The following is a 48,260-nucleotide window of genomic DNA, read 5'->3' on the forward strand; positions in this document are numbered from 1 at the left end:
GCATATCAGACCTTTATTTGGCATGACGCCGATAGATTCGCCGAGCACTTCTGCAAATAATCGTAGGGCAACAGCTGTATTTGCTGTTTACGATAATAGTGGAGATACTTATGTTATTAGGCCGAGCTTCACTCACAATGCGACAACTGAACAGTGTCGATTAGAGTATTTAAAGCTCAACGCCAATGCAGCAGAAAAAACAACGACGCACACCAGTTTTGTTCATAGTAATGCATTTGAGCAAAACCCAGCGAGTAAAATTTTCTATTACGGCACCAGTGCGTATTTACCGCTTGCAAGTAAAAGCAATGCGGCAGATATTCAGTATGAAATTGTGTATAGCACGCAGGACTCTCAAACAACCGCTATTGCAAACTATGGCGGTATATTCTGTAAATCATCAGGCTTTACCTCTATTACTAAGCCAAAGCAAAATTTAGATGCAATCGATCAATTTGGTATTAGCACAGCAACAACTCATGCTCATCATCAAGTCGGTGTTTTGTACGACAACAATAAACATTGCCTTGTTATGGTTGATGAAGGCACATCTGTATTGGTTGAAAAGTACCGTGATGGTAACGTTGTCACAACGACAGCTATCGCCAACAATGAAGAGTTACAAGCTTATGTGGATGCCGGTGACTTCACGGTTGTGAAATTTATGTACCACAGCTTACAGCATGCTAATGGTAGACATTATTTCAACCATTCTGAAACACCGATGAGTAGCTATGGTGTGAGTTATTATGGCTATTTTGGTCACTACAATGGCGTGACCAAAATGGGTGAAAATAAGTTCAGTGCTCATTATCGCTTTACCCATGAAAGACGTTTAGAGCCGCTTAACTTCTTCTTCAGTTGTAGCACGGGTCATTACAATGCTCACAATTCACCAGATGCTGAAACTAAAGTGATACTTGAGACGATGTCTGGCGAAATATTGGGGGCATACTCATATCATTCAAGGCCTTACCACGCAGCATATGATAACGGCCTGATGGGGGGAGTAATTAGTTGTATTAATCCATATTCTGGCGCAGGCATTTTGAATGAGCATTACACCTATAATAATTATGGCCTTGGCCGTACTTGTCGTGCATTTTAAGGAGAAAACATGAGTTGTGAGTATTTTGCCGATAAAGGCATGAAAATTGATGGAAACTATTGGTTGGTTCACCCTCAAACTGGGGTTGCTTGGAATAGCACCTCGATTGAGGATTACAAGCAAACTTATGAGGCTCAGCAAATTGCATTGGCTGAAGAAAGGTTAAAAGCCGACAAGGCCGAACAGCTTACTGCGATCAAAGAGGCGGTGTTTAATAAACTCAATGATGAGCAGTGGCGTGTGCAAAAAGCCCAAGAGCACCTATTGATGGCTGAGCTTTCGGGTGATCAGGCTGAAATAGGTTTAAGTAAGGCACATTTGGCTGAATTATTGGCGCAACGAGAGCAGATCCGTTTAGCCAGTGACAAAGCTGAGCTGACTCTTGCGGATATTTCAACATCCGAAGAACTGAAAGAATTTACGTTTGATGTAAATATTTCATTATAAATTTGGTGCAATGACCCGTTTTATTCCCAATAAACGGGTTAGTATCATGTGTGCTTGAGAAAGCAACAGACTTGTTATTCCAACAACCTAAACCCGCTTAGCCGTGTCGAGCGGGTTTTCTTTTATTGACTTTTATGCTGCTTGTAAATTATTGCGTATAGGGCAGGAATGACCTGTTTTAATCCCTTAAAATAAGTAAAATACACTTAAGCTTGAGAAAAGTTTAAACAGTTGGTGATTGACACTGAGCTGATACATTACCTAACAATATAATGCGCCACTTTGCTGGTTTATCTTGGATAAATGAGTACTTGGCGTTTTTTGTATTGCGCACCGGTTTAACGGTTTTAAGGCGGTCATAAATGACCTGTTTTAATTCCTTAAAATCAGTAAAATACACCTAAGCTTGAGAACAGCTTACACAGCGTGTGATTGACACTGAGCTGATACATTACCTAACAATATAATGCGCCACTTTGCTGGTTTATCTTGGATAAATGAGCTCGTGGCGTTTTTTGTATTACGCACAGATTTAGCGGTTTTAAGGCGGTCATAAATGACCTGTTTTAATTCCTTAAAATCAGTAAAATACACCTAAGCTTGAGAAAAGCTTAAACAGCTCATGATTGACACTGAGCTGATACATTACCCAACTATATAAAGCGCCATTTTGCTGGTTTATCTTGGATAAATGAGCGCGTGGCGCTTTTTGTATTACGCACCAATTTAGTGGTTTTAAGGCGGTCATAAATGACCTGTTTTAATCCCTTAAAATCAGTAAAATACACCTAAGCTTGAGAAAAGCTTACACAGCGTGTGATTGACACTGAGCTGATACATTACCCAACTATATAAAGCGCCATTTTGCTGGTTTATCTTGGATAAATTAGCGCGTGGCGCTTTTTGTATTACGCACCAATTTAACGGTTTTAAGGCGGTCATAAATGACCTGTTTCAATCCCTTAAAATCAGTAAAATGACCTTAAGCTTGAAAGAGCTTTACACAGTTATCCCATGAATCAAAACCCGTGCTTGAATGAGTGCGGGTTTTTTATTGCAGATAGGAATATTATGAGCGGCTTTACTAAATTAGACTTATCGAAAGTGCCTGTTCCAGACGTGATTGACACGCTTGATTATGAACAAGAGTATGAGCAGCTCAAAGCCCAATTTTTATTACAAAACCCGCAGTATCAAGCTGCCCTTTCATTAGAAAGCGATCCTGTTGCCTTGCTGTTACAAACACTCGCATATCAAAAGGTACTACAAAAACAAAAACTCAATGATGCAGTGAAGAGTAATATGTTGGCATCAGCACAAGGGCATGATTTAGATGCCATTGCTGCACGGTATAATCTGTCACGTAAAGCATCTCCAAGTGAGTCTGATGCTGCTTTTAGACAGCGCATACAATTGGCATTTGATGGCCTTAATACGGCAGGCAGTCGCGAGTCATACATTTATCACTCCATGTCATGCGACCCGCAGGTAAAAGATGTGGCGGTAAGTAGTCCAGACCCTTGCGATATAGAATTGACCATACTGAGTAACAGTGACGCCGGTCAGCCAAACGATGCGCTGATTAATAAGGTAAAGCACTATTTTTCTGCACAAGGCACAGAGCAGGCTGGTATCGACGAAGTGGCATCGAAAGTGCGTCCATTAGGGGATAGAGTGACGGTGCACAAGGCACAAATAAAACCATTTTCGGTGAACGCGGAGCTCTCTATTTTACATGGCCCTTCCGGTAATGCGCTTGTTGCAGCGGCTGAGCAAGCGGTGCAAGCATATTGTGAATCACGACATTATCTTGGTAAAAAAGTCACGCGGGCAGGGATTTACGCCGCACTGCATCAATCGGGTGTAGAGGATGTGACTTTGTTGACTCCAGTCGACGATATTGTCTGTCAGGCGACAGAAGCGCCTTATTGCGAGTCTATCGCAGTATTGATGGAAAATGTCTATGGATAAACTGATCCCAACCAATGCCAGTGAGCTAGTCAAAGCACTTGGTCAGCAGGTTCCGTCTCATCAAATTGTTCGACAATTACTGCTCTCTCTATTGGCACTGTCTAGTCGAAGTGATGCGCAGTTAGTTTGGTTGGCAAAGTTATGTGGGATGCAACCCAGTGCGGTACTGGTGAATCCTAGTATCTTATTACAATGCAGTGCTAAGCAACTGTTAACACTGGTGGAGCACCCTGAACTCTGTGATGCTCAACAGCTCAATGAATTTGCTACTCAACTTAGCATTGAAAACTGGCAGCCTGATGAGTCTGATGCTGTGAAACGCAGCCAAGTAAAATCTGCATGTGTGTTGAATGATAGCCGCTTGTTGCTTGCCAGTGTCTGGGACCCTTTTTTGTGCCCGGCAGCGTTGCTGCCTTGGTTAGCCTGGTCTGTATCTGTAGATGAGTGGGACGAGGCATGGAGCGAAGCCCTAAAGCGCCAAGTGATTAATGACGCATTCGCCGTACACCAAGTGAAAGGCACGCCTTACGCGCTGAAAAAGGCGCTCGATAGTTTAAATATTAAAACCGAAATCAAAGAGTGGTGGCAAGGAGACAATTTAGAAGTGTTGCCCCGAGGCACTGTGCAAGTGTGGGCACTTATCAATAGTAATTTGGATGAGCAGCAGCAAGGAATGCTGACCCCCCAAATGTTAAAGCGAGTGCGTCGAATAATTGATGCAGTCAAGCGGGGTTCTATTCATGTGGATGTGCAATTAGGACTTTCTTACAGCGAGCAGTTAGGCGCAGTATGCGCTTTGCCGCCAACCATAGTCCAGCGTATGGATGCGCCTACTGGCAGTGGCGTTAAGCCCAATGAAGCAATGCAAAACAACGCGGCATTTGGAGCCGCTCAAAGCAGAGGCATCAAACATTTAGCTATTGCCGGTCAGGGAGTTGTCCCTCCAAGTAATACCGGTGGTGCAGGTTTTTTTGCCGTGAATGCAAGTTGTTCTGCTAGGCATTTAGCAATAGCAGGCCAGAGCGTTAAGCCGCCAAAACCTAGTGGGGCATATCATTCATTTGGTGCAACTAATGCTCATACATTATGTAGTTGGCAAGTTGCGGGGAGCGGTATAAAACCCGGCAATAGTAAAGGCCTCTATGGGGTATTTGGCCTGTCTAAATCGAATCAATCGCACCATTTAAATATCTCAGGCCAAACTGTTTTACCTCCTCACAGCACTGGGAATGAGGGTTTATTCAGTGTTACGAGACAAATTATTTATCAACATTTTAACTTACAAGGAGCTGCTTAATGTCTGCATTAACGCTGCAGTTTACCCAAGTTGGCTTAGATGCTTTGTTAGCGGCCAAAGCCAATGGTAAAAAAGCACAGATCAGCCATATGGCATTTGGTGACGCAAGTTATACGCCGTCGCAAACTCAAACGAGTCTGCGTAATCTTAAAGAGCTTCAGCCAATTCGGGATGACAATTACGAAACAGATGAAAACCACCAAGTCACTGTGGTTGCACTGTTTGATAAAGCCATGTCGGCACCTGAATATGCCATTCGTGAAGTCGGTGTGTTTATCCAAATCGATGAACCAGTAGGCAGTGACCAAAATTTAGTGTTACTGGGCGTATATTCTGAGCCAGATCGTACATTAGGTTATCGCACTCCAGATGTGAAAATTCTGCAAAGTGTGACCTTGAGCCTTGCTCAGCTTCCATCCGATAGTGTGGAGGTGAAGCCGGGTATCGATAATTTTAACGTATTGCTTGATAACGAACTTGCAGATTTAACCTTGGTGCAGCTAGACACAATGCATCGACAATTAAAACAAGAACTGCGATTACTCGCTTTAGAAAAAGGGCAATAGGAATTAAGGAAGACTGATGTCAAACGAACATACAACTATTACAGAGAGCCTAGCAAAAGTAGCCACGCGTGCTAACGAGCTGTGCAACACCGTGGATGCGCAGATCGATAACATAAAAAATACATTAAAAGCAGAACAGGATGCATTGCAAGCTAAAAAGACACAGTTTGATGCACAAGCTGCGAGCTCGATTAGCCAATATCAAGGAAAAATGGATGACTTTATCGAGTCGGGTGATAATCGTTATCAAAAAGCATTATCTAAAGGCGATGTCATTGTTCCTGTCAATTTAAAGCATTTAGATGATTCTAAATTTTATCCAGTGACACTTTATCATTGCAAAATGCTCGATGTACGTGTTGAGAGGTATGTGCATGATGATGTGTCGGGTGGTGGGATTTTAGATTATTTTGTGCAATTGCAAAACTGGTCTAATGGTGGCGACTTTACGTTTGCTAAGCAATTTCATCACTCTTATTCAGGCCGAGCATTTGTTGGGAAAATTTCTGCAGCTTCAACGCCTTATACGTCTTCTATTTGGCTGCGTGGTGGCTGGTCTTATAAGTTTTATTTAAATGGTCATTACAGTAAAGGGCCGGTGGTTATTGAGTCTGAAACACAAGTGGTAGAGCGTATTGCAAGTACGGATTACTTTTTGGCACCAATCACTGAAGTTCAGCCGCATGTTGCAGCAAATAATTTTATTTTGGGAGTATAAAAGATGACGGAACATGAACTGTTTACAGCAAAGCAATGGTTAGAAATAAAAAGTATTCGTAACTCGTTATTGAGAGAATCGGATTGGACACAAGTGAATGACAGTCCATTCAGTGCTGAGGATTCCCAGTTGATTCAAGAATATCGTGCAGCTTTGAGAAATATTCCACAAGAATTCAACAGCCCTGAAAGTGTAGTCTGGCCACAAAAGCCAGACGTACTTAAAGCATCTTAGGCTCGAATAAGAGAGTATTATGTCGGATAACAACTTAACTATCACAGAACGTCTTACTAACGTCTCTGAGCGTGCGAACGCATTGTGCGATACCGTCCAAAATCAAATGGGTCTGATTAATCAAGCTCTAGATTCAAAATCGACTGAGCTTGATACACAGTATGAAAACTTTAAAGCTGGCATGGCTGAGAGCATCAATGGGCTTAATGTTTACAAAGAAGGCTTAACTAAGCGTTTTTCTTTTAAACAGCACTTATCAGCTGGGGGTTACACATCCGCCGCTGATGGCCCTGATGAGAGCTATAGATACTGTGTAGCGCCAAAAGATCCATACTACATTAATTTAATTGAGTTTGATGCGCAGCACATTGGCAACTCTTTTGGTTCAGATGGTGATACATTTAAATGTGACTTTGTAATGTCGCACAGAGGCATGGCAACTTATTATGATCACCTAGTGATATATGGTGCATCTTCTCATGATTGCGTCTCTGCGCGTATCGAAGTGAAGCATATTATGCACGATACTGCATTGAAATTATTCATTTCGGAGCCAGGTGAAGCGCCTAGGTTTATTGATATTACTAAAGCGGATGTGGGCAAAACACTCACGGTATTTTTCCGACAAATTGGCAAAGGATATGGCAATGGTATTGGGCGTGTCTCTTTGTTTGTTGATACTCGCCCCCACTGTGGTTCTGAGCGAGCTTTCACCGCAACGTGTGAATATACCTCGGTCAATGGCCGCCCATGTGCTGAACGCGTTTCTCATAATCAACCGTCTTGGGAGCAATAAGTATGGACCATGAAAACATAGTAACAGAACCGCATGGTGAAGATATTACTTGGGTCACGGTGAGGTCTAAACGTGACAACTTGCTGGTAGAGTCTGATTTATTGGTATTACGCGCACTGGAAAATACGCAATCGGTGCCCACTGAACTCAGTGATTATCGACAAGCATTGCGTGATTTACCGACTCATTTTCCAACGCCTTTAGAAGTCGTTTGGCCTACTTTAAACTAAGTATCTTAAATTTGGGCATTTCGTCCATCTCGACTCGCCTTTTCCTTCGAGTCACAACCATCATAAGTCTCAACTTCAAAGAGTAAATAACCTCATGCAAAGATGTACCTTAATTAATAAGGTGCTTGAATGCTTATCATCTGGACTTCAAGGGGTGGCACATGTGGGGCTCTTAAAAGCCGCACAACCTTACCCAGATCTGACGCAGCAAGCCCAACTGACAGTCAAGCTGCTCGGCGAACGTCAAGCCAGTGAACTGCAGGCGAAAGGCGCCGACAAAGGCGTTACATATGGACCGTCGTACAATAAAAACCTCAGTCCAAACTCACTCGATAGACGAGTGTTGCAGTTACAGCTAGACATAGAGTTGGAAGATGCTGACAACGCGCAGCTGCTGCAAAGACTTGATCAGTTGATAACTCAGTGTGAGGCACTTGTGATGGTGGACGAAATGCCCATCCATTGGCAGCACTTTATCGCTCAAAAAAGCGATATATCATTTAGTCATCAAGTCAGCTCAACACTGGCGAAAGCGCAGCTTTATTGGGATTTTTACTATCAAGTGGAATACCCAGACGATCCTCCAGGGCCTGCCATTACCGAAGTATATTTGGGGCCCAAAGGGGGAGAATATAAGTTGATAAATAAAGCACCCACCACAACTTAGGAGCGACTATGTTAGCAAATCAACAGCAGTCTGAACTGGCTGTGTCTGACATGCAGTATCGCTTTGCCAAATTAATTTCAATCGGGACGGTTGAAGAAGTTGACTATGATTTGGCGAGGGTCAAAGTGCGTATCGGTGAGTGGTTGACCGCAAAATTACCCTGGTTGACCAATCAAGCTGCTCAAGACATGACATGGCAAGCCCCAGAAGTGGGTGAGCAAGTGTTAGTGCTTGCGCCTTGCGGAGATATGGCACAAGGCATTGTACTGGGTAGTTTGTATGCCAATGGTCATGAGCAGCCGCATTTTAAAATGAACCATGTGGTGGATGCGACCAGTGCGACAGGTGATGAGTTAGTACAAAGCCTAAGTGCTGTACCAACGGAGTCTCGTGAGCATGTCCAGCGCACACACTACCAAGATGGTGCAATCGTTCAATATGACCGAGAAAAACATGCCTATGATATTTTTGTACCAGAATCACAAGGTGATAACCCTGCCCAAATAAATATCTTTTCCGGTGGCGAAGTGAATATCGAATGCAAGCAAAATGCCAATGTACTGGTGCATGGTGAAACCGATATTAATGGTAAGAAAAACATCTCAATTACCGCAACAGAAGCGCTAAATTTGACAGGGAAATCCGTCAATATTACCTCTAAAGAGAAAGGAACCAAAGTGATTGCAGAGCAAGGCGATATGTTGATACAGACAGAGAAAGGTGCAATGACATTAGACTCAAAAGCTGACACCACTATTAAAACCGCTGCGGCCATGACAGTCAAAGCAGGTGCAGTAATGAAGCTAGATGGTTCAGCAATCAAAGCACAGGAGGGTTAGCGTATGCCAGCAGTTTCAGTCGATGGTGCTATCACAGATGTTCATGGAGGGTTTGCCCCTGGCGTTATTTCCGCTTCAGGTCCCAAATTTACAGTGGGAGGGATTGATGTGCTGCGAAAAGGAGACAGTGTGAGTGAGCATGTTTATATGCCGGACCCCAAGGTTAAACACTCGGGAAAGGTTGTTCAAGCTGGCGCGCCCAATTTTACGATAGGTGGCAAAGCGATTGCGAGACTGGGAGATCCCACTGATTGCGGCGGTAAAATAGCTGTTGGTGTGGGCAGCTTCACGGTAGGAGATAAATGATGATTGGAATGAATGCACAAACGGGTAAGCCGTTAGGTGGCGTTGAGCATTTAAAGCAAAGTATTCGCGACATTGTGACAACACCGCTCGGTAGTCGAGTGATGCGTCGTGATTATGGCTGTGGGCTATTTGAACTCGTCGATAGACCGTTTTCTCACAACCTAGTTGGTGATATCACCATGTCGATTGCCAATGCGCTAGATAGATGGGAGCCGCGCTTTCGTCTAGAAGGTGTGTCTGTGCATCCGGCAGGTGAAGGAAAAGTCGATATCACCATCGAAGGCCTTTACCTGATTAACAATGAGCCGGTGACAATAGAAGGGATCCAGGTTTAATTCAAGATAGGTTGGCATATCGGTCAACTTTTCACACTTAACTTCATTCTGTACTGACTGGTACAGATAAAAAATTAATCAACTTAAGCCATGCGACTGACTTGAATGTTCAAGCTCGGTCACATGGCTTTTTTATTAGCTAATTGACATACCTTTAAAGGAGATATCTATGTCGGGATTTCTACACGGTGTAGAAGTAATTGAAGCGCAAACTGGCACGCGCCCAATTAAAACAGTAAAAAGTTCAGTAATTGGTCTGATTGGTACAGCCCCATTTGCTGACAAAGATGCATTTCCACTAAATAAGCCTGTTCTTGTTGCTGGTAAACGCGCTGATGCTGCTGGTCTAATTGACCCTAATTTAGCAGCGTTTCAACAGAAACTAACTGAACGTAAAGATGCTGCTGCGGCGGCTGTTGCGGGCAGTGAAGCATTACAACTGGCTGAAGGCAAAGCTGCGGCTGCGAAAGGTTCAGACTTGACTGCACAAGAAAAGGCGGAAATCTTAGCTAAGCTTGAGCAAGACGCAAAAGACTCAATCAAAGATATTTTAGATAAAGATAAAGGCTCTTTATTTGCTGCAATTGACGGTATTTTTGACCAAGCAGGTGCTGCCATTGTGGTGGTGCGTGTAGCAGATGATGCTAATGACGCGACTGTGATGGCTAACATGGTTGGTGGTGTTAATGCTCAAGGCGAATTTGAAGGCGTTCACGCTTTCCTAGGTGCAGAATCAGAACTCGGTTTCTCTCCTCGTATACTAGTGGCGACTGGTTACACTCATCAACGCCCATTAGACGGCGATAACAACCCGCTGAAAAACCCAGTAGTTGCAGAAATGCAAGGTATTGCTGAGCGTCTTCGCGCAGTGATCATTGCGGATGGCCCAAGCGGTACAAACTCTGAAGCCATTGCTTATCGTAGTGATTTTGGCTCACGTCGTGTTTTTGTTGTTGACCCGCATGTCAAAGTGTTCAAAAACGGCCAACCAGAAGAAGAGCCAGCAAGTGCACGCGTTGCGGGTATGATTGCAAAGTCTGATAACGACCGCGGTTTCTGGTGGAGCCCAAGTAACACGGCTATGAATGGCATTGTTGGCACACAGCAAGCAATCGATTTCCAACTCGGCGACAGAAATGCACGTGCAAACCTGTTAAATGAAAATGAAGTAGCAACAATCATCCGTCAAAATGGCTTTAAGCTTTGGGGTAACCGTACTTGTTCTGGCGACCCTAAGTGGGCTTTCCTATCAGTTGTTCGTACAGCGGATATGATCAACGACTCGCTACTTCGTGCACATATGTGGGCTGTTGACCGTAACATCACGTCAACTTACATCAAAGATGTGACAGAAAGCGTTCAAGCTTACCTTGATAGCTTAAAAGCGCAAGGCGCTATCCTTGGTGGCCAAATCTGGGCTGATGAAGACCTTAACACGCCTGAAAATATCCAAGCGGGTAAAGTGTACTTCAGCTTTGATTTCACTCCGCCAACACCTGCTGAGCACATCACGTTCAAGAGCATCTTAACTAACAACTACCTAGAGGAAATCGTATAATGGCAATGTCTCCTAAAATCCTAAAGAAATCAAAGCTGTTTGTAGATGGTAAGGGTTACCTTGGCATTGCAGACGAAATCTCGCTTCCTAAAGTCACAGTTAAAACACGTGAAGTGACTTCAGGTTTCCAAGCGCCAATCGAGCTAGATGTAGGTCAACTTGAAAAGCTTGAGGGTTCAATCACGTTACTAGAGTACAACGCAGATGTACTTAAGCTACTGGGTGATTGGGGCGGTACTGGCAGAACAATTAATCTGACTGCACGTGGTGCGATCCAAAAGCAAGGTGCTGCACCAGAGCCTGTCGTTGTCACATTACATGGCTTCTTCAAAGAAGTAGATATGGGCAGCTGGAAAGACGGCGAAGAAGCGAAAATGACGCTGCAATACGCTGTTCAAAAGTACAAGTTAGAAGTGAACAACGAAGTTATCTACAACATTGACCTGTACAACGATATCCGCGAAATCGCGGGTGTTGATCACATGGCTAACCTACGCAAGACTATCGGAGCTTAATCTATGACTGAAATCATTAAACTGACTTTCCCTGTTACGGTCGATGGGCATGAGTATGCAGAACTAAAAATGAGACGACCTAAAGTGCGCGATCGGTTAATGGTTGATAAAGCGGATATTAGCGAATCTGAAAGTGAAATCCGTTACTTCTCACATTTGTGTGAAGTGTCTCCAGATATCATCGAAGAGCTAGATTGGAGCGACTTTGTTAAGTTACGCGAGGCGCTCCAGGCTTTTCTCGTATCCCGCCCAAGCGTCTAAAAGCAATGGTGATTGCCCTGGCTAAGTACACAGGGTGGGGCTTGCAAGAACTCAACGGGCTGACTGAAGACGAACTCATCGAGTGGTTTGAAGCAGCGGTTGATTATAAAGAAGCAACAGAGGCGGGGTAACCCGCCTTTTTTTCACCAGCGCAAGTTTGATAGCTCAAGGACTTAAGCGCAGTTTTAGGGTCTTGAGCTATCAACCTTGGCACAGTGCCGTTCGTTGCGCTGTGCAATCCACACATTCCCGCTTATTTCTCTTCCTAGGTATGATTATGAAACATCAAGGATTGTCTGCAAAAGACCGTTCAAAGAACAAAGTAAAGTACCGCCTACCTAAGCAGGATCAGGTTGATCCAAATGTTCAATTAGGCAGTTTGCTTGCTAATTTGGTTAAAGCTAAAAAGCCATTAGATACCAGCGCATTAGAGGCTGTGATAGGGCAATTAGCCAATGTTAATGTCAATGAATTACTGGGCAATACCAGTCAGGTAATCTCAAGCCATTTGACGCAATTTTCCAGTGCACAAGTAAAGTCAAATAATGCGGTTACACACAGTGCACAGATGCTGCAAGGGGCTCAAGATGAGCAACAAGCCGAGACACTGAAAGCGCAAGTGGATGCCAAAATTGGTGATGGCACAGGGTTAAGCGGTGCCATTAAATCACTGGCAGAGCAAGTGTCGGCGTTAGATTTTCAGCAGTTACAAACAGCAGCAAGCAACGAGCTTTCCCAGCTGCAGGCTGCGCTGCCACAGCTTTACGATGGCTTACCTATTAATGCATTGAGTGAGTCATTAGCCACGGCAACTGCGCAAGTAAAAAATACTGATACGCAAAACACCTTAGATCTGCAGCTTGATGCATTGCGCCAAGCTGCACCCGTTATGGTTGATGCACTGGGTATTGCGCAAATGGGTAGCGATATCATCAGTGCTACCCAGGGCATTGCGCAAGGCACCAGCAGTGCGACGTTCAACGACGATTTAAATACGCTGATCCAAAGTGCTCCGCAGGTACTCGAAACGTTTGGCTTTGATAAAGCCAGTGATGTAGTTAAGCAAACGTTGCCTGCCATTTCCTCGGTTAATTTCAAAGAGGTTTTTGAGGGCGATATAACAAGCTTAGCAAGTGCAGCGCCTGAGCTGTTGAATGCGTTTGACTTATCAGAAGCTGCAAAAACACTCGAAGGCGCATTGCCTGTTGTTGAAGCGCTTAATGTTAAAGAGCTACTCAATGGTGATTTATCGAGCTTAGTTGATGCGGCACCTGAAGTGCTCAATGCACTAGATATGTCCAGTGCCGCGCAAACTTTAGAGCAGGCATTGCCAGCGCTTGAACAAGTTGATATTGCGGCGGTGATGCAGGGTGATTTAAGTACACTACAAAGTGCAGCACCTGAGTTACTCAAAGCGGTTGATTTATCATCGGTTCAGCAATCTTTAGCACAACATATCCCTGCTTTGTCTCAACTCGACTTGGCAGGTGTCATCGATGGCGATTTAAGTCAAGTGGTGAGTATCGCGCCAGAACTACTAAAATCAGCTGGCTTTGAGCAGGTGTCAAATACGCTCAGAGCAGCCATGCCAGCATTACAGCAGCTTGATTTAAAAGGCATCGCCAGTGGTGATGTCTCAAGCTTAATGAATGCTGCGCCCGATTTATTGGCTTCGGTAGGCTTAAATGAGGCATCTGAGACACTCGGTGCAGCACTGCCAGCATTACAGCAGCTTGACTTAAAAGGCATTGCCAGTGGTGATGTTTCAAGTTTAATGAATGCTGCGCCTGATTTATTGGCTTCGGTAGGTTTGAATGAGGCATCTGAGACACTCGGTGCAGCACTGCCAGCATTACAGCAGCTTGACTTAAAAGGCATTGCCAGTGGTGATGTTTCAAGCTTGATGTCAGCAGCGCCCGATTTGCTGGCCTCGGTTGGGTTGAATGAGGTATCAGAAACACTCGGTGCAGCGCTACCCGCGCTACAGCAGCTTGACTTAAAAGGCATTGCCGATGGTGATATTTCAAGTTTAATGTCAGCAGCGCCGGGCTTGTTAAAAGCGGCAGGACTAGATGAAGCATCAGAGACCTTAGGTGCGGCATTACCTGCATTACAGCAGCTTGATTTAAAAGGCATTGCCGATGGTGATGTTTCAAGCTTGATGTCAGCAGCACCCGGCTTATTAAAGGCGGTAGGTTTAGATGAGTTCGGCGCAACGTTAGATGCGGCTCTGCCAGCTTTACAAAAGCTAGACACTAAGGCGATTTTGGAAGGTGACTTAAGCTCATTAATGCAGCAAGCGCCGCAATTGCTCAATGCATTTGGGCTGCAAGATGCTGCAAGTTTATTCACTAAGCACTCTGCGTTGATTGAAAAGCTCGATTTTAAAGGCATTTTAAATGGTGACTTATCTTCTCTAACTGGGGCTGTCCCTGACTTATTAGCTGAATTTGGACTCGGCGAGTTAGGTCTTGAGTCTTTATTTGAAGGTGATGGAGAGGAAGAGGAACAGTCTAAAAAGTCGAAGAAGAAATCGAAGAAAAACGCCAAAAAGCAGCGTAAAAAGAAATCCAAGCGAGATAAAAAGAGTAAGACCCCGGACGTTGATAATGATGCTGCTGATAACAGCAAAGAAACTAAGCTAAATCAGACGTCTGAGAAAAAGCAGGATAAGCGTAAGAAGCGCTCAAAGCCTGTATTGAAAATTTTGGACGGTGGTAAAGCAAAACCAGCAGAGCATCAACTCCAAGACAGTAAAACAGAGTCATCTAAGCAGCAAGATAAAGGTAAGCAACCTAAACCGCAATCCACTAACCAGTCAAAACCCGGTAAGTCATCTAAAGCGCCTAAGGCTGCCAATGATGCAATTTTTTCGAAGTTGGGTAAGTTCTTCAGCCAAAAAGGCGGTGGCATAGCAAACTTTGCAAAAAATAACCTAAAGGGTGTAGGTCGGTTGAATGCGGCTGCAACAATTGCAATGAGCGGGTTGGATGCTTACTCCGCTTTGACCGATGACTCTTTAAGTAAACGTGAAAAAACCAGTGCTGTAGGTGGGGCTATTGGTTCTGCTGGCGGTGCTTTGGCTGGCGCTGCAGCTGGTGCTGCGATTGGATCTGTAGTGCCTGTTGTTGGAACGGCTATTGGTGGTATTGTCGGCGGTGCAATCGGCGCGTTTGGTGGCGAATCTATCGGCTCCTTTTTAGGTGATACACTGGGCGGCTGGCTCTTTGAGGATGAACCTAAAGAAGAAGCAGCTAAAGCAGATGAGACTGAACCAGTATCGAATACTTTTGCGAAAGACCAAGCAGACACAGAGTTTAGTGCGCCAACCCAGCAAGTGTCAGGCAATACGTCGCACACAGCAAACTCGCCACTGCAGTTTGTCAAAGACAATGTCATCAATGAAGCCAATATGTTTACGGGCACGATGGCGGCGGTTGAGCAAGCTTCGGGTACGTCAAATGGAAAATGGAACAAAGCATCTCAGCGAGGGCAATTACTTGGTCATGCGTTAAATGGCCATACCATTTATCAGGCTGCGGCCAATGATGAGTTATCAGCAGAGGAAAAAGCTCACACCATTGGTGGTACGGCGACTGGTGCGTTGAGCTCTGAGGTAGTGTCTAATTTAGTTGGAAAAATTCCCAAGTATGGCAAGTTCTTAGCGCCAGTTGCTGGGTATCTAACGAATGCTGTGATGTCTCAAGTCGGTGGTGACTTCTTCGCTAGTCTATTTAGTGATGATAAGCCGCAAAATACGGATGCACCTAAGACCAAAACACCTTTATCAACGCCTACACCTCAGGCCCTTGCTGAGTCTAGTACATCGAACTCGCAAATCAGTAGCGATGTGCAAGCACAGCAAGTCGCGGGCAACATCACAGTGAATGCAAATATCACGGTGAATGCACAGTCTGAGCAGCAAGCACATGAAATCGCACAACAAGTGAAGCAAGTGTTAGAGCAACAGCAGCAACAAGCGATGCGCGATTATCGTGCTCGATATTATAACGAGGTAGCTTAAGGGGGATCCCCCTTAAGCCTTTATACGAGGACTTTCGATGGCAAAGATCAATCATGCCAATTACATGATGCAACTGGGCGAATACAAGTTTTCTGTCAGTACAGCGGCGTTTCAAAAATTACAGTTTAATACCGAATATCGCTGGAAAGACCTTGAGTCACAAACCGATAAAAATAGCCCAATAAAGCAATTTATCGGGGTTGGTGAGCAAACTTTAGAACTTGAAGGGACTATCTTTCCGCAGCTAGTTGAAAACGGTTTAAAGCAACTTGATTTTATGCGTGATGAGGCGACTCTGGGTGTACCCTTGACATTGACGTATGTAGAAGAAAGTGGCAAATCCAGTCCGAGTGTTGGTCGTGTACTTGGTAAGTGGGTGATTAAATCAATCAATGAAACGCGCACGCTATTTCTGAATGATGGTATCCCGAGGGAGATTCAATTTAGCATGCGTCTGTCACGCTACGATGGCAATGAGGGAAATAAATAATGAGTGCAGTAAGTTACATTACACGAGACGGAGACTGTCTCGATTTGATTTGCTTTCGTCATTATGGTCGCAGTTCAGGAATGGTAGAGCGGGTACTCGAAGCCAACTATGGTCTTGCCGACTTGGGACCCATTTACCCCGAAAATATTAAAATTGTCCTACCAGATGTACCTAAACCAAAAGTGCAACGCGAGATCAATATTTGGGAGTAATTGGCAATGGAGTTACAGCCACAATATTCAGTAAAAGCCAATGGCAACGAAGTCGCGGAAAAACTGCGAGATAGAATCGCAGAAGTCAGTGTGACGCTCCGCACAGGTTTATTAAGTGACATGTGTGTTGTTAAATTCGACAACCTTGAAAAAGCCCCCATTACTTTGCCGGAACCGACCGATAAGCTTGAAATTGCGATGGGCTATAAGCAAGGCACCGAAGACGGAAAAGCCCCCAGTGTTGTTCTTGGTGAGTTTGAAGTTGGTGAATATCAGGTTGTGGGCCCAGTACGTGCGCTGGAGCTAGTGGGTAACAAAGTATTTTGGGATCAAAATTTAAAAGCGGCTAAGTTAAAATCTTGGCCCAGCGATCCTGATAATCCATTGACGCTTGGCAGTGTGATCTCTGAGATTGCACAAGAATATGGACTTTCCCCGCGTATCGCCCCAGCGCTTGATAGCATCACCTTGCCACACATTGAGCAAAGTGAAAGTGATATGCAGTTGATGAGCAAGCTAGCCGTGCAGCATGATGCGGTGATGAAAATCATCAATGACAACCTCGTGTTTATGAAAAAGGGCACTGGTCGTTCACTGTCGGGGCAACCCCTACCGCAAGTAACCCTTGAGCCCAAATGGATTGTTGACTGGAAGTTCAATACATTGCATTACCGCTTAACCAAAGAAGTAGTGGCTAAATATCATGATTTGGATATCGCACAGTTACAAACGGTTTCAGCAGGTGGTGGCACACCCAGCTTGACTTTACCATATACCTACGCAGATGAAGCGAGTGCGCAACATGCCGCTGAGAGTAAGCTGGCACAGCTTAGTAGAGCGCATGTCAATGCGGATATGGTGGTGTATGGCAATCCAGATATTGTGGCGGGCGCAGTGGTTGAAGTACAAGGCACACAAAGCGCACTTGATAAATCTTGGTTTGTGAAAGAGGTTAGGCATGTCATCAATGGGCATGGCTTTTTGTCCTATTTGCAATGCGAAACCTTATCTGAATAACCTTTTTTAACCTCTTATATATTAAATATTTCATATCGCACTGCTGATCATGCGGTGCTTTTCCTTCCAAACCTCCTACCTCCAAGGCCATCTTACCGGTTTGCTCACGTGCATTGCTCTATGCATAAACTGGCTGAGATGGCCTCTTTCCTAAATCTTTATCCCCTCAAAAGTAAAATAATACCGCTCAATGCGGTTATCCCACCAAATATCATCCCACGTGTAATATGCTCTTTTCGGATCAAACTCATGGTCATTACCATTAAAGGCGCTGCTGAAAAAATGGTTTGTGCAATCGCCGGATCTGTATTGTTGACTGAGATAAGTTGCAGCCATAGTCCGATAAAGGTGCCAAAAAACACTGCAGCAAATAACCAGGTTTTGCCATCAATCCCTTTAAGTGTAATGGATCGAGTCAGTGATGCTTGTTTGAGTAGGGCAACTATCATGGCGACGACTAAGGTACCTGAAGCAAGCCGTATCATTGCAGCCCAAAGGCTACTGATACTGTCATCATTGAGTGCCCCTTTTGAAAGCACCATGCCAGCCGCTTGGCAAGTAGCTGCTACAAGTGCAAAGAGCACGCCTTTTCGATAGATATCTTTATCTAGTTTTGGCAATTTTTGGCTTGGTTTTACCGCGATAATGACGCCGATAGTGGTAATAATAATACCCAGCCAAGCCGTTGCTGATAGATAAACACCTAACAAAATGATGTTTAGTAGCCCTGCGATGGCTGGTGCGAGTGATTCAATCACCAGTGTTCGGGCAGGGCCAATATTACGCAGTGCTGCAAAATAAGCGCTGTCACCAATGGCAATGCCGACAATGCCACTGGCAATCAACCACCCCCAACTCGTATGGCTAGATGGCAATTGCGTATCCCACGTGAAAAGGAGTACGGCCGCCATTAATGCCGAAGCGATAACGCCCTTAGCGACGTTGAGTTCTAATGGATTTAGATGATGACTAAATCGTTTATAGAGCAGGGTCGAAAATGCCCATACTGCAGCTGCACAAAATGCAGCGATCTCTCCAATACCCACAAATTTACTTAGTTACTTGTTTGTTAATGTGGCGGTACTGTAATTATTTTGTATATATATGCAATAAAATTGAGTTTAATCGTCAGTGAGTGTCTTATTCCCTTCCTTATCTTTCCTACTTAAAAATAAACTTTCAGTTTTTATTGAAAGTTTAGAACTTAATTTGCTACACTCATTTTTGTTGAAATAGTCGTGTGCTTAAATTGGCCTATGGCCTCGTGCTGGAGAGTGAAATGATCCTAGATGCAATTCAAATTAATTTAATTATTTTGGGCTTTTGTATGTTTATCTCATGCTTAATTATGGCGATGACGGAGTCAAAGCAATTTGTGGGAGAGCAGCGTTTAAAAGTGGGCATTGAATATGGCATTTTTGCAGCGACAGGGTTGATAGCGAGTGTCGTCTTAGGTTATGGCTATTTCAGTTGATCATCTACTTGCATGACAGGGTGCTTATTGCTTGAGCACCCTATATTCTTTTCTTCTAATTCCTTCCGACTCATTAAGCTTTATGTAGTTTATTCCCACCTTAAATTATCCTTTCATCATTTATGTGCCTACCTTTCTTTAGAATGCTTATTTGGGTTTTTTGTGCGTTTTCCCCTTTACTGTTTAAGTGCGCCTTTCATTTGGACGTCTGAACATCTAGAAGTTGATATTTTATGGCGTTCGTTCATAATGTCAGCCACTATAGTATTGTCAGTTTTATCCAATTAGGGGAGGATCTCATGCCGATCACTGTTAAAGACGAGTTACCCGCGATTGCGAGGTTGCGTCACGAAAATGTTTTTGTGATGCCAAAAAGCCGTGCCATGTCTCAAGAGATCCGCCCGATGCGTTTAGCCATATTGAACCTCATGCCAAATAAGGTAGAAACTGAGGTGCAATTTATTCGCTTGCTGGCCAATTCCCCACTGCAAGTTAATGTTGATTTATTGCGTCTCGATACGCATCGTAGTTCGGAAAACTCCGAGCAGCACTTAAATATGTTTTATCGTTACTTTTCTGAGGTAAAAGACGAAAACTACGATGCTTTGATTGTGACCGGTGCACCATTGGCACATTTGGAATACACCGATGTAATCTACTGGCAAGAACTACAAGCGTTTTTTGACTGGGCTGAAAATCACGTGACCTCAACGTTATTTTCCTGTTGGGCGGCTCATGCCGGTTTGTATCATCATCATGGTTTAAAACGAGATCTTAAAGAGCAAAAGCTGTGTGGTGTGTTTAAACATCAAGTGTATTTTGATCATGGCGCTTTGACACGCGGGTTTGATGACGAATTTTTAGTACCACATTCTCGCTATGGCCATATCGACATAGATAAGATTAATAATAATGAAGATTTAGTTGTATTGGCAGGATCAGAAAGGGTGGGTGCTTACTTACTTAAAAATAAAACAGGCAGTCAGGTGTATATTACTGGGCACCCCGAATATGATGCTGATACACTGCAAAAAGAATATTTGCGTGATTTGCAAAATGCGCCGGATGCTCCAATGCCAGATAATTATTTTCCAAATAATGACGCTGACGCCAAGCCATCCAAAACCTGGCAAAGTCACGCCTTTTTATTATTTTCAAATTGGTTAAACTATTATGTTTACCAAACAACTCCGTACGATATTAATCTCGTTAGCCAAGACGTAAGGACTAACAATTATGCCGAATAACAGTGTGCCATTTGAGCCGGTCGATGGGCAAGCCGTATCTGAAGCGCTGAAAAAAACCATGCAAGAGCGTATTGTCATTTTAGATGGTGCCATGGGCACCATGATCCAAAAACATAAGTTTGAGGAAGAGGATTACCGTGGTGAGCGTTTTAAAGATTGGCATGTGTTGATCAAAGGCAACAACGATTTATTGAGCCTCACGCAGCCTGATGTGATTAAGCAAATACACCGTGAATACTTAGAAGCCGGTGCTGATATCATCGAAACTAATACGTTTAACTCGACGACTATTTCGATGGAAGACTATGACATGGCGAGCCTAAGCCGTGAAATTAATTTCGAGTCAGCAAAGTTAGCCCGCCAAGTTTGTGATGAATTTACTGCCAAAGATCCAAGTAAACCGCGTTATGTAGGCGGGGTGCTTGGTCCGACGTCAAAAACTTGCTCTATTTCTCCTGATGTAAATGATCCGGGTTACCGTAACGTGACCTTTGATGCGCTGGTGGAAGCATATATTGAATCAACCCTTGCCTTAATTGAGGGCGGCGCGCACCTTATTTTGATTGAAACGATTTTTGATACGCTTAATGCTAAAGCGGCAGCCTATGGTGTAGAAGAGGCATTTGAGCAAGCGGGGATCCGCTTGCCTGTAATGATTTCAGGTACTATTACAGATGCGTCTGGTCGTACTTTGTCAGGTCAAACCACAGAAGCATTTTATAACTCTATTCGTCATATCAAACCGATCTCTATTGGTTTAAATTGCGCGCTGGGACCTGATTTACTGCGTCCTTATGTTGAAGAGTTATCACGCGTATGTGAAACCTTTACATCAGTGCACCCTAATGCAGGCTTACCAAATGAATTTGGTGAGTATGATTTAGAAGCCGATGACATGAGTAGAGAGATTGTTGACTGGGGTCAAGAAGGTTTTATTAATATAGTTGGTGGGTGCTGTGGTACGACACCTGAGCATATTAAAGCTTTCGCAAATGGTTTGACAACCGTGTCACCACGTAAGCTTCCTGAGCTTGAAGTGCGTATGCGTTTATCTGGCCTTGAAGCCTGTAATCTGAATTAGGAAGTATCATTATGACGCAAGCTACAGCTGTATTTACCAACGTTGGAGAAAGAACCAATGTTACCGGTTCTGCGCGATTTAAACGCCTCATTTTAGAAGAAGATTACGAAACAGCGCTGGAAGTTGCCAGAGAGCAGGTTGAAGGCGGTGCACAGGTGATTGATATCAACATGGATGAAGCCATGTTGGACTCAAAAATGGCGATGGTGAAGTTTTTAAACTTGATTGCCTCTGAGCCTGAAATCTCAAAAGTACCTATTATGGTTGACTCCTCGAAGTGGGATGTCATCGTCGCTGGCCTGAAGTGTATTCAGGGTAAGGCCATTGTAAACTCTATCTCGTTGAAAGAGGGTAGAGAGCCTTTTGTAAAACAGGCTAAGGTATTAAAGCGCTTTGGTGCAGCTGTTGTTGTGATGGCGTTTGACGAAGTCGGTCAGGCTGAAACGGCAGATCGTAAGTTTGAAATTTGTCAGCGCTCGTACAAAATTCTTGTGGATGAGCTTGGCTTCCCGCCTGAAGACATTATCTTTGACCCTAATATCTTTGCCGTTGCCACCGGTATTGAAGAACATGATAACTATGCCGTTGAATTTATTGAGGGCACGCGCCGCATAAAACAAAATCTCCCGCACTGTAAGGTATCTGGCGGTGTGTCGAACGTGTCGTTCTCGTTCCGAGGCAACAACCCAGTTCGTGAAGCTATCCATTCAGTCTTTTTATACCATGCCATCAAAGCAGGTATGGATATGGGGATAGTCAACGCCAGTCAATTGGCGGTGTATGACGATATTCCACTTGAATTGAGAAATGCTGTTGAGGATGTGATCCTCAATACTGACCCAGGTGCTGGTGAGCGCTTAGTGGATATTGCCCCTAAATACTCAGGTATGGCGCAAGCTGAGAAAAAAGAGGATTTAGAGTGGCGCACATGGCCGGTTGCGAAAAGGCTAGAGCATGCCCTTGTAAAAGGGATCACTGAGTATATTGATGAAGATACAGAAGAGTGTCGTTTAAGCTTTGATAAGCCTATCCAAGTGATCGAAGGACCACTGATGGATGGTATGAATGTGGTCGGTGATTTATTTGGTGCTGGTAAAATGTTCCTGCCTCAGGTGGTTAAATCGGCCCGTGTAATGAAGCGAGCTGTGGCCTACCTTGACCCGTTTATTGAAGCGGAAAAAGAAGAGGGCGCAAGTAACGGTAAAATCGTTATGGCCACCGTAAAAGGCGATGTTCACGATATTGGTAAAAATATTGTGGGGGTTGTGTTGCAGTGTAATAACTATGAAGTGGTTGACTTAGGTGTTATGGTCCCTGCTGAAAAGATCTTGCAAACGGCCATTGATGAAAAAGCAGATGCCATTGGCTTATCTGGCCTCATTACTCCATCACTGGATGAAATGGTACATGTGGCGAAAGAAATGACTCGTCGCGGCTTTGATATTCCATTATTAATTGGTGGGGCAACCACATCTAAAGCGCATACCGCGGTGAAGATTGAGCCTCAGTATGACAAAGGCGTTATTTATGTGAACAATGCTAGCCGAGCTGTTGGGGTGGTGTCTAGCCTACTAAGTGATACTCAAAAGCCTGTGTTCCTAGAGAAAACAGCCAATGAATATGTCAAAGTGCGTGAGCAACAAGCGCGTAAAAAACCGCGTTCAAAGCCGGTGACGCTCGCCCGTGCGCGTGACAATGCGACGAAATTGGATTGGGATAACTACACCCCACCAAAGCCTAAAAAGTTGGGTATTACTGAGTTTAAAGATGTCAGTATTGCCACTTTACGTAAATACATCGATTGGACACCGTATTTCATGACATGGTCTTTAGCGGGTAAATATCCGCGCATTTTAGAAGATGACATTGTCGGTGAAGAGGCGAAAAAGTTATTTGCAGATGCCAATGCCATGCTCGATGATTTGGAGCAGACAGGCAAATTACAACCGCTTGGCGTCATTGGTTTATTCCCTGCAAACCGTGTGGATGATGATATTGAAATTTACACTGATGAGTCTCGCTCAGAAGTCATTCTAAAATCGTGTCAGCTACGTCAACAAACAGAAAAAACGGACTTTCCGAATTATTGCTTAGCAGACTATGTCGCGCCAAAAGGGATTGATGATTACTTTGGGGCATTTGCGGTGACAGGTGGTCTTGAAGAAGATGACTTAGCGGATGCGTTTGATGCGCAACAAGATGATTATAACAAGATTATGGTTAAAGCGGTTGCAGATAGATTAGCAGAAGCCTTTGCTGAGTATTTGCACGAACAGGTGCGAAAAGAGTACTGGGGATTTGCAGCGGATGAGTCGCTGAGCAACGAAGAGCTTATCCGTGAAAATTACCAAGGTATTCGTCCTGCACCAGGTTATCCGGCTTGCCCTGAGCACACCGAAAAGAAAAAAATCTGGGCGTTACTGGATGTAGAAAAGCGCATCAATATGAAATTGACCAGTTCTTATGCTATGTGGCCTGGTGCTGCGGTTTCAGGTTGGTATTTCTCACACCCTGATTCGAAGTATTTTGCGGTTGCAGCAATCCAAAAAGACCAGGTGGAAGACTATGCTCACAGAAGTGATATGTCTTTAGAGGAAGCTGAGCGGTGGTTGTCTCCTAATTTAGGTTATGAAGCTTAAGCTAAATTACCCTTCTAGAAGTGCATCAGACAGCGATGTTTCTGATGCACTTATTCACTTTTAATCCCTGTTGTTTTCAATATCATGAGTAAGTTGCATATAAATAGCACCATGTTATATTTTTGTGTGTACTTTAGGTAAAAAGTGTTTTCTAATAGGTGCGTTTAATAGATACATAACATTACGCACATTGTTAATACGATCTAATCAAGATTGGTAAGCCTAACTCCAGATACTGAGTCTTTATTGAGATATGAAATTATTAATACAAATATTAATATTGGTTCTGTGATTGAAATAATTGATTTGGTTAATCGATGAGGTACTTTATCTGGCTTTGTATGCTTTTAAATTGTCGAATCGTTTAACAGAGCAATTTTAGGAAGTAGATACGCGAACTATTAAAGGTAAATAAAGAAAGATTTTTGACCATTAAGCACTGATAAAAGTGGATTGAAGGTAGGTTAGTAAAAAAGGTGAGCAGCTACAGAGGTATTACCGTTAAGTAACCTTATTAAGTTAATAGGCTAGCGGACTAAGTTGCGACGTTTGTGTTCTTAAATCACTAATTTTTATATAGATTAAATGAAATTCATTTCTTGTGTAACATACAAAAATCATGCCTCTGAAGTTAGCGTTAAATAGTTATTTAACTTGTCTTTAGATGGCTTTATTGGTGACTTTTAGATGTTTGTTATGTATCTTTTGGGTTTTTATATTGTGTATTTTTTGTTTTTTTGGGAGCAAATTAAATAGCCCGCCAATATGGCTATGTAATAAAATGAAAGAGATAATAGAGTGCGAGGCTCTACAAGTGAACAAAAGGAAGTTCATATATTAATCAAGGATTTGTGAGGAATAATAATGATAAGTAATTCAATTTTTGCCCATTCAAACAGCAAGCGTATCTTTAAAAAATACGTTTCACAGCCGTTTTGTATCGCAATTTTTGTTAATGGATTAATTGCAATGATATATAAAATAAATGTCTCTCAGCTAGTTAACTACCGTTTGAAAGTAAATCTTAGGCAAGAGGGCAAGGCACTTGAAAAGTATAGTTTGTCTTCACTCTGTAATTTGTTAAATATCGCCAAAGTTACTCAGGAGTGAATATGCTGTTTTATTATATCAAGCTGGCAGTCATAAGCTTGAGAAGAACCCCTCTTTTAAGCTTTTTAATGATTGCGACGATTTCGGTTGGCATAGCAGCAACCATGATAACTTATACAGTCAGTTATATGATGAATAAGGACCCAATCCCAAGCAAGAGTGAACGTTTGTTTACGGTACATTTAAGCTCTTGGAGCCCAGAGCAAATGTTTCGGATGCGAGATGGTAAGGAAGATATTCCTATGTTCGTCACATACCAAGATGCGATGAATTTATATAGGCAAAAAGTTGCTGCTAATCAGACTATTATAAGCAGCCACAAAGCGATGGCACGTAGTTCGACGCAGCCCATAAGTGAAGCTATATCAACCTATATCAGGCCTACAACATATGAGTTTTTTGACATGTTCGAAGCGCCTTTTTTATACGGTAATCCCTGGTCATCACTTGAGGATGAACAAGGAACGCAAGTGGTGGTTTTATCAAAACAACGAAATGAGCGATTATTTGGCGGGCGAAACTCAATAGGTAAAGAAGTATTAATCGGTGGCCTTTTATATCGTGTGGTGGGGGTCTTGGATGATTGGCCATTAATACCGAGGTTTTATTTAGAGGGCCCAGAAATGTTCACTGAAGCTCGAGATATGTTTATTCCTTTGCAGACTCAGGTAAACAATAACTGGTTATCGACAAAAGATACCAGTATTTATTGCTGGGGCGATTATGACCTAAATGAGCTGAGCTCAGTGCTGAATTCAGAGTGTGTCTGGTTGTATTTTTGGATTGAATTAAATTCGGCTGAACAGCGCAGTGATTACCTAAACTTCGTGAACAATTATGCGATGGAGCAACGCGAATTTGGACGTTTTCCTAGAGAGCAAATGAATCGTATTTTTAATGTTGATGAGTTTATTAAATACAGTAAGGTTGTGAGCAGCGATAGTAAAATTGCGGTTTGGCTAGCTGTGGCATTTCTCATTGCTTGTCTACTTAATTGTATGAGCTTAATGATGACAAAATTCCATGGTAAGGGCTCTGAAGTTGGGCTAAGGCGAGCCATAGGGGCGAGTCAGCAGGATATTGCTTGTCAATTTACGTGTGAAGCTGTACTTGTCGGCTTCGCTGGTGGAGTTTTGGGTTTAGTGCTTGCCAATATGGGTTTATCAGTGACCGCGCACGTGTATAGCCATTTAAATGCTCAGTTGATGACAATGAATATTGAGCTTGTGATGATAACGATCTTGGTGTCTGTTGCGACGAGTATATTATTCGGTGGTTATCCAATATATAGAGCATGTCAAATCCAGCCATCTAGTCAGTTAAAAAGTTTATAAAAAGGACGAAAATGAAAGATCTTAAACCCATCATTAAGTCGCTTTTACACTCAAAAATGGCCCCATTACTGATTATTTTGCAAGTTGCAGTGACGTTTACAATTTTGGTCAACTCTATCTATTTAATGGTGGTGAAACATGCGGACATTAATAATCCAAGTGGTTTAGCGGAAGATACTCTTTTCTCATTTCAAATGTCGCTCAACGGTGAAGATATGGATGAAAGGGTGGCAAACCTGTATCGGGATTTAGAGTCAATTAGAGCGCTTGAGAGTGTTGCAGAGGTGACAACCGTGAGCTCAATTCCACTTTCTCATCGAGGTGGGGGATTTGAAATTAGATTGGACCCTAATGAGGCAGGCTATATCACTAAAGCTGCTTTTTTTACCGGTGGGCATCAAATAATTGAAACAATGGAATTAAATTTGATTGCTGGAGAGGGGTTTTCGCTCATTGATGAAGGTGTCATGAGCTCTTTTTTAGCTGACAGAGCTGTCGGCATTGTGATTACTAAAGCACTTGCTCAAGAACTATACCCTGAAGATTGGCATAAAGCGCTTGGTAAAACAGTCTATCTAAATCAATCGCCACAGACCATTCGAGGTATAGTCGAACATTTGGTTGGCCCTTGGAGTTTTTGGCCGCATAAGAATAATAATATGATCTATCCAACGATTTTCATAATGGGTGATATGAATGTGCTTGTTAGAGCGCATGAAGGGCAGCGTGATAAAAGTATGAGGGATGTCGTTGAGCTGTTAATGCAGGACCCGTCACGTTACATAGATGAGTTGAAATCTATGAGTGAATTGAAAGAAACAGCTTATCAAGCACAAAATGCAGCATATACGACTTTACAGGCAGTAATTGTCGGGTTGTCGCTGATCACTATGTTAGGTGTTTTTGGTCAGGCTCGATTCACTGTATTGAAACGCCGAAAACAAATAGGCACAATGCGAGCACTGGGAGCCAGCAGAGTGGAAATAATACGGTATTTTACACTCGAAAATGCCTTAATCACTACATGTGGCATTGCGATTGGTGTGATTGTGACTATTTTGGCTAATAATCTAATTGTGGAGCACTTTGCATTTTCCCCAGTACCGATACCGTATATTATATATGGTGGAGTGATCATTTTTATAGCAGGTTTAGTTGCGGTTATTGAGCCCTCAATTAAAGCAGCAAATGTTTCCCCGGCTGAGGCAACGCGTTCAGTGTAAACCGACCAAAGAGCTCACTCGATGTGGGCTTTTTCTATTCTTAATTTTGTTACTCTCTGTTGTAATTGCTTCGTTGATCTTCCCTTGTGCAGAGCTACGCAGAATTGATTTTTTGGTGAATTTTATATTAATTTTGTGTTTGTTTTTGACGTTATCGACTACAATGTTCTAGTTGTTTTTTTGGGTACTTACTTTCCCGAATTGGCAGGGTATTAAATAAAAAGCATATGGAACAGCAAGCTATATTCTTTTCACTACGCTATGCCGTTAGTAAGAATAGTGAACCGCTGTAGAATAACTAGTTAATAACGTTAAAGGAAATGTCATGTTAAAAATGCGAGGAGTTGCAAAGTCTTTTCTCACTGATACGGTCAAAACTCAGGCATTACAGCCATTTGACCTTGATATTAAGCAGGGGGAATTTGTTGCGGTAGTTGGGCCTTCAGGATCGGGTAAAACCACATTTCTGAATATTGCAGGTTTACTAGAAGAATATTCTGAAGGGCAGTACTTTTTAGACGACAAAGATACAACAGGGTTATCTGATAAACATAAGTCAGCGCTGAGAAATCAAAAGATAGGTTTCATATTTCAAAGCTTCAATTTAATCCCCGAACTCAACCTATTTGACAATGTGGAAATGCCTTTAAGGTATCGAGACTTCAGCGCTAAAGAGCGAACTGAAAGGGTGCTAAATGCGCTTGAAAAGGTCGGACTTGCAGGGCGAAAATCACATTACCCCCAGCAGTTATCGGGAGGACAACAGCAGCGTGTTGCGATTGCAAGAGCCCTTGCGGGCAGTCCTTCTTTCCTGCTCGCCGACGAACCTACTGGTAATTTAGATTCGAAGATGGCTGATGGCATTATGTCATTATTACGAGACATCAATAAACAAGGTACTAGTATTTTAATGGTAACTCACGATATGGACCAAGCCAAGCAGGCTGGTCGCATTGTGGAGATACGAGATGGCCATTTAAGTGAACAAAAAATTGCGATGACCGCATAGGGGGGTCATATGGGCAATTATTATTTTAAGCTGGCTTGGCTTAGCTTTAAAAAGACGCCTTTGTTGAGCCTATTAATGGTCGGCACCATAGCCATTGGTATCGCTGCCGCCATGATCACCATCACTGTGGGATATATGATGGGTAAAAACCCATTACCCCACAAAAGTGAACGTGTGGCTATGGTACATCTAAATTCTTGGGATCCAACAGAGCCGATCGGCCACAGAAGAAATGGTGAACCGGATATTCCAAGTATGCTGACATACCAAGATGCAATGGCATTACTGGCAGCGGACAAAGCGAATAAACATGTGCCATTTGTTTCATTTAGTACATTGGTCCGCACTGAAACTCAGGATGTGAAAAGTGCGGAAATGCACAATATACGTTCCACAAGCAGGCATTTTTTTAGCGTTTTTGGTGCGCCTTTTATTTACGGCACCACTTGGAGTGAAGAAGCTGATGAGCTAGGGCAGTCCGTTATTGTTTTGTCTAAACGAGAGAATGACCGTTTGTTTAATGGCGCAAACTCGGTTGGAAAAAGTATCTTATTGGACTCCAAGTTGTACCGCATAGTTGGGGTGATAGATGAGTGGCAGCCAACCCCTAAGTTTTATGTCAAATTTTACCACATGTATACCTCTACATTGCCTTATTTTGTGCCGCTCGAGTCTCAAATAAGAAACGACTTTTTTTCTCCAGCGACGATGGCATGGTATTGCTGGGGTGATGATGCAACGTCCACTCTAAAAGATGTCATGTTATCTGAGTGTGTATGGATCCGGTTTTGGGTGGAATTCGAATCTGAAGCAAAAAAGCATGAGTATTTCCAGTTCATGTCCGACTATACAGAAGAGCAGAGAAAGGTAGGTAGATTCCAGAGACCTGAACCGAATCGTTTGATGTCTGTCACAGAGTTTTTAGAGGAAGAGGGAGCAGTTACAGAAGAGAGTAAACTCGGCATTGTCTTTGCGTTAGCATTTTTACTGGCCTGTTTATGCAATGTCATGAGTTTGATGATGACTAAATTTTATGGCAAGGGCGGTGAAGTGGGGCTGCGCCGAGCTGTCGGGGCTACAAAGAAAAATATTGCGGTGCAATTTGGTTGCGAGTCTATATTAGTTGGGTTTTTAGGAGGGGTTATCGGTTTAGCGCTTGCCCAGTTAGGCCTAGCCGCTTTAACCGATATGTACCCAGGTTACCATGCGAATGTGATGACAATGAATTTTACTTTGATGGTCAGTACGGTTGCACTGTCTGTCGGTACGTCATTGCTATTTGGGTTATGGCCAATTTATCGAGCGACGCGTATCCAGTTATCAAGCCAACTTAAGAGTTTATAGGAGTATTTGATGAAGGATTTCAACCCTATATTTAAAACCCTGTGGAAAAATAAAACGGGCCCATTTTTGCTTATTGTGCAAATTGCTGTGGCCTTTACTATTCTCATAAATGTTTCATTTATGGCCTCTTCAAAGCTGCATGAGTTGACTGAGTTAAGTGGTCTAGATGAAGAGGTCTTGTTTTCATTTCGGAGCAACTTACCGGTTGAACCTGAAGATTATGTTGCGTTATTACAGCAAGATCTGGCTGACATTAAAAATTTAAATAGTGTTGAAAGTATCACTGTTACAAACTCAGTGCCACTCTCTGGCTGGGGGGTATTCTACTCGTTAAATGCAAGTGAGGATCCTGACAGTTATATTGCTCAGGCTGGAGCTTATGCGGGATCTCGGGATTATATTAGCACGCTAGGCCTAGAGATAATCATGGGTCGATGGTTCGAAGAAAGTGAGATGGAGTTTACCGTTAACGGCAACAGTGATCGCTCAAATTCAATCCTAGTAACCAAGGCGATGGCTGAGCGAGTTGCGCCAAATGATTGGCCTACTGCTGTTGGGAAGGCTGTATATATAAATGGTCGAGCCTATCAAATCATTGGGGTTATCGATAGGTTAATAGCTCCTTGGGCCGAATGGCAAGGCAATGAGCGCAGTGTAGTGTTCCCGAATTATATTATGGCTGGTGAGAATATATTTATGGTAAGGGCAAAGCCTGGACAACTTGAGCAAGCGATGGTTGATGTAAAAGCGCTTTTAATGCAACAACCGAGCAAGTTTGTTACAGACTTACATACTTTTCAATACACGCGTGAGACTGGATTTAAAGCAATGAAGTCATCACTCATAATCTTGTCGAGTGTTACTATTGCACTGATAATGTTAACTATGCTGGGTGTATTTGGGCAAGCGCGTTTTACGTTGATGAAGCGCCGTCGCCAAATTGGTACTAGACGAGCATTAGGTGCAAGTAAATTCCACATAATGCGATTTCATATTCTAGAAAGTCTAATTGTGGTTGGTATCGGTATCCTATTAGGTAGTCTTTGTGCCATGATAGTTAATGTCAAATTAATCGAGTTGTTTCGCCAAGACGCTGTTCCGTATGAATACTTTATGTATGGTGGAATCGGTGTCTGTGTTGCCAGTTTGATAGCGGTTATACCAACAGTATATAACACAGCCAATACTTCACCTGCAATTGCAACACGTTCGGTGTAGTGACTGACACACACTCTATTAAACCTTACTGGTTTGATAGAGTGTGATACACAATAATCTAATCACCTCGACCTATTTCCTTTGAATACGTTACCTTTATCTTTATGTCCTTGTTATTGTGTTAAATTCTATGAAGTAGTAAAAAAAGCTTATTTTTGTGTTTGCTTTAAGTTAACATTTAGCGATTGGTTTTAGTATACTCTTAGTAGAGTTAGTAAGAAATTGCGGGGTAAGCATGAAGTGGCTGATATGGGTATGGCTCAGTTTGTGTTCTGGGAGCCTGTATGCTCACAACCAGTTGGTTGTTGATATAATGAGCAGTGAAAACTTCAGTCAACGTTATACCGAATTTCTAAACGGTCGCTCGCCATTGGATGTTAAATCCTTCTATCCTACGACTAAAGGCTCTCATATCGAGATCATCGAGATGGTGTTGCTTCAGCAAGCGCTCTTTCTTGGTGGTGAAACTCGAGAAGTCGTTTTTAATCCTAAACCATCGGTCAATATTATTGAATTCTCAGATATGATATCAGGAGAGAGCTTGGTACTGGCGCGGAGTGTTTGGCATGAAGATATCATTAATTACCGAGGATCATTGTATGTCAGTGATCCCGTGGTTGAGTTCGGTCAATATGAGGCTGGGCTCTATGTCACGAAACGCAACGTAGCACTGCAAAACTTGCCGCAAGAACAGTTAGAGCAATTAACGGTTGTTGCCAACCCTCGGTGGCGAGTGGATTGGCGAGCTTTGAATAATACTGATATTAATATTGTGAGCTTTATTGGGCCTTGGGAGACCATGCTCAATATGGTGGAGACTGAAGTGGTCGACGCCATGTTAATTAATTTTAGTGTCAGCCAAGATTTACTACTAAACTTTGAAGGGCGTGAATACGTGCCTATTCAAAATATCAAAATGATGTTGCCCGATTCCCGACACTTTATCGTGAGTAAAAATCATCCCCAAGGAGAGATGATTTTTGCAGCATTGAACCGGGGGCTAAAAATACTCAGGGCACAGGGGGTGCTTGATAAGGCATTAAAGCAATCCGGTTTTATCAGCCATTTGGTAGATGACTGGCGTTATGTAAACCAACAAATGCTTCATCCAATACAGGGCGCACCATAATGAAGGGTCTGTCTTGGTTAGTGGCGTATTGGTTACTGAGTTTTGGTACTTGGGCAAGTGTGGGCGTTGACTCTTCGTCATCACAGCGCGAAGATTTATCTAAAATGCTGATGCATTTAACGGATAGTCTTAAAGAGGATTACGACCTAAATTTATTACCCCAAGTACGCGTACTTAGAGAACAGTCAAAGCAATTAGGGGCAAAAAATTTACAGGCGCGTTCTTTATTGTTAGAGGGGCTTATCCGGCAACATTTTGGCGATTATAAACACAGCTTAGTTTTACATAACGATGCGTTAAATATTGCTAAAAACTTAGATATGCCAGCTTTGGAGGTACAAATCTACCTCGCATTGGCGCAGCTTGAGATGGATTTGGAACGATTTCGATATGCTCAACAATTATTGGATCAAGCCTATCACTTAATCACGACAGAGGTGCTTGCTGAGCAAGCGCATGCATTAATGGGAGAGTACATCCTGTGGCAAGGTTCGCTGTATCTACTCAAAGGCAGTTTCCGCCAGGCCCTTACAATGCTCAGCGATGCGAATTTAATCGAATATAAAATGCTTTCAACTAAATTGGCACTGGCTCGGGCATGGGCATACTTGAGCATCGGAGAATATCAGCGTGCTGAGGGGCTGATCAGCTCTGACTTTGTGAAGTTGGCTGAGCTTGAACGTAACTTACATTTACGCGTTCGTTATCAATTAATGAGTGCGACTGCCTCTTTGCAATCGGGTGACTTTGCAATGGCAATCAATACCGCTAAACACGCTCTAAATGAAACTTTTGGAACACGGTTTTTGACCGAGCAGTCTATGTTGCAAAATATTCTAGCAGGGGCGTATGCACAGCTTGGAGATTTTGAGCAAGCGCACTTGTATTTAAAGCGTTTTGCACTGTCTCAGCAAGCCCTTAATCTGCAAAAGCGTAATAACAAGCTTTTACAACTTGAGGCACAATATTCACTCGCGGCCCAAAAACAGCAATTGAGTGTGTTAGAGAAGGATAACGCGCTCCAGGCTCAGCAGCTTGTTCAGCACCAACAGCAAATTGACAATGCGCACCTTGCACAACAACGCGGTGTCTTAGGGCTATTACTGATAGCGCTGGTAGTTGGTTTTGGATATTGGAGGTGGCAAAACAAGCGATACCTTATTACGTTAAAGCAGCAGGTCACAGAGCGGACTGCTGAGCTCGCTGAACGTAATAAACGATTGCAGGCCCTGAGCTTTACTGACAGCTTAACGGGGTTGAACAATCGTCATTATTTTTTTAGTGTGATAGATGCACAGATCAAACCTGATCCGTCGAAGAACAATGAAAAAAAAGAGATGATATTTTGTTTATTGGACATCGATCATTTCAAAAAGGTCAATGACACCTATGGCCATGCTGCTGGTGATATTGTGTTACAGACTGTGGCGGATATTTTAAAACAATGCACGCGAGAAAGTGATTTGGTGATCCGTTGGGGCGGAGAAGAGTTTCTGATAGTGATGCCGAATATGACACATAATGAGGCCATTGAGGCTGTAGAGCGTGTTCGCAGGCAAGTTGAGTGCTTTCCATTTTTAGTTAACGAGCAACCTATTCAAGTGACGTGCTCCATTGGGTTTGCGCCGTATCCACTTACCAACGGTGCAAATCATACACTGAGTTGGGAGCAGGTTATTGAGCTTGCCGATAATGGCTTATATATGGCGAAAAAAGAGCATCGCAATGCTTGGGTTGGGTTACACAGCCTTAATCAGCCGTTAAATTCATCAATTAAGCAATTGAATGAAGATTATCGAAGTTTAATCAATAGCGGTCAAGTAGTTGCGTCAACCAGCTACTGATCTGAAAAGCTGGCATAAAGTTGCCTTGGGCATGGTAAACTACAGGCATCTATATTGTTAATACTTGAGACCGCTGTGCTCCCAATTGAAGCTGTTTTTTCAGAGTTAGTCGACCATCTCGACACACATGCAACTGTGTTATTGCAAGCCCCACCAGGGGCTGGTAAGTCAACCTGGCTACCCCTTAACCTCATGAAATCAGATCAATATCGACGTATTGTTATGCTGGAACCTCGTCGTTTAGCTGCGCGTAATATTGCTCAATTTTTAGCAAATCAACTCAATGAGTCACTAGGTCAGCAAGTTGGTTTGAGAATACGTCAAGACGTTAAAGTGTCAGAACAAACCCGGTTAGAGATTGTTACCGAGGGAATGTTGACGCGAATGATACAGCAGGATCCAGAGCTTACAGGTATTGATTTACTGATTTTTGATGAGTTTCACGAACGTTCACTTGCTGCCGATACGGCTTTGGCATTTGCGCTTGAAACCCAAGCTGCGCTCAGAGATGATTTAAAAATTTTGGTAATGTCGGCTACCCTTGACAGTGAGCGCTATCAAGCATTTTTGCAATGTCCATTGATATGTTCTGAAGGGCGAAGTTATCCAATTGAACACAAATATGTCCCTGTGAAAGACGAAAGTCAGTGGTTGATGCAAATAGCCCCGGTGATACGTCAAGCTTTGAAAGAAGAAGATGGTAGTATCTTGGTTTTTTTACCCGGTCAAAAAGAGATACGTTACGTGGCTAATGCATTGCAAGGCGTGCTAGATAGCGAGCCTAAAGTGCATATCGCGACCCTATTCGGTGAGCAAGATAAAAGCGCACAGCAAGCGGCCATTGCGCCAGCACCTGATGGTGAGCGTAAAATCGTACTGACAACAAATGTGGCTGAGACATCATTAACGATTGAAGGGATCCGAGTTGTCGTCGACTCAGGAAAGCGCCGCGCAGCCGTATTTAATTTAAAAACAGGCGTTACTGAGCTCAAAACCGTCTCCATTTCGCGAGCATCCGCAGTGCAGCGAGCAGGTCGTGCTGGACGAATAGAGCCTGGCGTGGTGTATCGATTAGGGAGTCAAGCATTGTTTGAACGACGCGATGCGCATGACAAGCCGGATATTTTGAGCTCAGATATCAGTGGGCTGATTTTAGAGTCTAAGGTGTGGGGCACTCAGATATCTGATTTACCACTATTGGATATGCCAACGGATCCCCAATGCGAGCAGGCAGAACAATTGCTGATGAATTTAGAGGCCATTGATCATCAAGGGAAGCTAATGAACCTTGGTAAGCGCATGCAACAAATGGGCGCAGAGCCTAGATTTGCCCATATGCTGCTTAAGGTAGAAGCTCTCGAACCTCAGTTGCCAGGCATTACCTTACTGGCCTGTTATTTTATGGCGCTGCAAGATAGCCGAGTGAAATGTGCGCCAGAACTCAGCCTTGCGCTCAATCAATTGCATCATAATGCACCTCAAACATTTACAAAGCAGTTAAAATATTGGTGTAAACGTGCAGATATAACGCATAAGACCAATGAGCTTGCACTTGAGCATTTGGCCATTGTGGTGGCGCTCGCTTATCCTGATAGATTAGCTAAGCGCCGTGGCAATGGGTTTATTTTAGCAAATGGTGCTGGTGTAAACGCTCACAGTGAATTTTGGCAAGATTGCGATTATTTGGCCATTGCAGAGTTGGGCGGTCAACAAGGTCAAACCATTTTTAGTGCAACTGAGTTTCAACCGGTTGTGCTTGAAGCGGTTTTACCTTATTTATTTGAACAAAAAACGGTCTGTGAGTTTGACCAAAAGCAGACTCAGTTTTTACATCAAGACAGAGTGTACTTAGGGCAGTGGGTGCTCAGTGCAAAGCCAAGCTCGTCACCGTTAAATGAAGCCGCAAGAACACAAGCGTGGGTGTCCATTGTTAAAGAAAAGGGCTTAAGGGTCTTCTCTGCTTATGATGATGCTGAGCAGTTGCTGATACGCATGCAGTTGGCTGCACAGCATTGTCCCGATGCATTTCCAGTCAGCACTGAATCTGACTTAGTTGCAGATTTATCACTGTGGTTAGAACCATTTTTGAGTGAGGTTAAACAGTATAATCAGCTTAAAAAACTCGATTTGAAAAATGCCTTGCTCACTCGTTTAGATTGGCAAAAGCAGCAACAATTAAATACATTGCTACCAGAGCGAATTAAGGTGCCTAGTGGTTCTCAGATCCGTATCCAATACCAGTTAGCAGGGCCTGCGCGTTTGGCCGTCAAAATGCAAGAAGTCTACGGTATGTTGCAAAGCCCAGTCCTGTGCGAGGGCAAAGTTGGTGTATTAATGGAGTTGTTATCACCCGCACAAAGACCGCTGCAATTGACGCAAGATCTTGCGCATTTTTGGCAATCAAGTTACAAAGATGTGCAAAAAGAAATGAAAGGCAGATATCCCAAACACTATTGGCCAGATGATCCAGCGACAGCGACTGCCACGAATAAAGTAAAAAGCCGTATGTAAAAAATATCCCCCGTCAGTTAACCTGCGGGGGATTTTTTAGAAAAAACAAAAATACACCTTTACCTAAACTTAGCTTGAGGTTTTAGTCTGGCCGTAAAAGATAAATAATAAACAACAGGATATTCAGATGGAACTCACTCAATTCTCTTCGCAAATAGGTCGATTCACGCCGCTCGTATGGGTCATGTTACTTGGTAACTTTTTTGTCAGGGCCAGCTATTATATGGTTTGGCCTTTCTTAGCGGTCATGCTTTACAGCAAATATGGTTTAAGTGCCACAGAGGTCGGTGTACTGCTCACAGGATCTGCGGTGTTTGCGGTATTACTTGGTTTTTATACGGGTAATTTAGCGGATCGATTTGGCCGATTTGCATTGTTATACACGGCAGCTGTCGTTGGTGTATTTGCGTTCACCGCGCTAGCGTTAGCAGAGCAGTTATGGGCATTTTGCTTAGCGGTCTTCTTTGCATGTATGCCAAGAACGTTATGGGATGCACCCAGTAAGGCACTTTTAAGTGATGAACTGAGTAATAGCGAAGATAGAGAGCTTGCTCTGCATTTACTGTATTTCTTAGTGAATGTAGGCGCTGCAATCGGTCCATTGTTTGGATTGTGGGCTGGACTTAATGGTGAGCAATTTAGCTTTATTTATACGGCATTTGCGTACTTAGGGCTGTTACTGGCATTAATTATAAAGCAATCAAGTGCGGTGAAAAATGAGGACAATGCGCAGCAAGCTCAGGTACCAAGCTTTAAGTCTTGGCTTGCTATTTTGCGTCAAGACACGCGTTTTTTATGGGTTTTATTGGCGACATTCTTGGTGTATTTGGTGTATGGGCAGGGGGACTCAAGCTTAGTTCAGTATCTGACTCGCGCTGAGGTTCCTCAGCTTGCAATGCTGGTTTCAAGTTTGATCATTACCAATTCACTGATCATTGTTATTTTCCAATTCCCTTTATTGCATGTGATGCGCAATTGGAGTATCCAGTCTCGCCTGTATTGTGGCGGTGGTATTCTGGTTTTATCGCAATTGATGATGGCGCTGAACCCAGTTGATGGGTTTTGGGGATGGATTGGTGCTATCGCAGTGTTGAGCCTCAGCGAAGCCATTATGTTTTCAAATATTAATATTCATATTGACCGTATGGCACCATCCCATTTAAAAGCGAGTTATTTTGGCGCAGCGGGTTTATGCTCATTGGGCTTTGCATTTGCGCCACTGGTTGGCGGTCTACTGCTTGATTGGGGTAATGGCGTTGTATTGTTCGTTGCGATGGCGGTTGCCAGTGTGATAGCCCTTTACCTATATAAATTAACAGAGAGCACAAAGTAATAGGCGGCGTACTAAATATTGTGTAGGTAAAAGCTCCCATGGTGGGAGCTTTTTTATAAACTAGAAGTTGATGATGGTCGACACTGCTTCTTCTTCAGTCGTCTGAATCGATAACTTAATTTTTTTGTTTTGCCAGTCGATATCGACCATGCCATAGTTACTCCCTGACTTATTGATCAAGTGTCTGTCGCTGGTGGTTAAGTTACTGACGTTATTACTCACAATCCCCACCTTGCCTGTGGGAATTGAAGCACCTGAAGGCGCGCAATTGCCCCACTGTCCAGTGATACCTTTCCCAGTGTTATCTACTTGGGTATAGCACCAAGGTTGTGAATGATCTTTTGTGGTACACCCTCGGTAGGTGGTTCCACCATAAGTAAATGGAAACTGACAAGCTTGGTCATATTGTCCATTACCCTTAGTATCGGCATATACAGGCAATCTTAATGGGTTTTCAATATGATATGGCCAATTTTGACCAAAACCTGATGCGGTGACTTCGTATACGGTGACTGCATCACCGTGTTCGGTGCTTTTTGGAATTGTTTTTTGTAACAACTCACCCCAATGCTGATCGCCGGAGAGGAAAATAACGGCTTTGGTTTTACCTGAGTTTACCGATTTTTGTACTAAACGTAGCAATTTTTCCCGCTCTGTAGGCACCTCTGCCCATGATTCGTAACTGGTTCCAGATAAGCCTGTTTCATCGAGTGCTGCGATGGCTTGTTCAAACTTCTTCCCATCGCCGTATGCACAGTATTTATCTCGACTTCTGCCTTGATATAGTGGCGGTAAAAACTGAATACCACTGGCTATTAACTTGATCTCAGAGGGGGTATTGAGTTGCTGTTCAAGCCATTGCCATTGTTGTTCACCTAAAATCGTCGTTTTATCTCCTTCACAGGCACCATAGTTTGTAAATGTAGGTGAGCGGAAGTAGCGGGCATCCAGCGTGATCACATGAGTACTTTCGTTCGCAGGTCCAAGCATCTTGGCTTCATAAACACCAGCTTGACCATTTAACCTTGGGTCATCCGTTGGGGCGTCAAAGTGACGAAGGTATTCCTTTTGGCTCGCGGCGCGTTGAGGGTAGTGCTTGCCATCGTTATTCGCACCATAATCATGGTCATCCCATGTCGCCATGACTGGTATGTTTGCAGCTAAGAATTTCTGATAATCAATATTACGCTTTTTATCATCATATTTTTGTCGCATCGTATCCATATCTGTGGTGTCGGCATAAATATTGTCACCTAACCAGAGAAATAAATCCGGTTGATGTGAAATCAACTTGGCTAGCGCTTGAGGCATATCTCCTTTGGTTTTAAAACAGGAGCCGAGTGCAACTCTATCTAAACGTTTACTTGCTTGAGGGTGGGTATGAGATAGTAACGGTTCGTTTTCGACAGGCGCACATGCTTCCCAGTTACCTTGATCATCGGTATAACACCAAGGTTCATCATGATTAATGGTCGCACAACCATAAAAATGTTCGCCTTGATAGTTAGAGGGGGTTTGACATGACTTTCCTGAGACTGTTTTGAATTCAGGGATGGTCTCAGTGCGCACATTTCCCCAAGTTTGTCCGTCAATGGCCTGTTTTAAATAGCACCACTGGCTACTGCTGTTATTTTTGTCTGTAGTACCTTGGTAGCGAGCAAGTTGATAGCTGAAATTGGATTGGCATTGTTCATAGTGGACTTCGGGTGCGGCGACAGCACATAAGTTGACGGCACCTAAAAGGCTGGACATAAATACGAGATTGGCATGTTTCATTGTAATTCCTAGAGATAACGGTTTTTCCTCCTTGTTGACTTAGCCCTAAAATTTGCTTTGTCGGGGTGCTTCCTGCTTAGTGAAAACAGTGTATTTCCCAAAAATGAAACTGCGTTGTCAAAATCGTGTCAGAATTATGTCCTCGGTCATTTTGGTGCCTTTTAAGTCGTAATGTTTTTTATAAAGTTTTGAAATAAATGATTTTATTATTATATTTATATTTCCTTTCTATTTTCTGATTTGACCGCGCTTTGCTTGTGTTTGTACCTTTATTTGGTTATTTTGTGCTGGTAATTGTATTTTCCGCATACTTTTACATCGTTGCAAAATAAAAGGGTTTTGCAATGGAGTTAAAACATAAAATCGAAATGCTTACTCTGTTGAGTAGCGAGAAAGCGGCTTTGCCAATCGCGCTCGCAGCCGAAGTTGGCAGAGGGCATTTTTGCATAAGTTGTTTTAGTGGTTGCTATACAGTAAATTGGTTTTTATTTATAAGCATCATATTGAAATTTGCTAAGAAAAAGCGGGGTCGTCGTGACTCCGCTTTTTTATTCCTTAAGCTACATTTACAGAAAGCTTCAATATTGGGTGTGTGAGTTAGTTAAAATGTCGCCAATATTTTAGTGAGAAATTATCAATAATTACGGTTGCTGGCACGCTGCTAAACGACCTTACTCTCATTATTAAACGGTAAAGTGCTTTGGTTTGGTCGAGCGTATAAAGTTGATTAATTTGGAAACTGCCTTTACCCAATACGCGCTCTTCACAAAAAGAATCTCGCTCCCCACCGTGGTAATAAACATCCGTACACACCTGAATGGGTTTGCCATAATCTGCTTGGGTGGCATTGAGGTCTAATTGAGCGTGTATTTGATTGGCAAAAATATCTTGACCCCAAGGGAAAAAATGAGAGTAACTTGCTTGTCGCCATGGAGATAGCACTAATTTAAGGCTGTTGGCACCATAAATGGGCGTATCTTGATCAATTGAAATAGACACATCGTCTGGGTAGCGTGACGAGAAGTCGACTTGCCCAGACTCATAGTTATTAGATACGTGAGTTATCGCGCCATCACCCGTTGTTGAAGCGCTGTACATCTCTACATTATCAAGCAAAATAACATCGTTAGATTCAATCTCAAAGTTTACTGCAGAGATAGCAGAGGTATCGTCATCGTCGCTAAAATCTAGCATTAAAGGAACGTATTTAGTCTCATTTGCTGCCAGTACAAGCGTGTTATAGTTTGCAATTGTATGAGCTGTTCCAGAAAGCACCTTAGTGTAATCCGCATAGCCTGAGAAACGCACCACGCGTGATTCACTGCTAGGGTTATGGAGTGAGACAACGGTACTTAGATAATCTGGTGTGGAATGTGCAAGGAATAAATTGTTTTTTTCAAATCTGAGTTTAAAGTACCCATTGCTATCTGCGTTAATTTGTACAGCATGTTGCTCAGGATCAGTTGGATAAGCGGCAATTGAAGGGTTTCCGATGAAGTATTTGTCTAGTTCAGTCTGTGTCGAAGATTCAAAGTCACCTTGTAAAGGGAAGTGCGTGATAACTGTACTGTCTTCGCCGTGATTTTCACCTAAAGATGCTTTGATATTATCAAAAACGATAGGCATCTCCTCAAGCAAATGCACTCTCCATTGAATTGATATTCGTTTTATAAGTTTGTCTTTAGGTAGCGTTGTTCGAGTATCAAAAGAGTGGATGCTTTGCACCTGTGGTGGAATGATGTGAGCATCTGAACCGTATGTTTGCACTATACTACCATCGTCAAATTCGAGGGTGAATGAAGTGTGTAGAAATGTATTGTCAGAAATCTGGGAATATGTGAGCTTTGGCAGTTGTACATCAAAACTGATTTCAAAGGGAGTGGGCTTTGTAAAAGTTTGGCTTAACTCAAAAGTCCGCTCTATTTCAAAATAACTGTGCGCGTTAACTTGTAGGCTATAGTTGCCTGTGATTGGCGTTATGTTAGTTCTGGTTATCGAAGTTATATCCCCGTAGTTAACTGTCATGTTTTCATTAGAGTGTTCAAAGTTTAATTCTGCGATTGGTTGGGCATAAGTCAGGTTAGTTACCAAGCATGCTAACGCAATGACTGATGGCTTAATTGTCATATTTCTCTCCTTAATTTTGTTTTATTGCCACAGCATTTGTCGGTAATTAAAATAAAATATTTAGAAATTTATTTTTTAAGGTAATAAAAATACTCATTTAGTATGGCTTTTTAAGGGGAGTTTGGTGTGATTTAATCATGGTTTTGGTGGGCTATATGTCTCTTTCAATGATTATTTCTTCACTCATGGGGTTATATTGACTGGGCTTGTCAATTTGTTGTGCGATGAGTGTGTTCGGTAAATGAGGTTGTAGTAGATCAGAAAAGTAACTGACATCATAAAAAGAGCTGTCTAACCAAGCATTTAATAGAGCTGGCTGTTGCGGCAATATAAATGGGCTGGCTTTATTATGAAATGGCATGAGCTTAGGATGAGGAGCAAGGGTGATAATTGAACAGGAAATCACATGCTGATCTGTGATCGGGTGGTGCCATTTTTTATAAAGCCCAGCGAAGCATAACGCACCATTGAGCGCTTGGAAATCATGATAGAGCGGTGCTTTTCCTGATATGGACTGAGTCTCACCAAATCCTTTTGCCACCACAATACAGCGGTGATACCGATAAGGATGATAAGCGGCACTATTTTTAACATTAAGTTTGTCGTAACGGCTGTTAAATGAGGTGTATTTTGAAGGTTTAAACCCTGTTTGAGTTTGTGTGAGCAAAAGCCACCAAGTTGCCTCGGCGATTTTACGTTCATGGTTATCTTGGTAAACGATACTCACCTTATCTGTTGCGCGTTTGAAACGAGAAAATAGCATGTTTTTATGCGGATCTTTGATACCTAAATCCAATAAAATTTGGATAACAAATGGATCGTCAGTGATATTGAGTCGGCCGCACATACGTTTTTCCCATCATCTGTTTTGGCATTAATGAGTGTAACTATAGTTCAGTGATGTCGAAGAAAAAAAGACCATACTTGCACTTTTAATTATGATCTATAATACTGTATATATATACAGTAAGGTGTGTGATATGGTCAATTTAATCGATTTTTTACAGCACCAGAACCTCGTATGGCATGGGACTGGTAATGCGCCTTTATCGCAGCGTTTAGTTGAGAAGCAAAGTAGCGGCTATGACGCATTGGATGCTTGCCTTGAAGGCGGTTTTCCCATGCCAGGCATCGTCGATATTCAATGCCAACTCGGTATGGGAGAGGTGGCTTTATTAATACCTTTCATCCGCGCACACACACGTCTATGTGTGATGATAAACCCGCCTGCTAATGTGAATGCGCACGCATTAAAACATCAAAATATCGCGACAGAATTAATTTGGATACTTTCAATATCTGATCCGAACAATGCACTTTGGGCAGCTGAACAATGTTTAAAAAGTGGCGTGTGCAGCAGTGTACTGCTGTGGCATCAAGCGCTACAGGTCCACCAAGTAAAACGACTCATGTTGAGTGCGCAAACCGGGCAAAGTCTGTGCTGTTTATTAAGGGAGAACCGTGTTCAAGTCGGGTCGTTACCAGTGAGTCTATCTATGCAGTTGTCTCCTAGAAGCGAAGGGCTGAATATTAAAGTAACAAAACTAAAAGGGGGTTGGGCTAAACCTCAAATCACCCTAGCTTGGTCATTACTTTGGCCACAGCTTATCACTCACTCAGAGTCTGAGCGGTCCGGACAAGTTTTGCCTTTTGCAAGCACTGCTAGAAGGTAGGTATAAAGTGCTGTGGCTTTACTTGCATTTTCCCCAGCTACAGTTAGATGGCTTGTTGGCGCAAAGTGCCCCGTTGCCGCCAACGATTATAGTATCTGATAAACAGCATGCTGTTGTGCAGTTGAACGATGCTGCTCGGCAGCTAGGCGTCAAGATAGGTATGGGCCTTGGGGCGGCAGCTGCGATGAGTACTTCATTGTCTGTTTATGAGTTTAAAGTGGATCATGAGCAACAGCGAATAGAAGAGCTGGCCCAATGGTTGTATTTGGATACGGCTGACATTCATATTTCAGCGCCTCGCGGTTTATTGCTTAAAGTGTCTAATATGTTGTCTTTGTATCCAAACTTGACCCACTACTTGGAAACCATTCAGGCACGGCTTTTGCCTCAAAATGTGCAATATCATTTTGGTCTAGGGTATTCGCCTTTGGCGGCGCAGCTGCTTGCTCAGGCTGGTTATGACAAAATAGATGAAGACAAGGTGTCCTTGTTTGCAGCAGTAGGTAAATTACCTATTGATGCTTTGACGTTAAATACACGGCAAAAACAGCAGCTTTTGCGAGTTGGTATTAAATCTGTACAAGCGCTGTTGGATATCCCTTTGGTTGAATTGGGTAGGCGCTTTGATACTGAGTTGGTGCAGTATGTTGGCAGATTACAAGGTAAGTTCCATCATCCAGTTGAGTTTTATCAACCAACGGAGACATTTCAGCGTAACCTCATATTACTATTTGAATTAGAAAATCTGACCTATTTATCAAAGCCACTTTACACGTTATTACTACAACTTGAAGCATTCTTAAAGTTACGCGATAAATTGACGCTCGAAATCGTACTGATCTTGGAACAAAGGGATGCCGAGTCACTTTGTTTAAAAGTGGGCAGTGCACAAGGCGAGTACCGAGCTAAGAAATGGCAAGAATTATGTCAGCTTATACTTGAGCGGACCCAGCTATCTGCGCCTTTGCAAGCCATTACGCTAAGAGTGGATGAGTTTTGTGAATCACATAATCAAAATGAGGATTTATTTTCAGAGCCAATCGGCACCATGACGCATGCAGGTTTGTTGAGTGTGTTGCGCGCAAAGCTTGGAGAGCAGGCGGTTTACGGAGTAACGGCCTTACCCGATGCGAGGCCTGAGTATGCAACGAGCCGATGTGAGCCAAGTGTGCAGGCATTACACTCCTTTTTCACCGAGAACAAGGCCTCCTTACTTAGACCTAACTTTTTGCTTGCTCAAATTCAGCCACTGCATGACAAGGTCACTTTATTGCAAGGGCCTGAGCGGATATCGACGGGGTGGTGGGATGGACATGATATCGAACGGGATTATTTTATTGCACAAGATGAACAACTTAGGCGCTTATGGGTATTTAGAGACAGACAACAGCGTTGGTTTGTTCATGGGATCTTTAGTTAATGCGGTATGCAGAGCTATTTTGCCAAAGTAACTTTTCTTTTTTAGAAGGTGCCTCTTCCCCTGAAGAACTGGTTAAGCAAGCACACTTTTTAGGCTACTCAGCATTGGCAATAACAGATGAATGCTCATTGGCGGGGGTTGTGCGTGCGCACACTTTGATAAAAAACACCGAGTTGGATTTAAAACTGATTGTTGGTAGTGTGCTGTGTTTTGAATCACTCAAAGTGGTCCTACTTTGTCCAAATAAAGCGGCTTATAGTGAGCTATGTCGAGTGATCAGCAATGCTAGGCGCCGTGCCAATAAAGGGGCGTATCAACTTGAGAAGTGGGACTTACTGTCTTTAAAGCATTGCTTTATTTTGTGGTTACCTCAGGGTGAGCAAGAAGATGCGCAGTGGGGAGCTTGGCTAAAGCGATATCACCCAAATCGTAGCTGGATAGGTATGCAAAGAGAGCTTAGCAACCTTGAAAGACAACATATTAGACATTGTGAAATACTCTCAGAGCGTTGTGAAATACCCATATGTGCACTTGGGGCAGTGTTAATGCACTGTGCAAATAGAATTCGGCTTCAGCATGTTTTGACTGCAATTAAAGCCAATCAAAGTGTTGAGGAATGCAAAGCACAGTTGTTAGTGAACTGTGAGCGTTCAATGCGCACTAAAGACAAGATAGCTAAGTTATTCAAGTCATCTTGGTTGGAGGAAACAAACGCAATAGCCAATCTGTGCCATTTTAGTTTAGATGAGTTGCGATATCAGTATCCGAGCGAATTAGTGCCTCAGGGTAAAACGGCCATGCAATATCTTCGTGAACTTGTAGCGCAAGGTACACAACGTAGGTTTGTCGATGGCGTTCCCTCAGACATTGCAAAAACCATAAAAAAAGAATTGGAACTTATTGAGGAGCTGGATTATCCGTATTTCTTTTTAACCATTTATGACATCGTTATGTACGCTAAGTCGCAAGGTATTTTATATCAAGGTAGAGGATCTGCGGCTAACTCGGTGGTTTGTTATTGTTTGGAGATCACGGCGGTTGATCCGCGTCAAGTGGCCGTGTTATTTGAACGTTTTATTAGTCGTGAACGCAATGAGCCACCAGATATTGACGTTGATTTTGAGCATCAAAGGCGCGAAGAAGTCATCCAATATATTTACCAAAAGTATGGGCGTAAACGCGCGGCGTTGGCCGCCACAGTGATCACCTATCGATTTAAAAGTGCTGTTCGGGATGTTGGTAAAGCCCTTGGGATCAGTGAATCACAACTGACATATTTCATTAAAAATGTAAATCGTCGTGATCGAAGCGTGAATTGGCAAGCGCAAATTATTGAGTTGGGGTTGGAGCCTAGCTCGTTAAAAGGGGCGCAATTTATTGAGCTGATCACTGACATTATGGGGTTTCCAAGGCATTTATCACAACATGTAGGTGGCTTTGTTATCTCAGCTGGCCCTCTGCATGACTTAGTTCCTGTTGAAAATGCATCCATGCCAGAGCGCACAGTGATCCAGTGGGATAAAGATGATCTTGAAAGTCTTGCGCTGCTAAAAGTCGATGTTTTGGCTCTGGGGATGCTCAGTGCTATCAGAAAAACATTTGAAATGGTGTATCAGCACACAGGGCGTAGCTTAAGCATTGCTTATTTAACTCAACGTCAAGATGACCCTAAAGTCTATGAAATGATTCAAAAAGCAGACACTGTAGGCGTATTCCAAATTGAGTCTCGTGCGCAAATGAGTATGCTCCCTAGGTTAAAACCGCGCTGTTACTATGATTTAGTGGTGCAAATAGCCATCGTTCGTCCTGGCCCTATTCAAGGTGATATGGTTCACCCTTTTTTGAAGCGTCGTAATGGTGAAGAAGTCATATCTTATCCCTCTGAAGCCGTAAAAGCCGTACTTGAACGTACGCTTGGGGTGCCTATTTTTCAAGAACAAGTCATTAAACTCGCAATGGTTGCTGCTGGCTTTACTGGTGGCGAAGCGGACCAGTTACGCCGCGCCATGGCATCTTGGAAAAAGACTGGCGAGTTGATGCAGTTCAAAGATAAATTACTCAAAGGCATGACAGAAAGAGGCTATGAGCACCAATTTGCAGAGCGTATTTTTGAGCAGATCTGCGGGTTTGGTGAGTATGGTTTTCCAGAGAGTCATTCGGCATCTTTCGCGGTACTGGCGTATGCGTCTTCTTGGCTAAAGTTTTATTATCCAGCCATGTTTTATGCTTCTTTACTTAATAGCTTACCAATGGGATTTTATAGTGCATCCCAATTACTTCAGGATGCAAAACGCCACGATGTATTCATTTTGCCTGTATGTGTAAACCGCTCTAGTTATGAGCACACAGTTCATCAAATCGAAGGCCGGTGGGCGATCCGTTTGGGACTGAAGATCATTAAAGGGCTAAGGCAGTCAATAGCGAATTTAATCGTTGAAAAGCGTCCAAACCATGGCTACTCAAGTGTTCAGAGTGTTTCTAAATTAGGTGTCGATAAGGGATCGCTTGAACGACTTGCATCGGCTAATGCGTTGAGGGACTTTAACCAAGATAGGTATGCAGCTCGTTGGCAGTTAATGAACCAAGAAGTCACCTTGCCGCTGTTTACTGATTTACCTTCTAAACAAACAGCAGATATTCAATCACCGAGCGATTTTGAAACCTTATTAGAAGATCATACTGCCATGGGAATAAGTTTGAACAAACACCCGATCACTTTATTGGATGAGAGGGGAGATCTTGGCGTGTTTACCAGAATGAATGAACTTTGCAAAAAAGCGCATAAAAGCATGGTTACGGTGGTTGGTGTGGTCACGGGAAAGCAATCCCCAGGGACTGCTGCAGGTGTTACCTTTTTTACCCTTGAAGATGATACAGGGAATATCAATGTGGTGGTGTGGGCAGGGACTGCTAGAGCTCAAAAGAAAGCTTATTTAGGTGCAAAGCTATTGGAAGTGAAAGGAATTGTTGAAAAAGAAGGCAATGTTATTCATGTTATTGCAGGGCGATTGATTGATAAAAGTTCACTTTTAAAAGGCTTTGATACGCGATCGAGGCACTTTCATTAAATTTTTTAAAAATAATTGGTTTAGCATGTTATTTTTTGTTTTTTGTTGCGTTTATTGAATTAAATAAAAATGGTCATCACCGCTTCAGACGACAGGACTCGTTTTGATA

Annotated in this window: 41 protein-coding genes (1 of these 41 cut by a window edge); 37 read left to right on the forward strand and 4 right to left on the reverse strand. The window is 43.0% G+C overall.

Going from position 1 to position 48,260, the window contains the following annotated elements; genetic code table 11:
• The 21 genes from N473_RS05250 to N473_RS25765 all read left to right on the forward strand — a co-directional run.
• Positions 1–1,108: the 3' portion of a hypothetical protein gene (locus N473_RS05250; protein ID WP_063367021.1), read on the forward strand. 359 nt of this gene lie to the left of the window's left edge; only the last 1,108 of its 1,467 coding nucleotides appear in the window; the start codon falls outside the window, past its left edge; its stop codon occupies positions 1,106–1,108.
• Positions 1,109–1,117: 9 nt separating this feature from the next.
• The gene (locus N473_RS05255) at positions 1,118–1,555 is read left to right on the forward strand and encodes a hypothetical protein (protein WP_063367022.1); all 438 of its coding nucleotides are present in this window, start codon (positions 1,118–1,120) and stop codon (positions 1,553–1,555) included.
• Positions 1,556–2,626: 1,071 nt separating this feature from the next.
• Entirely contained in the window at positions 2,627–3,526 is a 900-nt protein-coding gene (locus tag N473_RS05260; protein WP_063367023.1) for a baseplate assembly protein, read from the forward strand.
• Positions 3,519–4,823 (forward strand): phage tail protein I, encoded by a 1,305-nt coding sequence (locus N473_RS05265; protein WP_063367024.1) that lies wholly within the window; start codon positions 3,519–3,521, stop codon positions 4,821–4,823. The genes N473_RS05260 and N473_RS05265 overlap by 8 nt, the downstream gene beginning before the upstream one ends.
• Entirely contained in the window at positions 4,823–5,389 is a 567-nt protein-coding gene (locus N473_RS05270) for a phage tail protein (RefSeq protein WP_063367025.1), read from the forward strand. The genes N473_RS05265 and N473_RS05270 overlap by 1 nt, the downstream gene beginning before the upstream one ends.
• A gap of 16 nt (positions 5,390–5,405) precedes the next feature.
• Positions 5,406–6,107, forward strand: a complete 702-nt coding sequence (locus N473_RS05275; RefSeq protein ID WP_063367026.1) for a hypothetical protein — start codon at positions 5,406–5,408, stop codon at positions 6,105–6,107.
• Between the two features lie 3 nt (positions 6,108–6,110).
• On the forward strand, positions 6,111–6,341 hold the full coding sequence (locus tag N473_RS05280) for a tail fiber assembly protein (RefSeq protein WP_039608571.1): 231 nt from the start codon (positions 6,111–6,113) through the stop codon (positions 6,339–6,341).
• 19 nt (positions 6,342–6,360) lie between these two features.
• Positions 6,361–7,137 carry a hypothetical protein gene (locus N473_RS05285; protein ID WP_063367027.1) on the forward strand — a complete coding sequence of 259 codons (777 nt, stop codon included), beginning with the start codon at positions 6,361–6,363 and terminating at the stop codon, positions 7,135–7,137.
• Between the two features lie 2 nt (positions 7,138–7,139).
• Complete coding sequence (locus tag N473_RS05290) at positions 7,140–7,367, forward strand: phage tail assembly chaperone (RefSeq protein WP_063367028.1); 228 nt, start codon at positions 7,140–7,142, stop codon at positions 7,365–7,367.
• A gap of 94 nt (positions 7,368–7,461) precedes the next feature.
• Positions 7,462–8,034, forward strand: coding sequence for a hypothetical protein (locus tag N473_RS05295; protein ID WP_039608574.1), 573 nt, complete (start codon positions 7,462–7,464; stop codon positions 8,032–8,034).
• Between the two features lie 8 nt (positions 8,035–8,042).
• Entirely contained in the window at positions 8,043–8,873 is an 831-nt protein-coding gene (locus tag N473_RS05300; RefSeq protein ID WP_063367029.1) for a phage baseplate assembly protein V, read from the forward strand.
• Positions 8,874–8,876: 3 nt separating this feature from the next.
• A complete protein-coding gene (locus N473_RS05305; protein ID WP_063367030.1) occupies positions 8,877–9,179 on the forward strand; it encodes a PAAR domain-containing protein in 303 nt (100 codons plus the stop codon).
• Positions 9,179–9,514, forward strand: coding sequence for a GPW/gp25 family protein (locus N473_RS05310; protein WP_063367031.1), 336 nt, complete (start codon positions 9,179–9,181; stop codon positions 9,512–9,514). Before N473_RS05305 ends, N473_RS05310 begins: the two co-directional genes overlap by 1 nt.
• 169 nt (positions 9,515–9,683) lie before the next feature.
• Positions 9,684–11,072: a phage tail sheath C-terminal domain-containing protein gene (locus N473_RS05315; protein ID WP_063367032.1), complete on the forward strand. Its 1,389-nt coding sequence runs from the start codon at positions 9,684–9,686 to the stop codon at positions 11,070–11,072.
• A complete protein-coding gene (locus tag N473_RS05320; protein ID WP_023397066.1) occupies positions 11,072–11,587 on the forward strand; it encodes a phage major tail tube protein in 516 nt (171 codons plus the stop codon). Before N473_RS05315 ends, N473_RS05320 begins: the two co-directional genes overlap by 1 nt.
• Before the next feature lie 3 nt (positions 11,588–11,590).
• Positions 11,591–11,848 (forward strand): phage tail assembly protein, encoded by a 258-nt coding sequence (locus N473_RS05325; RefSeq protein ID WP_039608579.1) that lies wholly within the window; start codon positions 11,591–11,593, stop codon positions 11,846–11,848.
• 5 nt (positions 11,849–11,853) lie between these two features.
• The gene (locus tag N473_RS26835) at positions 11,854–11,979 is read left to right on the forward strand and encodes a hypothetical protein (protein WP_256370531.1); all 126 of its coding nucleotides are present in this window, start codon (positions 11,854–11,856) and stop codon (positions 11,977–11,979) included.
• A 146-nt stretch (positions 11,980–12,125) separates the two neighbouring features.
• Positions 12,126–15,872 (forward strand): hypothetical protein, encoded by a 3,747-nt coding sequence (locus N473_RS26465; RefSeq protein ID WP_063367033.1) that lies wholly within the window; start codon positions 12,126–12,128, stop codon positions 15,870–15,872.
• A gap of 37 nt (positions 15,873–15,909) precedes the next feature.
• Positions 15,910–16,362 carry a phage tail protein gene (locus tag N473_RS05335; RefSeq protein WP_039608580.1) on the forward strand — a complete coding sequence of 151 codons (453 nt, stop codon included), beginning with the start codon at positions 15,910–15,912 and terminating at the stop codon, positions 16,360–16,362.
• On the forward strand, positions 16,362–16,574 hold the full coding sequence (locus N473_RS05340) for a tail protein X (protein WP_039608581.1): 213 nt from the start codon (positions 16,362–16,364) through the stop codon (positions 16,572–16,574). Before N473_RS05335 ends, N473_RS05340 begins: the two co-directional genes overlap by 1 nt.
• A 6-nt stretch (positions 16,575–16,580) precedes the next feature.
• On the forward strand, positions 16,581–17,591 hold the full coding sequence (locus N473_RS25765; protein WP_081220971.1) for a phage late control D family protein: 1,011 nt from the start codon (positions 16,581–16,583) through the stop codon (positions 17,589–17,591).
• Positions 17,592–17,749: 158 nt separating this feature from the next.
• On the opposite strand, the gene N473_RS05350 is transcribed toward N473_RS25765, so the two are convergent.
• Complete coding sequence (locus N473_RS05350) at positions 17,750–18,637, reverse strand: DMT family transporter (RefSeq protein WP_063367034.1); 888 nt, start codon at positions 18,635–18,637, stop codon at positions 17,750–17,752.
• A 233-nt stretch (positions 18,638–18,870) separates the two neighbouring features.
• Between N473_RS05350 and N473_RS05355 the strand changes: the two genes are divergently transcribed.
• The 13 genes from N473_RS05355 (at position 18,871) to N473_RS05420 (ending at position 38,087) form a co-directional block, all read left to right on the forward strand.
• On the forward strand, positions 18,871–19,065 hold the full coding sequence (locus N473_RS05355; RefSeq protein WP_039608584.1) for a hypothetical protein: 195 nt from the start codon (positions 18,871–18,873) through the stop codon (positions 19,063–19,065).
• A gap of 299 nt (positions 19,066–19,364) precedes the next feature.
• The gene (locus N473_RS05360) at positions 19,365–20,312 is read left to right on the forward strand and encodes a homoserine O-succinyltransferase (RefSeq protein WP_063367035.1); all 948 of its coding nucleotides are present in this window, start codon (positions 19,365–19,367) and stop codon (positions 20,310–20,312) included.
• Positions 20,313–20,370: 58 nt separating this feature from the next.
• The gene (locus N473_RS05365; protein ID WP_419555138.1) at positions 20,371–21,393 is read left to right on the forward strand and encodes a homocysteine S-methyltransferase family protein; all 1,023 of its coding nucleotides are present in this window, start codon (positions 20,371–20,373) and stop codon (positions 21,391–21,393) included.
• An 11-nt stretch (positions 21,394–21,404) separates the two neighbouring features.
• Positions 21,405–24,032, forward strand: coding sequence for a methionine synthase (gene metH, locus N473_RS05370; RefSeq protein WP_063367037.1), 2,628 nt, complete (start codon positions 21,405–21,407; stop codon positions 24,030–24,032).
• A gap of 1,112 nt (positions 24,033–25,144) precedes the next feature.
• Complete coding sequence (locus tag N473_RS05380; protein ID WP_063367039.1) at positions 25,145–26,476, forward strand: ABC transporter permease; 1,332 nt, start codon at positions 25,145–25,147, stop codon at positions 26,474–26,476.
• 11 nt (positions 26,477–26,487) lie between these two features.
• Positions 26,488–27,699: an ABC transporter permease gene (locus N473_RS05385; RefSeq protein ID WP_063367040.1), complete on the forward strand. Its 1,212-nt coding sequence runs from the start codon at positions 26,488–26,490 to the stop codon at positions 27,697–27,699.
• A 325-nt stretch (positions 27,700–28,024) separates the two neighbouring features.
• Positions 28,025–28,708, forward strand: a complete 684-nt coding sequence (locus tag N473_RS05390; protein ID WP_063367041.1) for an ABC transporter ATP-binding protein — start codon at positions 28,025–28,027, stop codon at positions 28,706–28,708.
• A 9-nt stretch (positions 28,709–28,717) separates the two neighbouring features.
• The gene (locus N473_RS05395; protein ID WP_063367042.1) at positions 28,718–30,052 is read left to right on the forward strand and encodes an ABC transporter permease; all 1,335 of its coding nucleotides are present in this window, start codon (positions 28,718–28,720) and stop codon (positions 30,050–30,052) included.
• Between the two features lie 9 nt (positions 30,053–30,061).
• On the forward strand, positions 30,062–31,270 hold the full coding sequence (locus N473_RS05400; protein WP_063367043.1) for an ABC transporter permease: 1,209 nt from the start codon (positions 30,062–30,064) through the stop codon (positions 31,268–31,270).
• A gap of 235 nt (positions 31,271–31,505) precedes the next feature.
• Positions 31,506–32,399, forward strand: coding sequence for a hypothetical protein (locus tag N473_RS05405; protein WP_063367044.1), 894 nt, complete (start codon positions 31,506–31,508; stop codon positions 32,397–32,399).
• The gene (locus N473_RS05410; RefSeq protein ID WP_155735529.1) at positions 32,399–34,243 is read left to right on the forward strand and encodes a GGDEF domain-containing protein; all 1,845 of its coding nucleotides are present in this window, start codon (positions 32,399–32,401) and stop codon (positions 34,241–34,243) included. The genes N473_RS05405 and N473_RS05410 overlap by 1 nt, the downstream gene beginning before the upstream one ends.
• A gap of 75 nt (positions 34,244–34,318) precedes the next feature.
• Positions 34,319–36,754, forward strand: a complete 2,436-nt coding sequence (gene hrpB / locus N473_RS05415; RefSeq protein ID WP_063367059.1) for an ATP-dependent helicase HrpB — start codon at positions 34,319–34,321, stop codon at positions 36,752–36,754.
• Positions 36,755–36,881: 127 nt separating this feature from the next.
• Positions 36,882–38,087 carry an MFS transporter gene (locus tag N473_RS05420; RefSeq protein WP_063367045.1) on the forward strand — a complete coding sequence of 402 codons (1,206 nt, stop codon included), beginning with the start codon at positions 36,882–36,884 and terminating at the stop codon, positions 38,085–38,087.
• A gap of 60 nt (positions 38,088–38,147) precedes the next feature.
• On the opposite strand, the gene N473_RS05425 is transcribed toward N473_RS05420, so the two are convergent.
• The 3 genes from N473_RS05425 to N473_RS05440 all read right to left on the reverse strand — a co-directional run bounded on the left by N473_RS05425 (position 38,148) and on the right by N473_RS05440 (position 42,837).
• Entirely contained in the window at positions 38,148–39,863 is a 1,716-nt protein-coding gene (locus N473_RS05425) for an alkaline phosphatase D family protein (RefSeq protein ID WP_063367046.1), read from the reverse strand.
• 597 nt (positions 39,864–40,460) lie between these two features.
• A complete protein-coding gene (locus N473_RS05435; protein WP_063367048.1) occupies positions 40,461–41,990 on the reverse strand; it encodes a hypothetical protein in 1,530 nt (509 codons plus the stop codon).
• A gap of 151 nt (positions 41,991–42,141) precedes the next feature.
• The gene (locus N473_RS05440) at positions 42,142–42,837 is read right to left on the reverse strand and encodes an SOS response-associated peptidase family protein (protein WP_063367049.1); all 696 of its coding nucleotides are present in this window, start codon (positions 42,835–42,837) and stop codon (positions 42,142–42,144) included.
• 133 nt (positions 42,838–42,970) lie between these two features.
• On the opposite strand from N473_RS05440, the gene imuA reads away from it, so the two are divergent.
• Genes imuA through N473_RS05455 form a run of 3 tightly spaced genes read left to right on the forward strand, consistent with a single transcriptional unit; the run spans position 42,971 to position 48,151 of the window.
• A complete protein-coding gene (imuA, locus tag N473_RS05445) occupies positions 42,971–43,663 on the forward strand; it encodes a translesion DNA synthesis-associated protein ImuA (protein WP_063367050.1) in 693 nt (230 codons plus the stop codon).
• 7 nt (positions 43,664–43,670) lie between these two features.
• Positions 43,671–45,083 carry a Y-family DNA polymerase gene (locus N473_RS05450; RefSeq protein ID WP_063367051.1) on the forward strand — a complete coding sequence of 471 codons (1,413 nt, stop codon included), beginning with the start codon at positions 43,671–43,673 and terminating at the stop codon, positions 45,081–45,083.
• Positions 45,083–48,151 (forward strand): error-prone DNA polymerase, encoded by a 3,069-nt coding sequence (locus N473_RS05455; protein WP_063367052.1) that lies wholly within the window; start codon positions 45,083–45,085, stop codon positions 48,149–48,151. The genes N473_RS05450 and N473_RS05455 overlap by 1 nt, the downstream gene beginning before the upstream one ends.
• Positions 48,152–48,260: the final 109 nt, after the last annotated feature.

Origin of the sequence: Pseudoalteromonas luteoviolacea CPMOR-1, assembly GCF_001625685.1 — a bacterium.
GTDB lineage: Bacteria > Pseudomonadota > Gammaproteobacteria > Enterobacterales > Alteromonadaceae > Pseudoalteromonas > Pseudoalteromonas luteoviolacea_K.

Excerpts from the sequence above, each read along its gene's own strand:
- N473_RS05310 (WP_063367031.1), top strand. The coding sequence starts at position 9,179 with ATGATTGGAATGAATGCACAAACGGGTAAGCCGTTAGGTGGCGTTGAG.
- imuA (WP_063367050.1), top strand. The coding sequence starts at position 42,971 with ATGGTCAATTTAATCGATTTTTTACAGCACCAGAACCTCGTATGGCAT.
- N473_RS25765 (WP_081220971.1), top strand. The coding sequence starts at position 16,581 with ATGGAGTTACAGCCACAATATTCAGTAAAAGCCAATGGCAACGAAGTC.
- N473_RS05270 (WP_063367025.1), top strand. The coding sequence starts at position 4,823 with ATGTCTGCATTAACGCTGCAGTTTACCCAAGTTGGCTTAGATGCTTTG.
- N473_RS05455 (WP_063367052.1), top strand. The coding sequence starts at position 45,083 with ATGCGGTATGCAGAGCTATTTTGCCAAAGTAACTTTTCTTTTTTAGAA.
- N473_RS05400 (WP_063367043.1), top strand. The coding sequence starts at position 30,062 with ATGAAGGATTTCAACCCTATATTTAAAACCCTGTGGAAAAATAAAACG.
- N473_RS05300 (WP_063367029.1), top strand. The coding sequence starts at position 8,043 with ATGTTAGCAAATCAACAGCAGTCTGAACTGGCTGTGTCTGACATGCAG.
- N473_RS05405 (WP_063367044.1), top strand. The coding sequence starts at position 31,506 with ATGAAGTGGCTGATATGGGTATGGCTCAGTTTGTGTTCTGGGAGCCTG.
- N473_RS05435 (WP_063367048.1), bottom strand. The coding sequence starts at position 41,990 with ATGACAATTAAGCCATCAGTCATTGCGTTAGCATGCTTGGTAACTAAC.
- N473_RS05360 (WP_063367035.1), top strand. The coding sequence starts at position 19,365 with ATGCCGATCACTGTTAAAGACGAGTTACCCGCGATTGCGAGGTTGCGT.
- N473_RS05325 (WP_039608579.1), top strand. The coding sequence starts at position 11,591 with ATGACTGAAATCATTAAACTGACTTTCCCTGTTACGGTCGATGGGCAT.
- N473_RS05295 (WP_039608574.1), top strand. The coding sequence starts at position 7,462 with ATGCAAAGATGTACCTTAATTAATAAGGTGCTTGAATGCTTATCATCT.
- N473_RS05410 (WP_155735529.1), top strand. The coding sequence starts at position 32,399 with ATGAAGGGTCTGTCTTGGTTAGTGGCGTATTGGTTACTGAGTTTTGGT.
- N473_RS05335 (WP_039608580.1), top strand. The coding sequence starts at position 15,910 with ATGGCAAAGATCAATCATGCCAATTACATGATGCAACTGGGCGAATAC.
- N473_RS05255 (WP_063367022.1), top strand. The coding sequence starts at position 1,118 with ATGAGTTGTGAGTATTTTGCCGATAAAGGCATGAAAATTGATGGAAAC.
- N473_RS05425 (WP_063367046.1), bottom strand. The coding sequence starts at position 39,863 with ATGAAACATGCCAATCTCGTATTTATGTCCAGCCTTTTAGGTGCCGTC.
- N473_RS05265 (WP_063367024.1), top strand. The coding sequence starts at position 3,519 with ATGGATAAACTGATCCCAACCAATGCCAGTGAGCTAGTCAAAGCACTT.
- N473_RS05390 (WP_063367041.1), top strand. The coding sequence starts at position 28,025 with ATGTTAAAAATGCGAGGAGTTGCAAAGTCTTTTCTCACTGATACGGTC.
- N473_RS05385 (WP_063367040.1), top strand. The coding sequence starts at position 26,488 with ATGAAAGATCTTAAACCCATCATTAAGTCGCTTTTACACTCAAAAATG.
- N473_RS05440 (WP_063367049.1), bottom strand. The coding sequence starts at position 42,837 with ATGTGCGGCCGACTCAATATCACTGACGATCCATTTGTTATCCAAATT.
- N473_RS05285 (WP_063367027.1), top strand. The coding sequence starts at position 6,361 with ATGTCGGATAACAACTTAACTATCACAGAACGTCTTACTAACGTCTCT.
- N473_RS05305 (WP_063367030.1), top strand. The coding sequence starts at position 8,877 with ATGCCAGCAGTTTCAGTCGATGGTGCTATCACAGATGTTCATGGAGGG.
- N473_RS05420 (WP_063367045.1), top strand. The coding sequence starts at position 36,882 with ATGGAACTCACTCAATTCTCTTCGCAAATAGGTCGATTCACGCCGCTC.
- N473_RS05275 (WP_063367026.1), top strand. The coding sequence starts at position 5,406 with ATGTCAAACGAACATACAACTATTACAGAGAGCCTAGCAAAAGTAGCC.
- N473_RS05340 (WP_039608581.1), top strand. The coding sequence starts at position 16,362 with ATGAGTGCAGTAAGTTACATTACACGAGACGGAGACTGTCTCGATTTG.
- N473_RS05260 (WP_063367023.1), top strand. The coding sequence starts at position 2,627 with ATGAGCGGCTTTACTAAATTAGACTTATCGAAAGTGCCTGTTCCAGAC.
- N473_RS05315 (WP_063367032.1), top strand. The coding sequence starts at position 9,684 with ATGTCGGGATTTCTACACGGTGTAGAAGTAATTGAAGCGCAAACTGGC.
- N473_RS05355 (WP_039608584.1), top strand. The coding sequence starts at position 18,871 with ATGATCCTAGATGCAATTCAAATTAATTTAATTATTTTGGGCTTTTGT.
- N473_RS26835 (WP_256370531.1), top strand. The coding sequence starts at position 11,854 with ATGGTGATTGCCCTGGCTAAGTACACAGGGTGGGGCTTGCAAGAACTC.
- N473_RS05290 (WP_063367028.1), top strand. The coding sequence starts at position 7,140 with ATGGACCATGAAAACATAGTAACAGAACCGCATGGTGAAGATATTACT.
- N473_RS05395 (WP_063367042.1), top strand. The coding sequence starts at position 28,718 with ATGGGCAATTATTATTTTAAGCTGGCTTGGCTTAGCTTTAAAAAGACG.
- N473_RS26465 (WP_063367033.1), top strand. The coding sequence starts at position 12,126 with ATGAAACATCAAGGATTGTCTGCAAAAGACCGTTCAAAGAACAAAGTA.
- N473_RS05365 (WP_419555138.1), top strand. The coding sequence starts at position 20,371 with ATGCAAGAGCGTATTGTCATTTTAGATGGTGCCATGGGCACCATGATC.
- N473_RS05380 (WP_063367039.1), top strand. The coding sequence starts at position 25,145 with ATGCTGTTTTATTATATCAAGCTGGCAGTCATAAGCTTGAGAAGAACC.
- N473_RS05320 (WP_023397066.1), top strand. The coding sequence starts at position 11,072 with ATGGCAATGTCTCCTAAAATCCTAAAGAAATCAAAGCTGTTTGTAGAT.
- N473_RS05280 (WP_039608571.1), top strand. The coding sequence starts at position 6,111 with ATGACGGAACATGAACTGTTTACAGCAAAGCAATGGTTAGAAATAAAA.
- metH (WP_063367037.1), top strand. The coding sequence starts at position 21,405 with ATGACGCAAGCTACAGCTGTATTTACCAACGTTGGAGAAAGAACCAAT.